At 60.9% G+C, this 44,843-nt stretch carries 40 protein-coding genes and 1 pseudogene; 18 read left to right on the forward strand and 23 right to left on the reverse strand.

The window, feature by feature from the left end:
- Nucleotides 1–265: 265 nt before the first annotated feature.
- Nucleotides 266–976 (forward strand): LuxR family transcriptional regulator, encoded by a 711-nt coding sequence (locus H096_RS09615; RefSeq protein WP_033897873.1) that lies wholly within the window; start codon nucleotides 266–268, stop codon nucleotides 974–976.
- 160 nt (nucleotides 977–1,136) lie between these two features.
- On the forward strand, nucleotides 1,137–2,261 hold the full coding sequence (locus H096_RS09620) for a class I SAM-dependent methyltransferase (RefSeq protein WP_033897874.1): 1,125 nt from the start codon (nucleotides 1,137–1,139) through the stop codon (nucleotides 2,259–2,261).
- A 78-nt stretch (nucleotides 2,262–2,339) separates the two neighbouring features.
- Here H096_RS09620 and H096_RS33030 read toward each other — a convergent pair whose 3' ends face one another.
- From H096_RS33030 to H096_RS09630, 3 genes are read right to left on the reverse strand one after another with little or no spacing between them, the layout of a single operon-like run.
- Nucleotides 2,340–2,507: a DUF2474 domain-containing protein gene (locus H096_RS33030; RefSeq protein ID WP_010206690.1), complete on the reverse strand. Its 168-nt coding sequence runs from the start codon at nucleotides 2,505–2,507 to the stop codon at nucleotides 2,340–2,342.
- A 12-nt stretch (nucleotides 2,508–2,519) separates the two neighbouring features.
- Nucleotides 2,520–3,527 carry a cytochrome d ubiquinol oxidase subunit II gene (gene cydB / locus H096_RS09625; protein WP_015885994.1) on the reverse strand — a complete coding sequence of 336 codons (1,008 nt, stop codon included), beginning with the start codon at nucleotides 3,525–3,527 and terminating at the stop codon, nucleotides 2,520–2,522.
- 1 nt (nucleotide 3,528) lies between these two features.
- A complete protein-coding gene (locus H096_RS09630) occupies nucleotides 3,529–4,971 on the reverse strand; it encodes a cytochrome ubiquinol oxidase subunit I (RefSeq protein ID WP_033897875.1) in 1,443 nt (480 codons plus the stop codon).
- Between the two features lie 318 nt (nucleotides 4,972–5,289).
- On the opposite strand from H096_RS09630, the gene H096_RS09635 reads away from it, so the two are divergent.
- On the forward strand, nucleotides 5,290–6,531 hold the full coding sequence (locus H096_RS09635; RefSeq protein ID WP_033897876.1) for an MFS transporter: 1,242 nt from the start codon (nucleotides 5,290–5,292) through the stop codon (nucleotides 6,529–6,531).
- Here the strand turns inward: H096_RS09635 and H096_RS09640 are convergent.
- The 4 genes from H096_RS09640 to H096_RS09655 form a co-directional block, all read right to left on the reverse strand.
- Nucleotides 6,528–8,711, reverse strand: a complete 2,184-nt coding sequence (locus tag H096_RS09640) for a xanthine dehydrogenase family protein molybdopterin-binding subunit (protein WP_033897877.1) — start codon at nucleotides 8,709–8,711, stop codon at nucleotides 6,528–6,530. The two genes, H096_RS09635 and H096_RS09640, sit on opposite strands and share 4 nt — an antisense overlap.
- Complete coding sequence (locus H096_RS09645) at nucleotides 8,708–9,697, reverse strand: xanthine dehydrogenase family protein subunit M (RefSeq protein WP_033897878.1); 990 nt, start codon at nucleotides 9,695–9,697, stop codon at nucleotides 8,708–8,710. Before H096_RS09645 ends, H096_RS09640 begins: the two co-directional genes overlap by 4 nt.
- Nucleotides 9,694–10,200 carry a 2Fe-2S iron-sulfur cluster-binding protein gene (locus tag H096_RS09650; RefSeq protein WP_033897879.1) on the reverse strand — a complete coding sequence of 169 codons (507 nt, stop codon included), beginning with the start codon at nucleotides 10,198–10,200 and terminating at the stop codon, nucleotides 9,694–9,696. The genes H096_RS09645 and H096_RS09650 overlap by 4 nt, the downstream gene beginning before the upstream one ends.
- Nucleotides 10,201–10,296: 96 nt before the next feature.
- Nucleotides 10,297–10,743: a DUF4879 domain-containing protein gene (locus H096_RS09655; protein WP_033897881.1), complete on the reverse strand. Its 447-nt coding sequence runs from the start codon at nucleotides 10,741–10,743 to the stop codon at nucleotides 10,297–10,299.
- Between the two features lie 173 nt (nucleotides 10,744–10,916).
- On the opposite strand from H096_RS09655, the gene H096_RS09660 reads away from it, so the two are divergent.
- Together H096_RS09660 and trmA are read left to right on the forward strand one after the other, a co-directional pair.
- The gene (locus H096_RS09660; RefSeq protein ID WP_033897883.1) at nucleotides 10,917–12,212 is read left to right on the forward strand and encodes an NCS2 family permease; all 1,296 of its coding nucleotides are present in this window, start codon (nucleotides 10,917–10,919) and stop codon (nucleotides 12,210–12,212) included.
- A complete protein-coding gene (trmA, locus tag H096_RS09665; RefSeq protein WP_033897884.1) occupies nucleotides 12,209–13,288 on the forward strand; it encodes a tRNA (uridine(54)-C5)-methyltransferase TrmA in 1,080 nt (359 codons plus the stop codon). Before H096_RS09660 ends, trmA begins: the two co-directional genes overlap by 4 nt.
- Here the strand turns inward: trmA and H096_RS09670 are convergent.
- The 9 genes from H096_RS09670 to H096_RS09710 form a co-directional block, all read right to left on the reverse strand.
- Nucleotides 13,271–13,741 (reverse strand): DUF2442 domain-containing protein, encoded by a 471-nt coding sequence (locus H096_RS09670; RefSeq protein ID WP_033897885.1) that lies wholly within the window; start codon nucleotides 13,739–13,741, stop codon nucleotides 13,271–13,273. The genes trmA and H096_RS09670 overlap by 18 nt on opposite strands.
- Nucleotides 13,738–14,166 carry a DUF4160 domain-containing protein gene (locus H096_RS09675; RefSeq protein WP_033897887.1) on the reverse strand — a complete coding sequence of 143 codons (429 nt, stop codon included), beginning with the start codon at nucleotides 14,164–14,166 and terminating at the stop codon, nucleotides 13,738–13,740. The genes H096_RS09670 and H096_RS09675 overlap by 4 nt, the downstream gene beginning before the upstream one ends.
- A 134-nt stretch (nucleotides 14,167–14,300) precedes the next feature.
- A complete protein-coding gene (locus H096_RS09680; RefSeq protein ID WP_033897890.1) occupies nucleotides 14,301–15,617 on the reverse strand; it encodes a TolC family outer membrane protein in 1,317 nt (438 codons plus the stop codon).
- Nucleotides 15,614–16,939 (reverse strand): HlyD family type I secretion periplasmic adaptor subunit, encoded by a 1,326-nt coding sequence (locus H096_RS09685; protein WP_033897891.1) that lies wholly within the window; start codon nucleotides 16,937–16,939, stop codon nucleotides 15,614–15,616. Before H096_RS09685 ends, H096_RS09680 begins: the two co-directional genes overlap by 4 nt.
- On the reverse strand, nucleotides 16,936–18,672 hold the full coding sequence (locus H096_RS09690) for a type I secretion system permease/ATPase (protein ID WP_033897894.1): 1,737 nt from the start codon (nucleotides 18,670–18,672) through the stop codon (nucleotides 16,936–16,938). The genes H096_RS09685 and H096_RS09690 overlap by 4 nt, the downstream gene beginning before the upstream one ends.
- Before the next feature lie 161 nt (nucleotides 18,673–18,833).
- Entirely contained in the window at nucleotides 18,834–19,454 is a 621-nt protein-coding gene (locus tag H096_RS09695; protein WP_033897897.1) for a heme acquisition protein HasA, read from the reverse strand.
- A gap of 81 nt (nucleotides 19,455–19,535) precedes the next feature.
- Nucleotides 19,536–22,193: a TonB-dependent receptor gene (locus H096_RS09700; RefSeq protein WP_033897899.1), complete on the reverse strand. Its 2,658-nt coding sequence runs from the start codon at nucleotides 22,191–22,193 to the stop codon at nucleotides 19,536–19,538.
- Nucleotides 22,194–22,342: 149 nt separating this feature from the next.
- The gene (locus H096_RS09705) at nucleotides 22,343–23,341 is read right to left on the reverse strand and encodes a FecR family protein (RefSeq protein ID WP_033897901.1); all 999 of its coding nucleotides are present in this window, start codon (nucleotides 23,339–23,341) and stop codon (nucleotides 22,343–22,345) included.
- A 63-nt stretch (nucleotides 23,342–23,404) separates the two neighbouring features.
- The gene (locus H096_RS09710; protein WP_028618031.1) at nucleotides 23,405–23,926 is read right to left on the reverse strand and encodes an RNA polymerase sigma factor; all 522 of its coding nucleotides are present in this window, start codon (nucleotides 23,924–23,926) and stop codon (nucleotides 23,405–23,407) included.
- Nucleotides 23,927–24,133: 207 nt separating this feature from the next.
- On the opposite strand from H096_RS09710, the gene aroQ reads away from it, so the two are divergent.
- Nucleotides 24,134–24,583 carry a type II 3-dehydroquinate dehydratase gene (gene aroQ / locus H096_RS09715; RefSeq protein ID WP_033897902.1) on the forward strand — a complete coding sequence of 150 codons (450 nt, stop codon included), beginning with the start codon at nucleotides 24,134–24,136 and terminating at the stop codon, nucleotides 24,581–24,583.
- Complete coding sequence (locus H096_RS09720; RefSeq protein ID WP_033897903.1) at nucleotides 24,580–25,440, forward strand: shikimate dehydrogenase; 861 nt, start codon at nucleotides 24,580–24,582, stop codon at nucleotides 25,438–25,440. Before aroQ ends, H096_RS09720 begins: the two co-directional genes overlap by 4 nt.
- Here the strand turns inward: H096_RS09720 and H096_RS09725 are convergent.
- Nucleotides 25,425–26,066 carry a TetR/AcrR family transcriptional regulator gene (locus H096_RS09725; RefSeq protein WP_033897904.1) on the reverse strand — a complete coding sequence of 214 codons (642 nt, stop codon included), beginning with the start codon at nucleotides 26,064–26,066 and terminating at the stop codon, nucleotides 25,425–25,427. The two genes, H096_RS09720 and H096_RS09725, sit on opposite strands and share 16 nt — an antisense overlap.
- Nucleotides 26,067–26,144: 78 nt before the next feature.
- On the reverse strand, nucleotides 26,145–28,046 hold the full coding sequence (gene quiC, locus H096_RS09730; protein WP_033897905.1) for a 3-dehydroshikimate dehydratase QuiC: 1,902 nt from the start codon (nucleotides 28,044–28,046) through the stop codon (nucleotides 26,145–26,147).
- A gap of 210 nt (nucleotides 28,047–28,256) precedes the next feature.
- On the opposite strand from quiC, the gene H096_RS09735 reads away from it, so the two are divergent.
- Nucleotides 28,257–29,591, forward strand: coding sequence for an MFS transporter (locus H096_RS09735; protein ID WP_033897906.1), 1,335 nt, complete (start codon nucleotides 28,257–28,259; stop codon nucleotides 29,589–29,591).
- A gap of 2 nt (nucleotides 29,592–29,593) precedes the next feature.
- On the opposite strand, the gene H096_RS09740 is transcribed toward H096_RS09735, so the two are convergent.
- The gene (locus tag H096_RS09740) at nucleotides 29,594–30,472 is read right to left on the reverse strand and encodes a DMT family transporter (RefSeq protein WP_033897907.1); all 879 of its coding nucleotides are present in this window, start codon (nucleotides 30,470–30,472) and stop codon (nucleotides 29,594–29,596) included.
- 178 nt (nucleotides 30,473–30,650) lie between these two features.
- Between H096_RS09740 and H096_RS09745 the strand changes: the two genes are divergently transcribed.
- From H096_RS09745 to H096_RS09755, 3 genes are read left to right on the forward strand one after another with little or no spacing between them, the layout of a single operon-like run.
- Nucleotides 30,651–31,067, forward strand: coding sequence for a lipoprotein (locus H096_RS09745; protein ID WP_033897909.1), 417 nt, complete (start codon nucleotides 30,651–30,653; stop codon nucleotides 31,065–31,067).
- Nucleotides 31,068–31,120: 53 nt separating this feature from the next.
- Nucleotides 31,121–32,005 carry a neutral zinc metallopeptidase gene (locus H096_RS09750; RefSeq protein WP_033897910.1) on the forward strand — a complete coding sequence of 295 codons (885 nt, stop codon included), beginning with the start codon at nucleotides 31,121–31,123 and terminating at the stop codon, nucleotides 32,003–32,005.
- Nucleotides 32,006–32,977, forward strand: a complete 972-nt coding sequence (locus H096_RS09755; protein WP_033897911.1) for a lipoprotein — start codon at nucleotides 32,006–32,008, stop codon at nucleotides 32,975–32,977.
- A gap of 62 nt (nucleotides 32,978–33,039) precedes the next feature.
- Here H096_RS09755 and H096_RS09760 read toward each other — a convergent pair whose 3' ends face one another.
- Genes H096_RS09760 through H096_RS09770 form a run of 3 tightly spaced genes read right to left on the reverse strand, consistent with a single transcriptional unit; the run spans nucleotide 33,040 to nucleotide 35,113 of the window.
- Entirely contained in the window at nucleotides 33,040–33,639 is a 600-nt protein-coding gene (locus H096_RS09760) for an HAD family hydrolase (RefSeq protein WP_033897912.1), read from the reverse strand.
- Nucleotides 33,636–34,505: an acyl-CoA thioesterase II gene (gene tesB, locus H096_RS09765; RefSeq protein ID WP_016976734.1), complete on the reverse strand. Its 870-nt coding sequence runs from the start codon at nucleotides 34,503–34,505 to the stop codon at nucleotides 33,636–33,638. The genes H096_RS09760 and tesB overlap by 4 nt, the downstream gene beginning before the upstream one ends.
- 38 nt (nucleotides 34,506–34,543) lie before the next feature.
- The gene (locus tag H096_RS09770) at nucleotides 34,544–35,113 is read right to left on the reverse strand and encodes a GNAT family N-acetyltransferase (protein ID WP_033897913.1); all 570 of its coding nucleotides are present in this window, start codon (nucleotides 35,111–35,113) and stop codon (nucleotides 34,544–34,546) included.
- A gap of 75 nt (nucleotides 35,114–35,188) precedes the next feature.
- Here H096_RS09770 and H096_RS09775 point away from each other — a divergent pair.
- A pseudogene (locus H096_RS09775) lies at nucleotides 35,189–35,581 on the forward strand (histone deacetylase); the annotation flags it as partial.
- Nucleotides 35,582–36,094: 513 nt separating this feature from the next.
- On the opposite strand, the gene H096_RS09780 reads toward H096_RS09775, so the two are convergent.
- The gene (locus tag H096_RS09780) at nucleotides 36,095–36,760 is read right to left on the reverse strand and encodes a GntR family transcriptional regulator (protein ID WP_033897923.1); all 666 of its coding nucleotides are present in this window, start codon (nucleotides 36,758–36,760) and stop codon (nucleotides 36,095–36,097) included.
- 269 nt (nucleotides 36,761–37,029) lie between these two features.
- Between H096_RS09780 and H096_RS09785 the strand changes: the two genes are divergently transcribed.
- The 6 genes from H096_RS09785 (at nucleotide 37,030) to H096_RS09810 (ending at nucleotide 44,623) form a co-directional block, all read left to right on the forward strand.
- Complete coding sequence (locus H096_RS09785) at nucleotides 37,030–38,262, forward strand: NRAMP family divalent metal transporter (protein ID WP_033897914.1); 1,233 nt, start codon at nucleotides 37,030–37,032, stop codon at nucleotides 38,260–38,262.
- 28 nt (nucleotides 38,263–38,290) lie between these two features.
- Nucleotides 38,291–39,061, forward strand: coding sequence for a 5-oxoprolinase subunit PxpA (locus H096_RS09790; protein ID WP_033897916.1), 771 nt, complete (start codon nucleotides 38,291–38,293; stop codon nucleotides 39,059–39,061).
- Nucleotides 39,058–39,864 carry a putative hydro-lyase gene (locus H096_RS09795; RefSeq protein ID WP_033897917.1) on the forward strand — a complete coding sequence of 269 codons (807 nt, stop codon included), beginning with the start codon at nucleotides 39,058–39,060 and terminating at the stop codon, nucleotides 39,862–39,864. The genes H096_RS09790 and H096_RS09795 overlap by 4 nt, the downstream gene beginning before the upstream one ends.
- Before the next feature lie 9 nt (nucleotides 39,865–39,873).
- Nucleotides 39,874–41,493 carry a 5-oxoprolinase/urea amidolyase family protein gene (locus H096_RS09800; RefSeq protein ID WP_033897918.1) on the forward strand — a complete coding sequence of 540 codons (1,620 nt, stop codon included), beginning with the start codon at nucleotides 39,874–39,876 and terminating at the stop codon, nucleotides 41,491–41,493.
- On the forward strand, nucleotides 41,490–43,229 hold the full coding sequence (locus H096_RS09805) for a biotin carboxylase N-terminal domain-containing protein (RefSeq protein WP_033897919.1): 1,740 nt from the start codon (nucleotides 41,490–41,492) through the stop codon (nucleotides 43,227–43,229). Before H096_RS09800 ends, H096_RS09805 begins: the two co-directional genes overlap by 4 nt.
- Nucleotides 43,230–43,381: 152 nt before the next feature.
- Complete coding sequence (locus H096_RS09810; protein WP_033897920.1) at nucleotides 43,382–44,623, forward strand: OprD family porin; 1,242 nt, start codon at nucleotides 43,382–43,384, stop codon at nucleotides 44,621–44,623.
- Nucleotides 44,624–44,843: the final 220 nt, after the last annotated feature.

Below are 44,843 nucleotides of genomic sequence, written 5' to 3' on the forward strand. Positions count from 1 at the left end.
TGGCTCAGCAGTCGAAAAATAGCGGCCTACTTCAGACCATCCTTAGTCGATCGTTACAAGGTCTACAACTCACTAATAAACCGCTACTTTTCCAACTAACCCGTTAAAGAGCTAACGAGCACTTTTGCAAAAAACTATTAAAGATCAGTTCGCAAGAGCAAAATTTTCCTCTCGCAGCGTAGCCGTTGTCCTACACTGATTTTCGTGCAGTTTTGGGGGTTCAGGACGTACCCCAAGTCAAGGAGACCCCCATGGAGAGTGACCTATGCTCAAATGGCAAACCACGCGCCTTCCCAAGCTGGAAGGTGAAAACGAGGTCACCAGTGTGTTTGAAATGGTGATCAACAAAACGTATGAACTGGGTTTCAAACATTGTTCTTTCAAGATGAGTTCCCAGCTAACCAAAAACCAAATAAAGCCAATTGAATTCACCAGCCATTCAAACGAGTGGAAAAAAATCTACGACGAAGCAAAATTCCTGGAAGTTGATCCCATTGTTAAACACTGCAAAGCAAGTTTATTGCCGATTATCTGGGAGGAGAAATTATTCAAAGAGATACCAAGCCTTTGGTCTTTAGCCCAAACCTTGGGGGTGCACAGGGCGGTAACCCTCACCGTGCATGATTTCCGGGGCGTGTTCAGCATGTTGACCCTCAGCCGCGACAAGGGCGAAGTGAGTCCGGAGGAACTGTACGAAAAGGCGGGCATGCTGCTGTGGCTCTGTCATGCGATGCACGCGGTACTGGCGCAAAAGTATGCCGAGGGCCAAAGCGTCAACCCCACCAGCAAATTGACCCCACGGGAAATAGAAGTGCTCATGTGGTCGGGCATGGGCAAGACAGCGGCGGACATCGCGGCCATCCTGTGCCTGTCCGAACGGACAGTAGGTTTTCATGTGTGCAGTTGCCTCAAGAAGATGGGCGTCAACAACAAGATCGCCGCCGTGCTTCGTGCCGCGCAAGAAGGGATTATTTAACCGCCCAAGAAACACTGCATGTATTCCCTTTGAAAAAAACGTAACATTTGCGACCCATTCTGAGTGTTGAGCAGCCCCCCAGGTGCCGCGCGCAGTACACTCAGACGGTTCGGCCCATGACTGCCGACCCACCCATCGTTGACCCAGAGCCTCCCCCGCCATGCCCCTGCTCGAAAGCCCCTTCGCCCAGCTCGATCTGATCCGCCAGCCAGAGCAACATAACGATCCGCTGCAAGCCTTCGATGCCGCCGACGAATACCTGCTCAATCATCTGGCCGAACAGAAACCGACGAATGCAACCCGCGTGCTGGTGCTCAATGACAGCTTCGGCGCCCTGGCCGCCAGCCTTCAGGGGCAGGTGCAGGTCGCGTCCAGCGGTGACTCGTTCCTGGCGGCCCAGGGCCTGGAGAAGAACCTGGTACGTAACGGCAAGGCGTTTGATGCAGTGGCATTCATCCCCGCCAGCCAGGTTCCGGCAGGCCCTTTTGACTGTGTGTTGATCCGCGTGCCTAAAACCCTGGCGCTTCTGGAAGAACAACTGATCCGCTTGCAAGGCCAACTCGCGCCAGGAGCCCAAGTCATCGCCGGGGCGATGATCAAGCATCTGCCACGGGCGGCAGGCGAGTTGCTGGAGCGCTATATCGGACCGATGCAGGCGTCGCTCGCAGTGAAAAAAGCGCGACTGCTGATCGCCACTGTTGAAGACCGCCCAGCAGCCATTTCGCCCTACCCCACCCGCTACACCCTGGATACGCCGGCAATCGAACTGCTGAACCACGCCAACGTGTTCTGCCGCGAAAGCCTGGACATCGGCACCCGTGCGTTCCTGCCCCACCTGCCGAAAAACCTGGGCAACGCCCGTGTGGCTGACCTGGGTTGCGGCAACGGCGTATTAGCGATTGCCAGCGCCCTGCAAAACCCCGACGCCCACTACACCCTGTTGGACGAGTCCTATATGGCGGTGCAATCGGCGGCCGAAAACTGGCAAGCCGCCCTCGGTGATCGCGATGTCATCGTACGTGCCGCCGATGGCCTGGCTGGCCAGGAGCCCGGTTCGCTGGACGTGGTGCTGTGCAACCCGCCCTTCCACCAGCAACAGGTGGTCGGTGACTTCCTCGCCTGGCGCATGTTCCAGCAGGCACGTGAAGCGCTGGTGGTCGGCGGTGCCCTCTATATCGTCGGCAATCGCCACCTGGGGTATCACACCAAGCTGGCGCGGTTGTTCCGGGGTGTCGAGCAAGTCGCCACCACGCCAAAATTCGTGATCCTCAAAGCCCGTAAATAAAGCCCGCAAATAAAAAACCCTGCTTCTCTCGCGAAAAGCAGGGTTGAAAAACCGGGCCGCAAGGCCCGGATCGGGATGTCAGTGCGTGGTCAGGCCCGCCGCATTCATGAACATGCGCATCAGGCTGGCCACGACGAACAGGGCCAGCACACTGCCGGTCCAGATCATCGCCAGCCACCCCAGGCGCCGCCACAACGGCTGTTTCTCGGCCTGTTCGATCTCGTGCAACGAAGGTTTGCCGGACATGAAACGACCCTCCTAGTGATAACCGTCTTCGTGGGTAACCTTGCCGCGGAACACGTAGTAGCTCCAGAAGGTGTAGCCCAGGATGAACGGGATGATGAACAGGGTGCCGACCAGCATGAAGCCCTGGCTTTGCGGCGGCGCGGCGGCGTCCCAGATCGACACGGACGGCGGGATGATGTTCGGCCACAGGCTGATGCCCAAACCACTGTAGCCCAGGAAAATCAGCACCAGCGTCAGCAGGAACGGCGTGTAGTGCGCATTCCGTGCCACCGCGCGGATCAGCCCGTACATGGTCACCAATACCAGGATCGGCACCGGCAGGAACCAGAACAGGTTCGGCAGGGTGAACCACCGCGAGGCGATTTCCGGGTGGGTCAACGGCGTCCAGATGCTCACGATGCCGATCACCGCCAGCACCACAAAGGCCAATGGCCGCGCCAGGTTGTGCATCTTTTCCTGCAACGGGCCTTCGGTCTTCATGATCAGCCAGGTGCAGCCCAGCAAGGCATAGGCCACGATCAGCGCCACGCCGCAGAACATCGTGAACGGCGTGGCCCAGTCCAGTGAACCACCGGCAAACTGGCGATTCACCACGGGGATGCCGTCGATAAACGCCCCCAGTGCCACGCCCTGGAAGAACGTCGCTGCCAGAGAGCCGCCGATAAACGCCTTGTCCCACAGGTGACGCTTGTGGTCCTTGGCCTTGAAGCGGAACTCGAACGCCACGCCACGGAAGATCAGCCCGATCAGCATCAGGATCAGCGGCAGGTACAGCGCCGACAACACCACCGAATAGGCCAGCGGGAATGCGCCAAACAACGCCGCGCCGCCCAGTACCAGCCAGGTTTCGTTGCCGTCCCAGACCGGGGCCACGGTGTTCATCATCACGTCGCGGTCGGTCTTGCCGGGGATAAACGGAAACAGGATGCCGATACCCAGGTCGAAGCCGTCCATGACCACGTACATCATGATGCCGAAGATGATGATCACGGCCCAGATCAGCGGAAGATCAATGCCCATCTCAATGCCCCTTGTGCTGGATGTGGGTGTGGTCGTCATCGTTGCCATCATCATCGGCAGCCGACAACGGACGGGCCGGTGTGCGTTTCTGGCCAGGGCCACCGTGGGTTGGCTCGGTGCCTTCGTGGGTCACAGGGCCTTTGCGCACCAGGCGCATCATGTAGCCCAGGCCTGCACCGAACAGCGCGAAGTACACCACCACGAACAACACCAGGGTGATGGTCATCTGAGCAAGGCTATGCCCGGAGGACGCATCCGCGGTGCGCATCAAGCCGTAGACCACCCACGGCTGACGGCCGATCTCGGTGGTGAACCAGCCGGCAAGAATCGCGATCAAGCCGGACGGGCCCATCCACAACGCCAGGTATAGGAACGGTTTGGACGTATACATCTTGTCGCCCCGGCGCAGCCAGAGGCTGAACAGGCCGGTGAAGATCATCAGGAAGCCGAGGCCGACCATGACCCGGAACGACCAGAACACGATGGTGGAGTTGGGGCGGTCCTCAGGCGGGAACTCCTTGAGCGCCGGCACCTGTTTGTCCAGGGAGTGAGTGAGGATCAGGCTGCCCAGGTACGGGATCTCGACGGCGTACTTGGTCCTTTCCTCTTTCATGTCTGGCCAGCCGAACAGGATCAACGGCGTCGGTTCGTTGCCGATGTTTTCCCAGTGACCTTCAATCGCGGCGATTTTCGCCGGCTGGTGCTTCAACGTATTCAGGCCGTGGAAGTCACCGATCACGGCCTGGATAGGCGCGACGATCAGCGCCATCCACATCGCCATCGAGAGCATTTTGCGGATCGCCGGGTTGTCCTTGCCTCGCAGCAAGTGCCAGGCCGCCGAGGAGCCGACGAAGAACGCAGTCGCTACGAACGCCGCCGTGGCCATGTGCGCCAAGCGATAAGGGAACGAGGGGTTGAAGACCACGGCGAACCAATCGGTCGGGATCACGCGGCCATCAATGATTTCAAAGCCCTGGGGCGTCTGCATCCAGCTGTTGGACGAGAGGATCCAGAACGTGGAAATCAAGGTGCCCACAGCCACCATCACGGTGGAGAAGAAGTGCAGGTTGCGCCCCACCTTGTTCCAGCCGAACAGCATTACGCCCAGGAAACCGGCCTCGAGGAAGAAGGCCGTGAGCACTTCGTACGTCAGAAGCGGCCCGGTGACGGCGCCGGCAAAGTCCGAGAAGCGGCTCCAGTTGGTGCCGAACTGGTAGGCCATGACTAACCCGGAGACCACGCCCATGCCGAAGTTGACGGCAAAGATCTTCGACCAGAAATGGTAGAGGTCACGGTAGGTGTCGTTGTGCGTCTTGAGCCACAAACCTTCCAGCACCGCGAGGTAACTGGCCAGGCCGATGGTGATCGCCGGGAACAGGATGTGGAAAGAGATGGTGAATGCAAATTGAATTCGGGCGAGATCTAGCGCCTCCAAACCGAACATAAGTCTTCCTCTGTCAGGTAATACCGGCTGCTGGCGGGAGCCTGCACCCACTGCCCCCACGGATATGGAGTCTGGCGAATTTGAATTCGTTTCTTTTTTTAACCCACTGCGTAGGGAATCTGGCCCTGAGGCCGCCAGGCCGATGTCCGGGCGGACATTGATCTGGATCAAGCATTGCTGAAAGAGTAGTCCCATTTTCGATGTAGGACGGCGTGGTCTTTTGCCGCGTGACAGACTGCCTCAGATCAGTTCTTGCAACTATCTGTTACAACTTGATGATAATCTCGGCGTTCCCTCCGGCCCTGACCTGAACCCCCGATGCCTAGTGAACCCGCGTTGCTGTTGCGTCACCACCGCCCTTTCATCGCGTTCTGGCTGGCGCGTATCTTCACCGCCAGCGGTTTCCAGATGCTCACCGTGGCCATCGGCTGGAACCTCTACCAACTGACCGGCAATGTGCTGGACCTGGGCCTGGTCGGCCTGGTGGAATTCGTGCCACGCGTATTGTTCATGCTGCACACCGGGCATGTGGCCGACCGCTATGAACGGCGCAAGGTCGCAGCCATCTGCCAGACCGTGCAGGCGTTGATCGCACTGTCCCTGGCCATCGGCGGGCTGACCGGCAATGTGACCCGCGAGATGATCTTCATCCTCGCCTTCCTGCTCGGTGCCGCGCGTTCGTTTGAAATGCCCACCACCCAGGCGATGCTGCCCAGCATCGTCCCCAGCATTTTATTCCCGCGAGCCGTGGCCTCGTCGCAGTCGGCCCAGCAACTGGCAACCATCGTCGCCCCGGCCCTCGGCGGATTGCTCTACGCGTTTGGCAGCGTGTGGGTCTATGGCCCCACGGTGGTGCTGTACTTTATCGCCTGCGTGCTGACCCTGAATTTGCCCGCCCGCCAGACGCCACTCAACAAAGGCAAGGCGACCCTGGACTCCCTGCTCGCCGGCATCCGCTTCATCCGCAGCCGCCCGGACATCCTCGGCGCCATCTCCCTTGACCTGTTCGCCGTGCTGCTGGGTGGCGCCACCGCGTTGCTGCCGGTGTTTGCCAAAGACATCCTGCTGACGGGCGCCTGGGGCCTGGGCCTGCTGCGTTCGGCCCCGGCAGTGGGCGCGTTGTTGATGTCACTGTGGCTCGCGCGCTTTTCAGTGGACCGCCATGTGGGCCGTGTGATGTTCACCGCCGTCGGCGTGTTCGGCGTGGCGACCATCGCCTTCGGCCTATCGACCTCGTTCTGGTTCTCACTGGCGGTGCTGGTGGTGCTGGGCGCGGCGGACATGATCAGCATGGTGATCCGCGCGTCCTTCGTTCAGTTGGAGACGCCGGATGAAATGCGCGGGCGGGTCAGTGCGGTCAACGGCCTGTTTATCGGCGCGTCCAACCAGTTGGGCGAGTTCGAATCCGGGATTACCGCCCACTGGTTCGGCACCGTGCCCGCCGTGGTCATGGGCGGGATCGGTACGCTGGTGGTGACCGGGGTCTGGATCAAGCTGTTCCCGACCCTGGCCAACCGTGACCGCATGCATGTGCCCGTGGAAGAACCTTCGAAGGTCTAGAGCACCTTGTCGAGGGTGATGGGAAATTCCCGCACCCGCTTGCCGGTGGCGTGATAAATCGCATTGGCCACCGCCGCTGCGACCCCGACGATACCAATCTCACCGACGCCCTTGGACCCCAAGGCATTGACGATCTCGTCGGGTTCATCGACAAACACCACATCAATGTCGCCAATATCGGCGTTAACCGGAATGTGGTACTCCGCCAGGCTATGGTTCATATAGCGCCCCAACTGATGGTCGATCTGGGTTTCTTCATGCAATGCCATGCCGATGCCCCACACCACCCCGCCGAGGATCTGGCTGCGGGCCATCTTCGGGTTGACCACTCGCCCGGCGGCAATCGCGCTGACTACCCGACGAACCTTGATGGTGCCCAGGTCTTCATCCACCTGCACTTCGACGAAGACAGCTGAGTGGGTGGCCGTGCTGTAGCCCTCGCGTTTTTTATCGGGCTCACTGTCGACCTGCATCTCCAGCGCATCTTCGCCGCTGTCCTTGACCAACTGTGCCAGCGACACACTCACGTCGCCGGTATGCAGTTGGCCCTCTTCGAAGCGCACGGTTTCGGCGTCCTTGAACACCGGGTAAGTCTGCCGTGCGATGTTCAGCAGTTTGGCATTCAAGGCCTCGCAGGCTTGCTGCACGGCAGTGCCGACGGAGGACACGGTGAATGAACCGCCCTGCAACGGCGCGGTGGGCAATGATGAATCACCCAGCAGAAATGCCACGTCGTCGACCGCCACACCACTGGCCTGGGCCGCAATCTGGGTCATCACCGTGTAAGTCCCGGTGCCGATATCGGTGGTGGCGCTGCTGACGGTCAACTTGCCTTGCGCATCGAGGCGCGCCTTGGCGCTGGCCTTCATCTGCATGGCTTCCCACACGCCGCCGGCCATGCCCCAACCAATCAACTGGCGGCCATCGCGCATGCTGCGCGGCTCCGGGTTGCGCTGGCTCCAGCCAAATCGCTCGGCGCCTTCACGGTAACACTCGCGCAGGGCTTTGCTCGACCAGGGCTTGTCTTCGTTTTGGTTGCGTTCGGCGTAGTTGATCAGCCGCAGTTGTACCGGGTCCATACCCAGTGCGCAGGCCAGTTCATCCATGGCGCACTCCAGGCCGATCACGCCGAGGGCTGCGCCGGGCGCACGCATGTCCAACGGCGTGAACACGTCCAGGGGCACCAGTTTGTAGGTCAGCTGTACGTTGTCGCAGTGGTAGAGCATGCCGCTCCATTCCACGACGTGTTCGCTGAAGTCTTCGAAGCGCGAGGTCTGGCCAATGGCTGTGTGCCCCAATGCCAGCAAGCGCCCGTTGGCGGCGGCGCCGAGTTGCAGGCGCTGTAATGTGCGCGGGCGATAGCCAAACGTGAACATCTGCTGGCGCGTCAGCGTGACCCGCACCGAACGCTTGAGCGCCAACGAGGCCATCACGGCCAGCGGCAATTGGTACTGCGGGCGCAGGCCGGAACCAAACGCGCCACCAACAAACGCGGCGAAGATGCGCACCTGGCTTTTATCCAGGCCGAAGACTTTTTGCACATAGGCCTGGCAGTTCTGCGGGCCCTGGGTCTTGTCATGGATATGCAGGGTGCCGTCCGGCTGATACAGCACCGTGCTGGCGTGGGGCTCCATCGGGTTGTGATGTTCGATGGGCGTGCTGTAGTGCACATCCAGGCTGACGGCGGCAGCGGTCCATTCGGCCTGGAAGTTGCCACGCGGTTCGGGCGGGGTTTGCGGCGAGGCGTGGGCCTGATCCTGCAGGGCCAGCAGGTCGGTTTCAAAGGCTTCGGTTTCGTACTCGATGTCCACCAGTGAACCCGCATGCCGCGCCAGTTCAAGGTTGTCGGCGATCACCAGGGCCAGTGGCTGGCCGCTGTACAGCACGCGATGGTTGTAGAGCGGACGAAACGGCGAGCCGTCCGCGGCGTCGGCGTCCTGGAAGGCGTCATCGTAGCTAGCGATTTTGGGGCGGTTGAGGTGATGGATCACCGCCACCACGCCCGGCAGGGCCAGTGCCTTGGAAGCATCGATGCGCAACACGCGGCCTTTGGCAACGGTACTGGACACCACGCTGCCATGCAGCAGGCCTTCCTCGGGAAACTCACCGGCATAACGCGCTTTACCTGTGACCTTGAGCAGACCGTCAACCCGGTCCAAGGGTTTGCCGATAGCGGTCATGGGCGTTCTCCTGCGACGGCCGCATCACTCAGGGCACGAATAATTCCCCGGCGTGCCAGCTTGATCTTGAAGCCGTTGTGTTCCAGGGGTTCGGCGTCTTGCAGCAGCGCATCGGCGGCGTGGCTGAAGGTTTCGCGGCTGACGAGCTGGCCGATCAACGCGGCTTCCACGGCACGATCACGCCAGGGTTTGTGGGCCACGCCGCCAAGGGCCAGGCGCGCGTCGACGATGCGGTCGCCGTCCAGCTCCAACGCTGCAGCAACGGACACCAGTGCGAACGCATAGGAAGCGCGGTCGCGGATTTTCAGGTAGTTGCTGTGGCTCGCCAGGTTGTCGGCGGGCAGTTCTATAGCGGTGATCAGCTCATCGTCAGCCAACTGGTTGTCACGCTGCGGCGCATCGCCGGGCAGGCGATGGAAGTCGGCAAACTCGATAACACGAGCGCCTGCACGACCTTCGACATGCACCCGCGCTTCCAACGCCGCCAACGCCACGCACATATCGGAAGGATGGGTCGCGACGCACTGTTCACTGGCGCCGAGGATGGCATGAATGCGATTCAACCCCGTGCGTGCCGGGCAGCCGCTGCCGGGCTCGCGCTTATTGCACGGCACAGTGGCGTCATAAAAGTAGTAACAACGGGTGCGCTGCAACAGATTGCCGCCCGTACTGGCCATATTGCGCAGCTGCGGCGAGGCGCCCGCGAGGATGGCCTGGGACAGCAGCGGGTAACGCTGTTCGATCAGCGGGTGCCAGGCCAGGTCGGCGTTGCTCACCAGGGCGCCGATCAGCAGTCCGCCCTCGGCGGTTGCCTGAACCTCATTTAACGGCAGCCCTGTGATGTCGATGAGATGCTCGGGGCGGCTGATGTTTTCTTTCATCAGGTCCAGCAGGTTGGTGCCACCCGCGATAAACCGCGAGGCGGCGCTGCTCAGGTGCACCGCTTCCTGCACATCGGCCGGCTTGCTGTAGTGGAAGGGATTCATCGCTCACCTCCCACGACGTCTTCAATGGCATCGCGAATATTGCTGTAGGCGCCGCAGCGACACAGGTTGCCGCTCATCAGCTCTTGAATCTGGGCGGTATCGTGCGCACGGCCTTCATTGGCCAGGCCAACCGCCGAACAGATCTGGCCAGGGGTGCAGTAACCGCATTGGAAGGCGTCGTGCTTGATGAAAGCTTGCTGCATCGGGTGCAGTTGGTCGCCGTCGGCCAGGCCTTCGATGGTGGTCAGCTCGGCACCGTCGCACATCACCGCCAGGGTCAGGCAGGCATTGATGCGCTTGCCGTCGCGCAGCACCGTGCAGGCACCGCATTGGCCGTGGTCGCAGCCTTTTTTGCTGCCGACCATGTCGAGCTGTTCGCGCAACAGGTCAAGCAGCGTGGTCCAGGGCAACACGTCCAGCTGACGATCCTGGCCGTTGAGGCGCAGGCGTATCGAGTGGCTGACGAACGGCTGGGCCGTCGCGCCATTGGGGGTCGCGCTCATAAACACCTCACGGGTTGGTGTACATCCGCGGCGTTCAGGAAAGTCGCCGTCTCAGGGGTACGACTGCCCGGGGTATTGAGCGTTCAAGCTGATTGATCAGCGGATATTGAGCTGCGTGGTCAGGGTATTTTGCGGCGGGTTGATCGAGGAATTGCTGTACTGGAACCAGCCTTGGGCCTCGACATTCAGGTCAAACACATAGATGTAGCCCATCAGTGTGCCCACGCCGTTGCACACTTCGCTGATGTTGCCGACCTGGCAAACCGCCGTACGTTGCCCATTCAATTCGGCGCCATCGAAGCGGCCCATCGGGTTGTTACCCAGGCCCACCTCCATGACGGAAACCTTGGTAGGCCCACGGTGCGTACACATCTGTGTGCTCTGCGCGCGCTCGGGGATGCTTTCCTTACACGCTGCCGACTCGACCTGGAACACACGCACTTCGCTCAACGGCGGTGCAGTCGCGCCCCAGGCCGGTGCTGCGCCGAGCAACAGGCCGATACAGGGGATCAGGGCTAGACTCCACGGGCTGGGGTTTTTCATGCGGCAAGTGACCTTCGTTTAAACGTCGGCGCAGTATGCCTCAAGGCCTCGGCTGCTGGTATGATGCGCCGCTTTTTCCGATCCTCTCTGAAACCACAGGCGCTTGGCGCAGTTTGTGCTTTGACTTAGAGGTCAACAAATCACGACGCCACAGAGCGTCACAGGGAGCCGGCATGCTGGAAAAGCTGTTTCAACTCAAGGCACACAACACCAACGTGCGCACCGAAATTCTCGCGGGCATCACGACATTCCTGGCCATGGCCTACATTCTGTTCGTGAACCCGAGCATCCTCGGCGAGACCGGCATGGATAAGGGCGCGGTGTTCGTCGCGACCTGCCTGGCCGCTGCCATCGGTTCGACCGTGATGGGCCTGATCGCCAACTACCCGATCGCCCTCGCGCCGGGCATGGGCCTCAACGCCTTCTTTACCTACACCGTGGTCCTGCACATGGGCCATACCTGGCAGGTGGCGCTGGGTGCGGTGTTTATTTCGGCGGTGCTGTTCTTCCTGCTGTCGATCTTCCGTATTCGTGAATGGATCATCAACGCCATCCCACTGCCCCTGCGTTCGGCGATTGCCGCCGGTATCGGCCTGTTTCTGGCGTTGATCGCCCTGCACAACGCCGGGATCGTGGTCGGCAACCCCAACACCCTGGTGGGCCTGGGCGACCTGAAAAAACCCGCTCCGATCCTGGCTACGTTTGGCTTTATCCTGATCGTCGCCCTGGAAGCCTTGGCGGTGCGCGGTGCCGTGTTGATCGGCATCCTGGCGGTGACCATCGTCTCGATCCTGCTGGGCGTCACCGCGTTCGGTGGCGTTGTCTCGATGCCGCCTTCCCTGGCCCCGACCTTCCTGCAACTGGATATCAAAGGCGCGCTGGACATCGGCCTGGTCAGCGTGATCTTCGCCTTCCTGTTCGTTGACCTGTTCGACAACTCCGGCACCCTGATCGGCGTGGCCAAGCGTGCGGGCCTGATGGGCAAGGACGGCCATATGCCGAAAATGGGCCGTGCACTGATCGCCGACAGTACCGCCGCCATGGCCGGCTCGCTGCTGGGTACGTCGACCACCACCAGCTACATCGAATCGGCTGCGGGCGTGAGCGCCGGCGGCCGTACCGGCTTGACCGCCATCGTGGTCGCGATCCTGTTCCTGCTGGCACTGTTCTTCTCGCCGCTGGCCGCCAGCGTACCGGCCTTCGCCACTGCGCCGGCACTGCTGTTCGTGGCGGTGCTGATGACCCAGGGCCTGGCTGAAATCGACTGGGACGACATTACCGTTGCAGCGCCGGTGGTGATCACCGCCCTGGCGATGCCTTTCACCTATTCCATCGCCAACGGCATCGCCTTCGGTTTCATCGCCTGGACCGCCATCAAGCTGCTTTCGGGCCGCTACCGTGAGCTGAACCCGGCGCTGGTGATTCTGTCGATTCTGTTTGTGATCAAGCTGGGCTGGTTCAACGCATGACTTTTGACGCCGCAAGCTACACCGCTCAACTGCAAGATAAGGTCACGCGTTTGCGTGACCTGCTGGCCCCGTTCGACGCGCCAGCGCCGCAGGTCTTCGACTCGCCACTGCAGAACTTCCGCCTGCGCGCGGAGTTCCGCCTGTGGCGCGAAGGCGGCGAACGCCACTACGCGATGTTCTCCCAGGACGACAAGCGCACGCCGATCCTGATCGAAGAATTCCCCATCGCCAGCCTGCGTATCAACCAGTTGATGCCGCAACTCAAGGCCGCCTGGCAAGCCAGCGCAGCCCTGAGCCACAAGCTGTTCCAGGTGGAGTTCCTCACAACCTTGGCCGGGGACGCGATGATCACCCTGTGCTATCACCGCCCGCTGGACGAGCATTGGCACACCGCCGCTAACCAACTGGCGGCTGACTTGAATGTCAGCATCATCGGCCGCTCCAAGGGCAAGCGCGATGTGATCGGCCATGACTACGTGGTGGAAAAACTCGACGTGGGCGGCCGCACCTTCAGCTATCGCCAACCCGAAGGCGCCTTCACCCAGCCCAACGGTACGGTAAACCAGAAGATGCTCAACTGGGCTTATGAAGCCCTGGGTGATCGCCCGGATGATCTGCTGGAGCTGTATTGCGGCAACGGCAACTTCACCCTGCCCCTGGCCACCCGCGTGCGCAAAGTACTGGCTACCGAAATCAGCAAGACCTCGGTGAATGCGGCCCTGAGCAACCTCGATGAAAACGCGGTGGATAACGTCACCTTGGTGCGCCTGTCAGCCGAAGAACTCACTGAAGCGCTGAACGAAGTGCGTCCGTTCCGTCGCCTGCACGGCATCGACCTGAAAAGCTATGAATTCGGCAGCGTGTTCGTCGACCCGCCGCGCGCCGGCATGGACCCGGACACCTGCGAATTGACCCGGCGCTTCGACAACATCCTGTACATCTCCTGCAACCCGGAGACGTTGGCGGCGAACATTGCGCAACTGCATGACACGCACAAGATCACCCAGTGTGCGATGTTTGACCAGTTCCCGTGGACGCACCATATGGAGTCCGGGGTGTTATTGACCCGGCGGTAACTCAACGTCTTCCGGTTCCTTCTTGCGCGGCCGCCCGCCCTTCTTGCCATTGGCACGGGCGGCGGCGGCTTTGGCGGCGCTGCTTTTGCGGCCGTTGCGCGAAGCCACCAGGCTGGTGGCCAGGTCCATCAGCGGTTTGCTGGTGGCGATCAGGCCCGTGACTGAAACGTCCAGGTCCTGGGCCTCGCAGCACAGCGCCTTGCCGCCAAAGCCGACTTCCAGCTGCGCAAAGTCCTCCAGGGAAAAACCCTCGAACTCGGGCAGGCCAGCCACTGGCAGTACCACACGACTGCCGTCGCTGAAGCCGATGGAAATGCAGTTGTCTTCATAACGCACAGAGCTGGCGCGGGCATAAAGGTGCCGTGTCTTGCGCCCTCGGGCTATCGCCTTTTCGACGTCGGCCTCAGTGAGCGGTTTATAAGGTACAGCTTTGGCTTTTACGATTTGCTTCATAGTTCAATCTCCACAAAACCCGGCGCTCTGACCAGATTCAAAATGGTTTTCTGCCCCACGACATCGTGCCGGGCACGCGCGATCACATAAACACCCGGCTGAATGATCAGCCCAGGCAACACTTCGCGAGCCTCCCAATCCCAGGAATGATTCTCCAGGCAGACCGTTTGCAGGTACTCCCACCAGATCCTGCGTGCCCGCGCCAAGTAGTGCCGCTGCATGATCGCCCCGCGTAGTTCTTTCAAAACCGCCATGGGTGGCTGCCACCGCTCAGGCTCTACATCCCATAACTCCACCTCCCCATGCAGAAAACTGAAGCGAAAGCGCGCATCCCATTCGCTCCCCCGCACATGCACATGGGGCGGGCAATGCTCATCCCTGATAAACACCGAAATCACATAGCCTTTGTAAGTGCCTACTCGCATCGTAACCCATCCGTTAGGTTATTTTCCGCCCAGTAACAATTTTCCCTTGTCACCCGACAACCGGCTCCATTTCCCAGAGCTGTTTCACAGATTAGTAAGCACAAAAAACCCGGCGAATGCCGGGTTGTAACCACTCATGCCGAGGGCTGGAAATACTCCGCCAAAGCCCGCAAGTCCTGCTCGCTCAGCAACCCCGCGTAATACTTCAGCTGAATCCTTGCCAGCAGATACGCATGTCGCGCATTCGCCAAATCGCGGCGGGCGGTGAAGAGTTGTTGTTCGGCGTCGAGCACGTCGAGGTTGACCCGCTCACCGCCGGCCACACTCTTTTTCGTCGCAGCGACTAAAGCCGTGGCAGAGCTGACGGCCATTTCATATGCACGCACCTTGGCCGCACCGCTGGTGTTGAGGTTGAACTGTTTGCGCAACTCCACCAGCGTGGCCGAGGTTTGCGCGTCCAACTCGTATTGGGCCTGGGACAACTGGTTTGCCGCCTGGCGGGTCGACGCCGACACACCACCACCGGCAAACAGCGGCAGGCTGACCTGGATGCCGACGGTATTGGTGTCGTACTTCTGGTTGTAGCTGCTTTCCGAGTCGGAGTTGGTCTGGCGGCTGGTGGCGTACAAGCTGACCTTGGGCAGGTGGCCTGCGCGTTTGCGTTCCACTTCATAGGAGGCCACGTCCAGGGCGTGGTGCTGGGATTTGAGCTCCGGGTTGTTGGCCATGGCCAGTTCGCGCCAGGTTTCGAAACGATTGGGTTCCAGGGGCGCAATCTCGAACTGGCGCGTCAGCGGCGCCAGTTCTTCGATCTGCAACGGTTGGCCGACGATGGCTTCCAACTCGCGCAAGGCACTGTCCTGCGCGTCTTGCGATTCAATCTCTTCGGCCTGGGCCAGGCTCAAACGCGCCTGGGTTTCCAGCACATCGGTGCGTGTGCCTTCACCGCCTTTTAGAAGGCGATCATTGAGCTGCAAGCGCTCGGCATACGCACGCTTCTGTGCACGGCTCAGCTCAATGCGTTCCTGGGCCAACAACGCCTGGCTGTAGGCATTGAGTACCCGCACCGCCAGCTCCTGGCTCTTACCGCGAAAGCGCTCGTCGGCCATCAATGCCTGAGCGGTGCCCTGGCGAAAACGCGCATAGGCTTCGTAATCCAGCAGCGGTTGCTGCAAGGTCAGGGTCGACGCATAGCTGCGGTAATCACGGTCGCTTTTGACATCCCCTGCCGTCACTTCGGACTCGTTGCGCGAGTTGTTATAGCTCCACGACAAATTCGGCAACAACGCCGCCCGGCCTATCGCGCGGTTTTCTTCACCGCCTTCACGCTCCTGGATGGCGGCCTGAAACGTCGGATCATTGCGCAGGGCCAAGTCGTAGGCATCCAGCAAACCCAGAGCGTGGGCCGCCGAGGTACAACCGAAACACAGGGTAAACAACAGCGCCTTCATTCTTCCACCAAGGCCATATGGGTGCGATCCATCAGGGGTTTGAACAGGTAGTTGAGCATCGAGCGCTCGCCGGTCTTGACGAAGGTTTCCACCGGCATGCCTGGGCGGATCTGCACACCGTCCAATTGCTGCATACCGGCTGCGCTGACCTGGGCGCGCAGCGTGTAATAGGGCTCATCGGTGCGTTCATCGACCTGACGGTCCGCCGAGACCAACGTCACCTCACCGGCCACCCGTGGCGTGGTGGATTGGTTGAAGGCCGAGAACATCAGTTCCACCGGCAGGCCGGGGTGCACTTTGTCGACCATCTGCACCGGCACCCGCGCCTCCACCAGCAAAGGTTCGCCCTGGGGCACGATGTCCATCAACGGCTGGCCGGGCTTGATTACACCGCCTTCGGTGTACACGTCCAACCCCACCACCACGCCGCTTGCGGGCGCACGCACCAGGCTGTTGGCCAGCTCGAATTCGGCCGACGCCAGGCGATTGCGCAGGTCATCGCTGCGGGTGCGGGTCTCGGCCAACTGGCCGCGCAGGTCTTTCTGGAAGTCTTCGCCAAGTTGGCGGATGCGCAGGCGCAGTTCCATCACCTGGCGTTGCAGTTGGCCGATGCGACCGTAGTCCTCGGCGATGGCGCCGTCGATCTGTGAGTACAGTCGTTCGCTGTCGAGCAGGCGGTTGCGTGGGATGTAACCCTCACGCGCCAACTCACGCAGGCCCTGCAGTTGCTCATTCAACGCTGCGCGCTGCTGGACTTTGCTCGCTTGCGAATCCCGCGTCCCGCGCAGTTGCGCCTCGGCCCCGGCGATGGTTTCGCGCAGGCCTTGTTGCTCGGTGGCCAAGGCCTGGGCGCGGCTATTGAACAACTGCCGTTGCAGGCTCAAGGTGCCCGCCGCCTCCGGATCGTTAAGCAATTCAGGGTTGAAGGTGATCGCCGCCAACCCTTCACTTTCGGCACTCAAGCGCGCCTCGCTGGCCAGCGACGCCAAGTACTGGCTGCGCAGGGACTGCATCTGCCCGCGCAACGGGGTTTCCTTCAAGCGCAACAACACTTGACCGGCGCTCACCACGTCACCGTCGCGCACGTCGATACGCTCGACGATGCCCCCGGCCGGGTGCTGCACGGTCTTGCGATGGCCCGACACCATGACCTTGCCCGGCACTGCCACGCCCTTATCGAGTGGCGCCAACGCCGCCCATCCGAGGAAGCCGGCAAAACCGCCGAGTACCAACAGCCATCCCAGGCGCGAGTACTTTTTGTCATCCAACGCCAGCACATTATTGGGCGCGTCGCTGATCAATACAGGTTTGCTCGGGTTCATGCCTGTTTTCCTTCACCTACGCGGTAACTCATGCTCATGGTCGATACCGGTTTGGGCGCTGCCGGTTTCTGCCGTGCCTCCAACACACGCGCCGTCGGCCCGAACGCCTGCATCTGGCCGTCCTTGAGGATCAGCAACTGGTCGGTCAGGGTCAGTACGTTGGGTTTGTGGGTGATCAGGATCACGGTACGGCGCTGTTGCTTGAGCTGGGCGATCGCCTGGAGCAAGGCCTGCTCGCCCACTTCATCCAGGTTGGCGTTGGGCTCATCCAGCACGATCAGCGCAGGCAGGCCGTACAGCGCGCGGGCCAGTGCAACGCGTTGCTTCTGGCCACCGGAAAGCCCGGCACCGCCTTCTCCCAATTGCGTGTCGTAGCCTTGGGGCAGTTGCAGGATCAGATCATGCACGCCGGCCATCTGCGCAGCCGCGAGGACTTTATCCGCGTCGACCTCAGCAAACCGCGCGATGTTTTGCGCGATGCTGCCAGCGAACAGCTGGATGTCTTGCGGCAGGTAACCGATGTGCGGGCCCAACTGCTGCTTGTCCCATAAGGCCAAGTCGGCGCCATCCAGCCGCACCTTGCCGGCCAGGGGCGCCCAGGCGCCCACCAGTATCCGAGCGAGGGTGGATTTGCCGCAGCCCGACGGCCCGATCACGCCCAGGACGTCCCCGGCTGCCAGGTTGAAACCCAGATTGGCCAACGCGGGCCGACGGCTGCCGGGGGCACAGGCGCTGATTTGTTCGACGTTCAGTTGGCCTTTGGGCACCGGCAGCGCCATGCGCTGCGGGCGCGCGGGATTGGCCTCCAGCATCTGCGACAACCGATCAAACGCCAGGCGCGCCGAACCCCACTGTTTCCACACGCCGATCAATTGGTCGATGGGGCTCAGCACGCGGCCCATCAGGATCGAGCCGGCAATCATCATGCCCGGCGTGATCTCACCCTGTACTGCCAGCAAAGCGCCCAGGCCCAACACCAGGGATTGCAGCGCCAGGCGCACGCCCTTGGACCAGGCGGTAACGGTCGCGGTCTTTTCACTGGCCAGGTTCTGCTGCGCCAAAAACGCCTGGTGCTGGCCAAACCAACGCGCACGCAAGGTGGCGAGCATGCCCATGGCTTCGATGGTGTCGGCATTGCGCAGGTTGGCCGTGGCCTGCTGGCTGGCGCTGATGGACAGTTGGCTGGCCAGGGCCATCGGCGCTTGGCTGACGTGATGGTTGACCCACGCCAGCACAATCAACAACAGCGCGCCGACCAGCGCCAACAGACCGAGCCAGGGGTGGAACAGGAAAATCACCAGCAGGTACACCGGAAACCACGGCGCATCAAAGAACGCGAATAACGCCTGACCGGTGGCAAACTGGCGCAGCGTGGTCAGGTCATGCAACGCCTGGCCCGCCGCCTGGGTGCCGCCCTTGAGCTGCGCTTCAAACGCGGCGTCGTACACCCGCTGGTTCAAGCGCATGTCCATCTGCGTACCGAGGCGGATCACCACCTGGCTTCGCACCCATTCCAACGCGCCCATCAGGCCGAACAGGCCGAGGATCATCAGCGTCAGCATCAACAGGGTCATCTGATTGCCCGAGGCCAGCACCCGGTCGTACACCTGCAACATGTACAGCGCCGGGGCGAGCATCAGCAGGTTGATCACCGCCGAGAACAGGCCGATGTTGAAGAAGCCACTTTTATAGGCCGTGAGAGCGGCCAGGGTTTCGTTGCCGGCGTGGCGCATCTGGGGATTCTCATGGGGTTGAGCGGGCAGCACCGCCGCGTTGACAGGCAAAGCGACGCTGCGCAGAATTCGGCACCGCCGTCGCTGAAGAGTTAGAAGGCTTGGCGACAGCGGTGTGTAAAACGGCGAATGGGAGAGCGATCTTCCATTCGCTTTTTTGCTTAAGCGGCCAGGGCAAAGTCCTGAGGCACGTCTTGCACGCCCACCAGCGCCACATCGGACGCAGCGACCGAAGCCGAGTCCACATGGGCCACACCGGCAGCCGCCAGTTGGTCGAACGTCGAGTTGATCGACAGGCTTGGGTCGATGTCCTTGAGCAGGGAGTCGATCGCCGAAGCCAGTGCCGAGCTGTCGCCGCTCATCAGGCCGTACACGATTTTGTGCACCTGGCCGTCACGGCCTTCGGATTGCAGGCTCGACAGGCCCAGGTTGGCGAAGCTGACTTCCTGCTCGGCGAGGCTGTAGCTACCGCCGGCCCCGCCGCCGGTCAGGATGGTGCCCAGGTTCAGGGAGTCGATCGAACCCCACAAGGTGTGCGACGGCGGGTTGAACAAGGTGTAATGCAGGTCACCGTTAGCCACCACAGCCGCGTTGCTTTCAGTGCTCGACACACCGTATTGGGTGCCATCGAACGGGCCAGGATTGAAACCACCGGTGTTCGAACCCTCCTTGACCGACCCTTCACGGTGGTTCAGGTCACCAAAGTAAGCCGACCAGTCGCTCAGGTACTCGGCAACGGTGTTAGTGGCGTAGGTCGTGCTGTATGAAATAGAAATGCTCATGCAAAACTCCAAGTCATGGGGTGGTATCTCCACAGCAAGCCATTGCCTGCTGTGGTTTTGCCCGTCACTGGGCAAAATCGGTCAGAACTGATATTCAACGGTGCCCTGCAACGTGCGCCCACGGCCCAGGGTGAAGGCCAACACGTCGCCCAGCGGCACCAGGTAGGCGCGGTCGGTGACGTTTTCCATGGCCAGGCGCAGGGTCAACTGGTCGGTGGCGCGGTAGCTGCTGTAGAGGTCATAGACGGTGTAGGGCTTCCAGTCGGCCGGGTACACGCCGGTTTGCGAAGTCGTCACGCCGACACCGCCTTTGACGTAGTAACCACCGCTGTAACGGGCGCGAACGCCCACATCCAACTTGCGCTCAAGGAAGCGCGCGCCCAGCGTCGCGGTGCCGCGGTCCATCGGCATGTGCTCTGAGGAGCCCAGGATCGCGCTGCAACTCTGCCCCGCATTCGCCACGTCATCGGGCACCATCGCGTCTACCGGCGCCCGGCTACCCGGCCCTTTCTGGATCTTGGTCACACCGCCCAGCCATGCGGTCTTGCTGCAGAACTTATTGCTACCGAGCATGCGCGTGTAGTTGAACTGGCCGTAGGCGAACCCGGCGTCGTAATCCAGCTGGTACTCCAGGCCGCGAAAACGCGTGGTCTCCAGGTTGTTCACGTACGCCGCATTGCCGATATTGGCGATGCCATAACCCGGCGGCTGCACGCCCAGGGCCATATAGGAAAAGTCATCCACGCGGGTGTTGAAGTAGGACACTTTCATGCCTACGCGGTCTTCGGAGAACAGCAGGTCCTCCTTCAACACATTGAAGCCAACCTCCCAGGACGTGGACGTCTCAGGCTTCAAGTAGGGGTTGGGGAAAATCGACTCCGAGCCCCCGCCATGTGGCCGGCCACTCACCAACGTTTCGGTGACTGCCGGCGGGCGCCAGCCCTTGCCGTAGGTGGCGAAGAGTTGAAGCCAATCCACGCCCGGCTTGATCGACAGGCCAAAGGTGGGCGAGAAATGCCCCTCTTCCCGATCCACGTCATAGGTCATGGGCAACCCCACTTGCCGGGTGGTGCCGATAATGAACGTACGCGTGTTCAAACCGGTTTCGCCGCGCAGTCGATAGCGGTCGTAGCGCAACCCGGCGTTGAGGTTCAGCCAGTTGTCGTAGTCGAAGTCCAGGCGAGTGAACAGGCTGCCCATTGCCCGGTCGCCCCTGGGCGTGATGCTTTCCGCCGCCGAGGCGGTGACGGCCGAGTCGGCGGCCACCATCTGGTTGGAGTCCGGACGGACTTTGTCGTAGAAAAATTCCAGGCCATAGTTGGCCTTGATCACGGACAGTTCGCTCAAGGCAAAGGTCGAAATGTTCTGTGCCTGGAAACCATAGGTGTTGGTCTGATAGGTGACCTCGTAGCCCTTGCTGCTGCCACGGGTCAGCGTGGACTGATCGTTGCGGGTATCGACGTAATAAAGCTTGGCCTTGAAATCGATCAGCGGGTTGTCCGGCGTGTAGCTGTAGTCCAGCGCGAAGTTCTGTGCCGTGACGTCACTGCTGCCGAGTTTCTCCCAGAGCTGGGCTTTTTCGGCGGTCATCATGTTGACGTCGTCATAGCCGACTTCGGTGGTCAGGTAGCTCAGTTGAAGGCGCTGATCCACCGGCAGGTTGAGGCCTAGCTTGAGCAGTCGCGAGCGCATCACCGAACCGGTGTATTCCACAGTGGAGTTCTTGATCCGGTCTTCACTGGCCGGCAGGAAGGAACTGCCGGTGCGCAGCTCGCCAATGCTGCCCTTGGTGCCGGGTTTGTAGTCACCGAGGTGACGCTCACTGGCCGCCACCAACATGTCCCACACGTCGGTGCCCACCGCAAACGCCGAGCTGCCGATAAAGTGCGTGCCGTTGCTGCGCCCGCCCAAGCCTGTGGTCAAGCGGATACGCCCGCCGATTTCCTTGCCGTCCTTGAGCAGGTCGGCCGCTTCCACGGTGCGAAAGTTGGCGACCCCGCCGATCACTCCCGCACCACCCATCGTGGAAGTGGCACCCTTCTCGATCACCACCTCAGACAGCAACTCCGGGTCGACATACAGCGTGCCATTGCGTTGCTGGTGACCACTTTGCTGATAGTTCTGACGCATGCCGTCCACGGACATGTTGACCCGGCCGTAGTCCTGGATGCCGCGAATATTCACCGACAAACCGGGGTCTTGCTGGCTGACCGCCGAATAGACGCCCGGCGCCTCCTCCAGCATTTCAGCGGCATGCCGGGGCGGGTTGCGATCCAGTTGCTCGCGCCCCACCACACTCACCGAACGGGGCGACGAGTACACCCAATCGTTGGGGTGCAAGCCGGTGATTGTGGTGGTGCCCAGCGCCAAGGCGGCGCCGCTCTGCTCAACGCGGGTCAGGGTGACCTGACGCTCGCCGTTGAAGCGGTACTCCACCGGGGCATTGCCCAGCAACCGCGCCAAGCCTTCCTGCACGCTGTACTGCCCTTTCACCGCCGTACTCTGCAAACCTTCCAGGCGCTGGCTGTCGAACAGCACTTGCAGGCCGGCCTGGTCGGCAAACGCCAGCACGGCACTGCCCAGGGATTGCGCAGGGATATCGATCATCAGCACGGCTGGCTGTGCAGCCTTCACCTGGGGTTGCGCGGCGTACACCGGGGCCGCAACGGCGAACAGGCCCACGTGGATGGCCAGGGCTAACCGGCTAACGGTGATACGCCCCTTGTTGAGTGCTGACATTGCTGTTGTTCCCTGCGCTGAGCGTTTTTTGTTTATGCGAATGCTTCTCACCTAGCAAGACGTGCGACGCGCAGGAAGTCAGTAAGATTTTTTGAAAGTTTTTCAGGAGGGGGGATTTCAGGCGGTGGGAGCAGGCCCCCACCGGGTCATCAATAGATCAGGCTGAGGCCAGCCAGGTCCAGGCGTTGCACCTGGAGTTCCTGGGTCAGCGTGGCAAGGGCAGTGTCGAGCATGTCGAGGCGGAACACGCCGCTGACTTCACGCTCACCGAGGGCCGAGTCGGTCAACACCACGCGCCCGGGACGGTAACGGTTGAGCTGTTCGATGACAGTGGCCAACGGCTGGCGATCAAAGATCAACACACCGCGCCGCCAGCTGGTGGCGCGCGCAACATCGAGTTGGTCCAAGGGCACGATGCCTTGCTGAGGGCTGTAGCGTACGGCCAGGCCTTCCTGGACCACCCTGTCGGACGGGCCCTTTTTCGGCGTCGCGTTCAGGGACACCTCGACACTGTGTTCCAGCACGCCAACCCACGCCTGACTGTCGTCTTCACGCTCCACCACAAACCGCGTGCCCAGCGCGCGGGTTTGCCCGCCGGCGCTTTGCACCACAAACGGCCGGGTTTCCTCGCCCACCATCGGCGCCACGTCAAAAATTGCCGAGCCCTGGAGCAGGCTGATGCGACGTTGCACACCGTCGTAGTCGAGGCGGATGGCACTGGCGGAATCCAGCTCGACCTTGCTGCCATCGGCCAGGTGCACGGTGCGCACCTCGCCTTTCGCGGTGATGTAGTCGGCTTGCATGCGCAGCAACACGTCCGGCCCGCGCACCCAGCCAACACCCGCCACCACCACGACCAATGCGACGGCGGCCACGCGTTGCCATGGCCTTCGCCGTTGGGTGCGGCGCACCGGCATCGTTGCCGCTGACGGACGCTGGCGGTGCACCGGCTCTTCCTTGTACACCTCTCCCAACGCCGCCCACGTCTGTTCGGCAAAACGCAACGCCGCTTCATGTCGGCTGTCGCAGGCGATCCAATGCTGCAGTTCGGCCTGCTCCTGTTCGGTCAGGGCACCGGCGTGCAGGCGCACCGCCCACTCGGCGGCCGCCTCGGTAATGCTGTGCTGTTGCGGACCCTGGCTATTCACGTGTGAATCTCGAATTTTTCGTTATGTAACGCTGTGACGTCTGAGGTGGCGCATTTCGGTAACTCATTCGTCGGATGGCGCCACTTCGCCGTCCTGCAGGCGCTGCATCACGTAGGCCAACGCCTTGGCCAGGTGCTTTTGTACGGAGCTGTCGGAGATGTCCAGGTGCCGGGCGACCTGGGCGTGGGTCATGCCTTCGATGCGGTTGAGACGGAAAATCTGCTGGGTGCGTTCCGGCAACTCCGCCAGTGCCTGCTTCAATGCCTGTCGCTGTTGCTGCGCCATTGCCTGAGCCTCCAACCCGGCCACTTCATCTTCAATCTCGGCCAGCGCCTCATGGGGCACGGAGTCTGTCTTGCGCCGCGCTTCCTGGCGAATATGGTCGATCAGCAGATTGCTCGCCGTTCGATAGAGATAGCCCTGGGAGTTGTCGATGCGCTCGCCAGCCGGCTTTTCGGCCAGGCGCAGGAAACTCTCCTGCACCAGGTCTGCGGCCAACTGCGGGTCCCGTACCTTGCGCGCCAGATACCCGCGCAGGGTATCGGCATGCTTGAGAAACAGGCCTTTGAGATCCACGTCCGACAAACCGACTCCCTGGAATGTAAAGGAAACAGGCGGGCATATTAAGCGTTGTCGAGAATGATTTTCAATTGATATCTAATCTGATCCGCTTGTGCGAAAGGTCGGATTAACAGTTCGGTAATCGAACACATACGCCGCCATCAATTGACCAAATTAACTAACCAGTACATTTTATCTGCACAACTAACAAGAACTGTGGAGATACTCCCAATGCAGCCTATCGTGCTGGTGCTCAACGGCCCCAACCTCAATCTGCTCGGCACCCGCGAGCCCGCCACCTACGGCCATGAAACCCTGGCCGATGTCGCCGCCCTGTGTGGCCGCAGCGCCGAACAGCTCGGGCTGAAAATCGAATTCCGCCAGACCAATCACGAAGGCGAACTGCTCGACTGGATTCACGGCGCCCGCGCCCGTTGCGCCGGCATCGTGATCAACCCGGCGGCCTGGACCCACACCTCCGTGGCGATTCGCGACGCGCTGGTGGCCAGTGAAGTGCCGGTGATCGAAGTACACCTCTCCAACGTGCATGCCCGCGAAGCGTTCCGGCATCACTCGTTTGTGTCGCCGATTGCCAAGGCTGTCCTCGCAGGTTTCGGCAGCCACGGCTATCACCTGGCCCTGGAACATTTCAGCCAGTTGCTCAAAGGGTCGGCCCGATGAAACCGCGCATCCTCGCCGGCCTGATTGGCGCTGGCATCCAGGCTTCCCGCACGCCCGCCCTGCACGAACAGGAAGGCGACGCCCAAGGCCTGCGCTACTTGTACCGCCTGATCGACCTTGAGCCGCTGCACCTGGACACCAACGCCCTGCCCGACCTGCTCGACGCCGCCGAGTTGATGCACTTCACCGGCCTGAACATTACCTACCCGTGCAAGCAGGCGATCCTACCGCTGCTCGATGAACTGTCCGACGAGGCCCGCGGCATTGGCGCGGTCAACACCGTGGTGTTCAAGAACGGCAAGCGCATCGGCCACAACACCGATTGCCTGGGGTTCGCCGAAGGCTTTCGACGCAACCTGAAGGATGTAGCACGCCAACGCGTGGTGCAGATGGGTGCCGGCGGTGCGGGTGCGGCGGTGGCGCATGCGCTGCTGGCGGAAGGTGTGGAGCAGTTGAGTATTTTCGATGTGGACAGCAGCCGCGCCCGCGACCTTGTGGATAACCTCGCCCAGCGTTTCGGCGCCGGTCGGGCCCAAGTGGGCAGCCAACTGGAAAATGCCCTGGCCGAGGCCGATGGCTTGGTCAACACCACGCCGATGGGCATGGCCAAGCTGCCGGGCACACCGGTTCCGGCCACCTGGCTACGCGCTGAATTGTGGGTGGCGGAGATCGTGTATTTCCCGCTGGAAACCCAACTGCTGCGCGACGCCCGCGCCTTGGGTTGCCGCACCTTGGATGGCGGCAACATGGCGGTGTTTCAGGCGGTGAAAGCGTTTGAGCTGTTCAGTGGGGAAGTGCCGGATGCGCAGCGCATGCTGGCGCATTTCCATAGCATGACGGATCAAGCCTGCAAGTAACGCATCACCGAATCACAAATCATGTCCCGGTGCCGCTGTTTAACCGCCTCATCCGACAGGTCGATCTGAAAAATCTCACTGAAGGTATGGCGGTTGGACACCCGGTAAAAGCTGAACGAGTTGATCAGCAGGTGCACGTCCAACGGCTCCAGCCCTTCCCGGAACAAGCCCAGCTCGGCCCCCCGGCGCAAGGTTTCGCCCAGCCCTTCAAGGATCTTGCTGTTCATCGCCTTGATGGTGTCGGTGCGCTTCACGTACTCGGCATTGTGGATATTTTCGATGCTGACGATGCGCACGAAGTCCACGTTCTGGTCATGGTGATCAAAGGTGAATTCCACCAACCGCCGGATCGCCTCGCGCGGCTCCAGCGCGGTGAGGTTCATGCGGGTTTCGGTGTTACGGATGTCGCCGTAGAGCTTCTCCAGCACTTCGACGTACAACTGCTCCTTGCTGCCAAAGTAGTAATAGATCATGCGCTTGGACGTGTGGATACGCTCGGCGATCGCGTCCACGCGAGCGCCGGAAAGGCCCTGCTGGACAAACTCGACGATGGCTTCCTGGAGTATGTTTTCGCGGGTCTTTTCCGGATTGTTCTTACGACTCTTGCGAGGTGCCTCGGTGGTCATGGTGCGCTCACGGCCAGTGTTATGCAGGCCGTGATTATGGGCCGCGATGCGGCCTGAAAGAAAGCACCTGACCCACCGTTATAAACGCGCCTGACGCACCGCACCGCTGCGCGATTTGGCCATCGCCGCCAGGCGCACCGCCACATTGGCCGCGCCATAGCCGGCATAACCATTTTTGCGCTGGATGATCTCGAAGAAAAACCGCCCTTCAAACGGCTCGGTGTACACGTGAAACAACTCACCGCCCTGGGCGTCGCGGTCGTACAGCACGTTGTAGTACGCCAACTCGCTGAGGAACTCATCATCGAAATCGAAACGCGCCGCCAGGTCGTCGTAGTAGTTGAGCGGGATATCCAGCAGCGGCACGCCGGCCTCTTTGGCACGGCGCACCTCGGCGAAAATGTCCGCGCAGTCGAAGGCAATGTGATGCACGCCCGAGCCGCGATAGCTCGACAGCGCGTGGGAAATCGCGGTATTGCGGTTCTCGGAGATGTTCAGCGGCAGGCGGATCGAACTGCAACGGCTGCGCAGGGCACGGCTTTTCACCAGACCGTAAGGGTCCGGCAGCACCACTTCGTCGTCGGCTTCGAAATCCAGCAGGCTCTTGTAGAACAGCACCCAACTGTCGAGGCTGTCGGCCGGCAACGCCATGGCCATATGGTCGATGCGCAGCAAGCCGCCGCTGGACGACGCGGCAGGTTGCAGGTTGAAGTCGGTGTCGTAGAGGCCGCCTTCACTCTGGTCCACCAGGTAAATCAGGCTGCCATCCGGCGCACGTACCGCCGCCAACTCCAGCTCGTTGGGTCCGACCAACCCTCGATAGGGCTGGCCTTTGTAGGCCACCGCGCGTTCCAGGGCCTTGGCGCTGTCCTTGACCCGGATCGCCGTGGCGCACAACGACGGTCCATGAGCCTCGAAGAAGTTGTGGGCGAAGGAATAGGGTTCGCAGTTGAGGATCAGGTTGATATCACCCTGGCGCAACAGGCTCACGCTCTTGGAGCGGTGCTGCCCGGCCTTGACGAAGCCCAGGCGTTCCAGCCAGTGAGTCAACTTGGCGCCGAGGCTTTCATCCACGGCGAATTCGAGGAACTCGATGCCGTCGTACTCGCTGGCGGCCGGGGTATCGAACAGAATCTCGACCGGTTGTGCAGGGGCTTCCTGCTTCAGGCGCTCGCGGGTTTTCTCTTCCAGGTACAGCAAGGAGCGCAGGCCATCCGCCGCATTCGCGCGAGTCGGCGCGGCGCGGAAGCCATCGTTGAAAATCTCCAGGGACAGCGGCCCGGTGTAACCACTCTTGATGATTGGCGCGAGGAACCCTGCCAGGTCGAATTCACCTTGGCCGGGGAAGCAGCGGAAATGCCGGCTCCACTCCAGCACGTCCATGGCCAGGATCGGCGCGTCGGCCATTTGCACGAAGAAGATTTTGTCGCCGGGGATCTCGGCAATCCCGCTCGGGTCGCCTTTGAGGGACAGGGTGTGAAAGCTGTCGAGCAATACGCCGAGGCTGGGATGATCGACCTGACGCACCAGGTTCCACACCTGCTGCCAGGTGTTCACATGCTTGCCCCAGGCCAGCGCTTCATAGCCGATACGCAGGCCACGGCGGCCAGCGTGTTCGGCGAGCAGGCTCAGGTCATCCAGCAAAATGCGCTCATCACCCACGCAATCGGCCGAGGTGTTGCTGCACACCAGCACCAGGTCGGTACCCAACTCCTGCATCAAGTCGAATTTGCGCTCGGCACGTTCCAGGTTGCGCGCCAGACGGTCGCGGCGGCAGCCTTCAAAGTCGCGAAACGGCTGGAACAAGGTGATGGCAATGCCGAGGTCGGCGCACATCTGCCTAACTTCGCGGGGGCTGCCGTCGTAATACAACAAGTCGTTCTCAAAGATCTCGACCCCATCAAACCCGGCGGCGGCAATGGCTTCGAGCTTTTCCGGCAGGGTGCCGCTCAAGGAAACAGTGGCAATGGAACGTTGCATGGGCGACTCCCGGCAATTGTTGTTTGTGGCAAATTATTCGCCCCTAGCCTAACCGCAGCAATTAAAATGTACGAACCAGTTAGTTTTTGGTGCGATTATCGAACACTATGCCCCTTTGGCGAATTGACGATTTTTTAGCCACTGCGCACCATCGATGACGTAACAGACCCAGAACACACCATAAAAATTTCAAAAAACGGGTACGACCTCATGCCTCTGCAAAACTCCGCCCTGGCCGCGCGCCACGGCACCCCGCACGCCGGCATCGGCGACAAAATCCGCGGCGCCCTGGCCGTGGGTAAAACGCGCTGGGGCATGTTGGCCCTGGTGTTTTTCGCCACCACCCTCAACTACATCGACCGCGCCGCGCTGGGCGTCATGCAGCCAATCCTCGCCAAAGAGATGAGCTGGACGGCGATGGACTACGCCAACATCAACTTCTGGTTCCAAGTCGGCTACGCCATCGGTTTTGTGCTGCAGGGTCGTTTGATCGACCGGGTGGGCGTGAAACGTGTGTTCTTCTGCGCCGTGCTGCTGTGGAGCCTGGCCACCGGCGCCCATGGCCTTGCGACCTCGGCGGTCGGCTTTATGGTGTGCCGCTTTATCCTCGGGCTGACCGAAGCCGCCAACTACCCGGCCTGCGTCAAGACCACGCGGTTGTGGTTCCCCGCCGGCGAGCGTGCGGTGGCCACCGGTATCTTCAACGCCGGCACCAACGTCGGCGCAATGATGACGCCGATGCTGCTGCCATTGATCCTGCACGTGTGGGGCTGGCAGGCGGCGTTCCTGAGCATGGCCTCGCTTGGCGCTCTCTGGCTGGTGTTCTGGGGCTTGAAGTACTACAACCCCGAAGATCATCCGACGGTTAAGCAATCCGAATTGGACTACGTGCAGCAGCAAGTCGAACCGGAACAACCCGGCGTACCGTTCAGCCGCATCCTACGCATGCGCGGCACCTGGGCCTTCGCCATCGCCTATGCGCTCACCGCGCCGGTGTTCTGGTTCTACCTGTACTGGCTGCCGCCGTTCCTGAACCAGCAATACAACTTGGGCATCAACGTAACCCAAATGGGCATTCCGCTGATCATCATCTACCTGACGGCGGATTTTGGCAGCGTGGGTGGGGGGATCCTGTCGTCGTTCCTGATCGGTCGCGGCATGAACTCGATCAAGGCGCGGTTGCTGTCGATGCTGCTGTTTGCCTGCTGCATCGTCGGCGTGATCATGGCCGCCGGCTCCAGCCAGTTGTGGGTCGCGGTGTTTGCCATCTCCCTGGCCATCGGCGCGCACCAGGCCTGGACCGCGAACATCTGGAGCCTGGTGATGGACTACACGCCCAAGCACATGATGAGCACGGTGTTTGGCTTCGGCGGCATGTGCGCGGCCATCGGCGGCATGTTCATGACCCAGATCGTCGGCCACATCCTGACCGTGACCAACAACAACTACACCGTGTTGTTCACCCTGATCCCGGCGATGTACTTCATTGCGCTGACCTGGATGTACTTCATGGCGCCACGCAAGATTCCTACCGTAGACGTCTAACGCTACCTACGCCGCTGCTGCCAGGCAGCGGCCAGCCCGCTCATGCAGATCACCCCGATGCCGACCACCGTGGTCACATCGGGGGTATGGCTGAACACCAGCCAACCCAACAACCCCGCAAACACGATCTGGCAATAGCCGAACGGCGCCAGCAAGGCCGGCGCCGCAAAGCGGAACGCCTGGGTCAGCATCAAGTGCGCGGTCATCCCGCAAGTGCCCAGGGCCAGCATCAAGGCGCCATGCCACAGCGTCGGGACCTGCCAGAAGAACGGCACCATCGCACTCATCACCAAGGTATTGCACAGGCCAGCAAAGAAGTTGCTGGTGGTGGGCGTGTCGTATTGGCTGAGGATGCGCGTGAGCAGTTGGTAGAAGCAGAAGAACAACGCCGAACACAGCGGCAGCAACACCGCCGGGGTGAACAATTCGCCGCCGGGGTGGATGATGATCAGCACGCCGACAAACCCGCAGATCACCGCCAGCCATTGGCCACGGGTCACGTGCTCACCGAGCAGCGGCACCGACAGCGCCGTCACCAGGATCGGCGCGAGGAAGTTCACTGCCGTGGCCTCCGCCAGGGGGATGTAATGCAGCGCCGCGGTGAAAAACAGACTGGTGCCCAACAGGCATAACGCCCGCACCACCTGCATCCCCGGTCGCTTGCTGCGCAATACCCGCAGGCCCGATTGAGGCAGGAATATCCCGGCCATCAACAAGGTGTGCACCAGGTAACGCGCCCACACCACCATCACGATCGGGTAGAACCCCGCGAGGTATTTGGACAAGGCGTCGTGACTGGAAAACAGAAACGTCGCCAAAACAATCAGCAAAATGCCCTTGAAGGGATGGTTGACGCCGGATAAAGGGGTACTGACGGTCATCGGATTCTCGTGTGTGGCGCGCGGTCGAGCTCAACCCGGTAATCTAGCAGCCGGGCCGGAGCCTGCCCCAAGAGCATAACCAAACACCGTGCGAACAGCGCACTAAATCACGGGTTTCGAGTCCAACCCTGCACGTTGACCGCCCAGTTGCACACTTTTTAACCAAGGCCTTGCTGCTATGAAAAAAATTATCTTTGCTCTTTCTGCCCTTGCCCTGCTCACCGCCTGCAACCAGGAAAACAAGGAAGCGCCCAAACCCGCGCCGGCTTCCGTACAAGCCACCCTAGTGCCAGAAACCCCGCCCACCGACAAATGGGTGGGTAAATGGATCGGCGTCGAAGGCCTCTACCTCACCATCGCCAAGGACGACAGCATCGGCTGTGGTCACTACCTGCTGACCATGAAATACAGCCTGGATGATGACGCCGTCGGCACCTTCAAGGGTGCAGCCAACGAAGATGGCATCGCCTTTACCCGAACAGACGGCCCGCAGCAGTTGAGCGCCGGCAACGGCGAAGCCACCGGTTTGAAATGGTTGGCGGATAAAAAGGATTGCCTGATCGTCGATACCGGCGAAGGTTATTGCCGCGATTAACAGCCATACTCTTTCCCAATTAATGTAGGACCGTTCACCGAGAGGATTGCCCCATGCTATGGAAAAAAGGCCGACGCAGCGACAACGTGGTGGATGCCCGCGATGACAGCGGCGGCGGTGGCGGCATGCGCTTTGGTGGCGGCAAAGGCCTGAGCCTGACGGCCATTGTGCTGATCGTCGGCATCGGTTGGCTGACCGGCCAGGACCCGTTGCAGATCCTCGGCCAGTTGACCGGCCAGATGGAACAGGCGCCGTCGGTGAGCACGCAATCGCGCCAGGCGCCACCGGCCAATGATGAGCAAGCGGATTTTGTCCGCGCGGTGCTGGGCGATACCGAAGACACCTGGGCCCAGGTGTTCCAGGAAAACGGCTTGGCGTACAAGAACCCGAAACTGATCTTGTTCCGTGGCAGGGTGAATTCCGCCTGCGGGGGTGCCACCTCGGCCAGCGGCCCGTTTTATTGCCCGGCTGACCAGCAGGTGTACCTGGACCTGGACTTCTTCCGGGAAATGTCACAGCGCTTCCAGGCTGCTGGCGACTTTGCCCAGGCGTACGTGATCGCCCACGAAGTCGGGCACCACGTGCAGACGCTGCTGGGTATCTCCTCGAAGATCCAGGCGGCACGCCAGCAAGGTCGGCAGATGCAGGGTGACGGCGGTCTGCTGGTGCGTCAGGAACTGCAAGCCGACTGCTTTGCCGGGGTGTGGGCCAACCGTGCGCAAAAACGTCTGAACTGGCTGGAGCCGGGCGATATTGAAGAAGCACTGAATGCGGCCAACGCCATTGGCGATGACCGTTTGCAGCAACAGGGTCAAGGGCGCGTCGTGCCGGACTCGTTTACCCACGGCACCTCGGCACAGCGGGTTCGCTGGTTCAAGACCGGCTTTGCCCAGGGCCAGATCACTCAATGCGACACTTTTACCGCCAAGAGCCTTTAGATGAATAAACGAGTGGGATTGCTGCTGGGTTTGCTGGTCACCGGTTCCGTTTTGGCAGCCGGGCATAACGTCAACGAGGCCAATCTCGATCGCTTCCCCCTGAAGGCAGGGGATCTGAGCCTGGGGTTGAGCCAGGATTGGCGCCAGCCACTGCCCAACGTCACCCGTGCGTTGATCATCGTGCATGGGCGCCTGCGCGATGCGCAGACCTATCTGGAAAGCGGCGAGAAAGCGGCCGAGAATGCCGGGCAAGCGGCCAATACCTTGGTGATCGCGCCAAGGTTTCTCATTGAGTCGGATGCGCGGCACGAGCATCTGGACAATCAGCTACTGCGCTGGACCGACAACGGCTGGATGGCCGGTGAGCCGTCCACCGGCCCAGGCCAAATCAGCTCCTACGGCGCCCTCGACCAGATCATCAAGCACCTGGGCAACCGCAAACTGTTCCCTGCGTTGAAAGAAATCGTGGTGGCCGGGCATTCCGGGGGTGGCCAGGTGGTACAGCGGTTTGCCCTCACCAGCCACGACCATCCGAAACTGCAAACCGAAGGCATCCGCCTGCGTTACGTGGTGGCCAACCCGTCCTCCTACGCCTACTTCACCCCGCAGCGCCCGGTGAAATTCGACATTGCCAGTTGCCCTGGTTTCAACGACTGGAAATACGGCCTGCAAAACCTGCCGGCCTACGCTCAAGGCCAGAGCGCCGAACAGCTTGAACAGGCGTATGTGTCACGCGACATCACCTACCTGCTGGGCCAACAGGACATCGACCCAAACCATCACGCGCTGGACAAAGGCTGTGAGGCCGAAACCCAGGGCGCGTATCGCCTGATTCGCGGGCATAACTATTTTGACTACCTCAAGCAGCGGCATCCGCAGTTGAGTCATAAGCTGGTGGAAGTGCCGGGGGTGGGGCATAACGGGGATGGGATGTTTACGTCGCCGGAAGGCCAGAAAGCACTCTTCCAATAACATCCCCTGAAGAAACCCAATCTACGTGTGGGAGCTGGCTTGCCTGCTCCCACAGTTGATCTTCATTGTTTGGGCTGGATCATCTGGCGCAACACCGAGCAATCCTCGGCATGCCAATCTGCCAACTCCGGCCAAGGATTCTCCGGCAAATTCACCAACACCGTCCGCGCGCCCGCCGCCCGGCCACAGTCCAGGTCAAAACGATAATCCCCCACCATCACCATCTCACTCGGCGCCACGTCCCAAGCGGCCGCCAGTTTCAGCAAGCCATCCGGATCAGGCTTGGGTTGCGCATCGTCACGCCCCAGCACGTCCTCAATGGCAAAGCAGTCTGCCAGACCGATCGCCTCCAGGGTGACGTGCGCCAGCTCCCGCGCATTGCGGGTCAGGATGCCCAGGCGGTAACCACGCCCGGCCAATTCGCGCACCAACTCCACCGCACCTTCAGCCGCGACCGAACCCAGCGCCAACTCGCGCTCATGCTCCAGCAACCAGGCATGCTTGGCCGCCGCGACATCCGCTGGCAACGCCGCCAGGTGCGTGAGGATGTCGTCCTCGGGTGCAATCTCCAGGGCCACGCGAATAGCCGCGAAGTCATGCACGGCCACCGTGAGGGTGCCGTCCATGTCGAACACCCAGTGTTTTACCTCCGACAGGCTCATGCCCAATCCTTGCGATGGCGGATCAAGCCTTCCTGGGTCACCGAGGCCACCAGTTGCCCGGCGCGGTTGTACACACTGCCACGGGAGAAACCCCGGGAATTACCGGCCCATGGGCTGTCCATGGCGTAGAGCAACCAGTCGTCGGCACGCAGGTCGGCGTGGAACCACAGCGCGTGATCGAGGCTGGCGACTTGCATGTCTTTCTGCCAGACCGTCTTGCCATGGGGCAGCAAGGAGGTGGTCAGCAGACCGAAATCCGAGGCGTAGGCCAGCAGATATTTATGCAGCGCCGGCGAGTCGGCCAGGGCGCCGTCGGCACGGAACCACACGTACTTGACCGGGTCGGACGGCTGCGGGTTGAACGGGTCTTTTTCGGTGACCGGGCGCACTTCGATCGGCTTGGGGCACAGCAGCTTGTCGCGCATGTGCTCGGGGATCAGGTGCGCGCGCTGCTGGGTCAGCTCCAGCTCCGACGGCAGGTTTTCCGGGCCCACTACCACAGGCATGGTGGTCTGGTGGTCGAAGCCTTGTTCGTCGTACTGGAACGAGGTGGTGCAGGTGAAGATCGGGTGGCCCTTCTGGATCGCGGTCACGCGGCGCGTGCTGAAACTGCCGCCATCGCGCACACGGTCCACCGAATACACCACCGGCAACTTCGCATCGCCGGGACGCAGGAAGTAACCGTGCAGGGAATGCACGTGCCGCGCTTCTTCTACGGTCTGGCTGGCGGCCGACAGCGACTGGCCGAGCACCTGGCCGCCGAACAGTTGGCGAAAACCCAGGTCCTGACTGCGGCCGCGAAAGAGGTTTTCCTCGATCGGCTCCAGGGTCAGCAGGTCCACCAGATCTTCCAATACTTGGCTCATAGAGCAACTCCTACAATCTATGGGGCATTCCGGGCTGCTTATCCGTGCAGCGTGTCCAACCATTGGGCGCGGGTGATGCGGTACAAAACATGAGGGCGCAGCGGGTCATCGGCTGCGACCTTGGGGTGTTCGAAATCTGCCTGGGGATCGTAATGCATACCGATGGCCTGCATGACTTTTTGTGAGGGCAGATTGGCCTCCGTGGTGAAGGCGACGATTTCGTCCAGTTTCAAACGATCAAACCCACAGCGCAATGCGGTCCAGGCAGCCTCGCTGGCATAGCCCAGCCCCCAGTGTTCACGGGCCAGGCGCCAGCCGATTTCCACCGCCGGGGTAAAATCAGCCTCGAAACTGACATTCAGCAACCCGGTGAGGCCGATGAATTCACCCGTGTCCTTGCGCTGCAAGGCCCACAGGCCAAAGCCATATTCAGCAAAGTGCCCACGAATGCGGCCGATCAACGCGGCGCTTTCCAGGTGGCTCAGCTTGGCCGGGAAATAGCGCATCACCTGTGGGTCGGCGCACATGCGCGCAAACTCCGCCAGGTCGCTGTCGCGCCATTGGCGCAGCACCAGGCGTGCGCTTTCCAATTCCAGTATCGGCTCCATGGGTCCCCTCCCTTGCCATGTGCGTGAGTGTACAACGCGGGTAAGATGCGTCGCAGGTTCCCGTCAGAAAATCCCATGCCTTTGCCATTGATCTACCACGATGACTACAGCCCCGAGTTCCCGGCGGACCACCGGTTCCCCATGGACAAGTTCCGCCTGTTGCGCGACCACCTGGTAGACAGCGGCCTGATCGAGGACCGCCAACTGCTGCGCCCACAACTCTGCCCACCCGAGATTCTGGCCCTGGCCCATGACGCTGGGTATATCGAGCGCTACATGGGCGGCGAATTATCCCGTGAAGACCAGCGCCGCCTAGGCCTGCCCTGGAACGAAGCCCTGGCCCGCCGTACCGTGCGAGCGGTGGGCGGTTCGATTCTCGCGGCGGAACAAGCCCTGGAGCACGGCCTGGCCTGCCACCTGGCCGGCGGCACCCACCACGCCCACTACGATTACCCGGCAGGCTTCTGCAATTCTGCTGACCAAATCATGTAAACAAGGCTGGTTAGACTAGGAAAAACAAGATCTTGGGTAAGCCAAAGTTTCTAAAAAGGAAATAACTATCCGACATTCAACGAGATGTTTACAAAGCTCAGAAATCTCCGTTGAGTCAAAGGGGAGTTGACTCACACCGAACCAGTATGACAATCAACATCCAAAAGGGATCAGATCGCAGGAAGCTCCGGTTTGCGACCTCAGTCGGATTTTTCCTGCACCTGCCCGACCAAGCACGCAAAAGATAGGACCTACAGAGAATTGCCAAAAGTAGGTGAACATCTCAACGCCCAAGTAATTGCCCACGGTCAGAGCTGTTATCAAAATGGGAGACTTAGACGATGTTGCCACCATGTTTGCCTGTGCCACGCGGCTGCGCCAGGAAAGGACCACTCGGTCCCCAAACGATAAGGTCGGTGTTACTGCATGAGCGGAAAAATCTATAGGCTTGGCTTTAGTTTCTGAAGAGTTCGTAGCGCTCCTCAGAAGCTATCGGCTCATACTGCGTTCGTAGGCTGCAAGAACGGTGCGCTCCGATTGTACCAAATAGGCTTCGAGCATCTGGGTTGCCTCCTCTGGTCGCCCCTCTTCTATACAGCGCAGGATTGAAGCGTTCATGTCGACATAAGGCATATGCAGAAATTCGGGGTCATCAAGTAGGCCGAAGGCCAATCGCAGCTCGGCAGATATCTGCCCGTAGAACACCACCAATCGCGGGCTGTCGGCTAGCTCGACGATAGCCTTGTGGAACATCATATTAGCGGTACCGACTGCTATCCAATCCTTGGCTTCGCGCGCTCGCATGCCCACCTCCACTGCTTGACGCATATGCAATGTTCCCGGGTGCAACGGGTAACCCTGACCAATGGCTTTGCATTCGATAAAGCGGCGTACACGATAGATGTCAATAATCGACGCCATATCAGGTTCCGCCACAGTTACCCCTCGATTGGGCTCATGCTTGAGCAACCCCTCGCGAGTCAGGACCCTGAACGCTTCTCTCAAGGTGTTACGGGAAATCTGCAGGCTTTCGGCCAGCGCCGCTTCGGACAGCCGTTGGCCCGGGACCAATTCGCCTTCGACCAGCATCCTGCGGACCTCTTGGGTAATGGATTCACCCAGCGAGCGAGGAAGGGAATGTGAAACGTCGTTCATGTGCGATCCAGAGTCAGAGAAAGTCATTTTGATGTTCCATGAGAGCTCAGCGCATGGCAAGAAGCAAGGGTGCCTCGCGCATCATTAAGTAACACACATGAGTGATAAGGTTACAAACTGGTGCATATTGTCGACCCATAGCCGTATTATTGTTCAACAATCAAAGGCTCATGTATCAACGCATACAGCCCGATGATTGAATCTTGGCACGCTCATTGCTCAATCAAACCATCTCCCACCGTAGGTATGATGCCGTGACACAGACAGCCGTGACACAGACCGCTCAAGATTTTACAAAGGCGCGACGCTCTTCCCTGATCGCCGCAATTTTCATGATGGCGACTTCTGCCATCGGACCTGGATTCATCACCCAGACCGCCACGTTCACGGCCAAGATGGGTGCGGCATTTGCGTTCGGTATCCTGGCGTCGATTCTGATCGACTTCGTGGTTCAACTTAACGTCTGGCGTATCGTCTCCCTGACCCGAATGCGTGCCGCAGATGTGGCCAACAAAGCGATTCCAGGCAGTGGTTACCTGCTCGCGGTGCTGGTGATATTCGGCGGGCTGGTGTTCAACGTCGGCAACATTGCCGGCGCCGGGCTGGGTCTGAACGCGCTGATGGGGCTTGATGCGAAATGGGGCGGCGGTCTGAGCGCTCTGTTGGCCATCGGCATCTTCCTCTCTCACCGCGCCGGCTTGGCCGTCGACCGGCTGATCGTCGTGCTGGGCCTGGTGATGATTGGCCTGACGCTGTTCGTAGCCTTTGCCTCCAACCCGCCACTGGGTGAAGCCCTCTACCAGACCGTACTTCCGGACCAGATCAACTTCGCCACCATTACCACCATTGTCGGAGGTACGGTGGGTGGTTACATCACCTATGCGGGGGCTCACAAACTGCTGGATCGCGGCACTACCGGGGTAGAAAATCTCCAGGCAGTGACCAAAGCAGCCCTGAGCGGCATCCTGGTCACCGGCCTCATGCGCTACATCCTGTTTCTCGCCATCCTCGGCGTTGTTGCCAGCGGCGTAATTATCGACACCTCGGGTCAGGGCGCCAATCCGGCCGCACAAGCCTTCCAGGCAGCGGCCGGGCAGATCGGCCTGCGCGTCTTCGGTCTCATCCTCTGGGCCGCCAGTATCACCAGCGTGATCGGCGCCGCTTACACCTCCATCTCCTTTATCACCGTGTTCAAGCCGAACATCACTGAGCAGGGGCGCAACCGCGCCACCACAGTGTTCATCGCCCTATCGCTGCTGATCTTTGTCCTGATGGGTACGGCTCCTGCCGCACTGCTGCTCTTCGCAGGCGGTTTCAACGGCCTGATATTGCCAATCGGCCTGAGCATCTTCATCTACGTCGGCTGGCGCCGATCCGACCTCATGGACGGTTACCATTACCCACGCTGGCTCCTGGTGCTGGGTGTCCTGACCTGCATGCTGACCTGGTACATGGCAATCAAATCCGTCGGGCCGATCTTTGCCTTCCTCAACGTCATCTGAGCCTGATAACGAAAAAGGAGTCACGTGAATGCCAACGATAGATATCAATAGTGACCTGGGCGAAAGCTTCGGCGCCTGGAGCATGGGCGACGATGACGCGATGCTCGATATCGTGACCAGCGCCAATGTCGCCTGTGGTTTTCACGCCGGCGACCCGGCCGGCATCCTGCGGACACTCAAAGCCGCTGCAGCCAAAAACGTCACCATTGGTGCCCATGTCGCCTACCCGGACAAGGTCGGCTTCGGCCGACGCAACATGGACCTGGCCAGCGATGAACTGACCGCCGACGTGATCTACCAGATCGGTGCGCTGCAAGGCCTGGCCAAGGCTGCTGGCACCTCGGTGCGTTATGTGAAGCCCCACGGCGCCTTGTACAACACTATCGCTCACGACCGCAGACAGGCGATGGCGGTGATTGAGGCGATCCGCGCCATTGATCCCACGCTGGTGCTCGTCGCTCTGGCGGGCTCCACCCTGATTGAGCTGGCCCGTAGCGAAGGTTTGCAGTGCGTCGCCGAGGCCTTCGCTGATCGTGCGTATACGCCACAGGGCACTCTGGTTTCGCGGCGCGAGCCCGGGGCCGTTCTTCACGATCCCGAGCTCGTGGCCCAGCGCATGTTGCGTCTGGTTCAGTCAGGCTTCATCGAAGCCATTGATGGCAGCCTAGTCAGGATAGAGGCCGACTCAATTTGTGTGCATGGCGACAGCCCCGCCGCCGTAGAGATGGCCCGCGAGCTGCGCCGCGTACTGGAACAAGCCAATACATCTTTGCAACCCTTTGCCGGAGAGCGCCCATGAATGCCTTTGATCGAGCCCGTCAGACCGCCATCGCCGCAGCCCGCGAGGCGCGTGGCACTTACCGCAACGGTCTGGTTACCCCCACGGCAGGTGTTGCACCAGGGATGACCCAAGCCAACCTGATCGCCTTGCCCCGCGACTGGGCCTACGATTTCCTGCTCTACGCGCAGCGCAATCCCAAAGCCTGCCCGATCCTGGATGTCAGCGACGCCGGCAGCCCGACCACCCTCTTGGCTGAAGGCGCGGACCTGCGCACCGACATCCCGATGTACCGCATCTGGCGCGATGGCAAGCTGGCGGAAGAAGTCAGCGACGCAACTCAAGCCTGGGCTGAACACGACGACATGGTCGCGTTTCTGATCGGCTGCAGCTTTACCTTTGAAACCCCGCTGCAAGAAGCGGGCATCGAAGTGCGACACATCACCGATGGCTGCAATGTGCCGATGTACCGCACCAACCGCGCCTGCCGTCCTGCCGGTCGGCTACATGGCGAAATGGTGGTTTCCATGCGTCCGATTCCGGCTGATCGCGTGGCCGAGGCCTGCAGTATCTCCGGGCGCTACCCCTCAGTGCACGGCGCTCCAGTCCATATCGGCGAGCCTGGACGACTGGGTATCAACAACCTGAGTCGACCCGATTTCGGCGATGCCGTTAGCATCAAGCCTGGCGAAGTTCCGGTGTTCTGGGCCTGTGGTGTTACACCTCAGGCAGCAGTCATGGCCTCGGGTGTGCCCTTCGCCATCACCCATTCGCCGGGCTATATGTTCATCACCGACGTGCCTGACAGCACTTACCACGTCTAGGAGTTCCCTGTGCGCTTTCTACCGGTCAACCTGGACGTCCTGCTCGTCGAATTGAAAGATCTGGACGAAACCCTGGCCTTGTTCGACGCCCTGACGGCGGAGCCAATTGCGGGTGTGGAGGAGATCGTTCCTGCCGCACGCACGCTATTGATCCAGTTCCGCCCCAGCACCATCGATCGTCAGGCGCTGGTCAACTGCATAGCTGGCCAAGACCTCAGCCAGCGCCGCGAGGGCGAACACCGTCGGGTGGAAATCCCGGTGCATTACAACGGCGAAGACCTCGACGAAGTCGCGACTCTGCTGAACATCAGCCGCGCAGAGGTCATCCAGCGTCACACCGCTCATGACTACAGCGTGGCGTTCTGCGGTTTCGCGCCGGGCTTCGCGTACCTGACTGGCGGCGCCGGGTTCCAGGTGCCTCGTCGACAAACGCCGCGCACTCGCATCCCTGCCGGTGCCGTGGCGTTGGCGGGCGACTTCAGCGGCGTCTATCCCAAAGCCAGCCCTGGTGGGTGGCAGATCATCGGCGTCACGCCGTTGCAGATGTGGGACCTGAACCGCGCCGAGCCTGCTTTGCTGCGCCCTGGCTATAAGGTCCGGTTTACCGATGCCGGTCCGCTGCCAGCCAGTGGCCTGCCTGCGCCGTCTGAGCCAGCTCGGGGTGACGTGCCAAGCGGCACCAGCCTGGAAATCACCAGCCCAGGCCTGCACAGTGTTTTGCAGGACATGGGGCGCCCCGGCCAAACCGGCCAGGGCGTGTCCCGTTCCGGCGCACTGGACCTCGGTGCTCTGCGTTCGGCCAACCGCGCCGTCGGCAACCCTTCGGACATGGCCTGTGTGGAATCGGTGCTCGGTGGCTTGGGCTTCATTTGCCATGGCCGTGCGGTGATCGCCATTACTGGCGCGTTAACCCCGGTCACCATCACCAACGCCAGCGGCCTGCAATGGCAAGCCAACAACTACCAGCCCATCGAGCTGGAAGCGGGCGACCGCGTCAGCCTGGGATCACCCAAGGCCGGGCTGCGCAGTTATCTGGCTATCCGTGGCGGTTTCGACGTCACACCGGTGCTTGGCAGCCTGTCCACCGACACCCTGGCGCAGCTCGGTCCTGCAGCGCTCGCGACGGGCGACCGACTGGGCTTCACCGCGCCGGTCACCGGCACCAGCGTATCCCTGAACGAGGCCCCGGCTTTTGAGCTGCCGACCACCGCCAACATCGTCACCCTCGATGTGGTGATGGGGCCGCGCACCGACTGGTTTACCGAGGACGCCATCAAGCGTCTGAGCAGCCAGCTGTGGCGGGTGACCTCGCAGTCCAACCGGGTCGGGATTCGTCTGGCCGGTGACACACCGCTGGAGCGCAGCAATCATCAGGAGTTGCCCAGCGAAGGCACCTCCGTGGGCGCGATTCAGGTCCCGGCCAGCGGCCAACCGGTGCTGTTCCTGGCTGACCACCCGCTGACCGGTGGTTATCCAGTGATTGGCTCGGTTGCAAGCTACCACCTGGACCTGGCCGGGCAGATACCGGTCAACGCGCAGATTCGTTTCAACCCTTTGGATGGCTTCCGCGACCTTCTACCCAGAACAGAAGCCTCTTTTTCAACTGCCGATGCGAAGAACAATTCATGAAAAAATTACTGATTGCCAACCGTGGTGAAATTGCCGTCCGCATCGCCCGCGCCTGCCGCGACTACGGTGTGCAGTCTGTCGCGGTCTATGCCGACGCAGACATCGACGCCCTGCACGTGCGCCAAGCCGACGAAGCCTACTCACTGAATGGTCAGCGCCCGACCGAGACCTACCTGGACATCGGCAAACTTATCGCCGTCGCCAAACGCAGCGGCGCCGATGCCGTGCACCCCGGCTATGGTTTTCTGTCTGAACGGGCCGACTTCGCCCGGGCGGTGATCGACGCAGGGTTGATCTGGGTCGGTCCCAACCCAGAGACCATCGACGTGCTCGGCGACAAGGTCGAGGCGCGAAAAATTGCCCAACTGGTCGGTGCGCCTCTGGTGGCCGGTACGCCTGGGCCGGTCGAAAGCGCCGCCGAGGTGCTGGCCTTTGCCGAGCAGCACGGCCTGCCGATTGCCATCAAGGCCGCCTTCGGTGGCGGCGGACGCGGCATGAAAGTGGCCTGGCGCCTGGACGAGGTCGCCGAGCTGTTTGCTTCGGCGGTGCGCGAAGCCGAAGCAGCGTTTGGCCGCGGCGAATGTTTCGTTGAGCAATTCCTCGACCGCCCTCGGCACATTGAAGCGCAAATAATGGCCGACAAACACGGCAAGGTGGTGGTGGTCGGCACGCGTGATTGCTCGCTGCAACGACGCAACCAGAAGCTGGTGGAAGAAGCGCCCGCGCCGTTTATCAGCGACGCACAGCGCCAGCGTATTCATCAATCGGCCCAGGCTATTTGCGCCAAGGCCGGCTACGTCGGCGCCGGCACCGTGGAGTTCCTGCTCAGCCAGGACGGCACCCTGTCGTTCCTCGAGGTCAACACGCGCTTGCAGGTCGAGCACCCGGTGACCGAAGAAACCACCGGCGTCGACCTCGTGATTGAGCAACTGCGTATCGCCGACGGCTTGCCGTTGTCGTTCAGCGAAACGCCGACCCCGCGCGGCCACAGCTTTGAATTTCGCATCAACGCCGAAGACGCAGGCAAAGGCTTTTTGCCCACCCCCGGGCAAATCACAGAATTCCTGCCGCCCTCTGGCCCCGGCGTACGCCTGGACAGCGGCGTGGTCAGCGGTTCCAGCGTGCCGAGCACCTTCGATTCGATGATGGCCAAGCTGATTGTCACAGGTGCAACTCGTGAGCAGGCGATAACCCGCGCCCGTCGCGCCCTGGCGGAATTCAAGATCGAAGGCATCGCCTCAGTGCTGCCGTTCCACCGGGCCGTGATGGACCATGCCGACTTCACCAGCGCTGACCGATTCGACGTGCACACCCGCTGGATCGAGACCGACTTCGCCGAACAGATCACCATCGCCCCACGAAACGCCCAGTCGGGAAACCCAGAAGTACTGCGCACCTTCGTCGAAATTGACGGCAAGCGCCACGAACTGGGCCTGCCCGCAGCATTGTTGCGCGGCATGAGCCTGAACGCAGCTGGCCCTGCCAGCGAAAGCGCGAGCCCAAGCGAGGCAGTTGATCCACAGGCGGTACTGACGCCGGTAGCGGGCAACCTGCATACCTGGGTCGTTGAGGACGGTGAGGCGGTCAGCGCCGGGCAAGTTATCGCCGTGGTAGAAGCGATGAAAATGGAAACTTCGGTTCTGGCCCCCTGTGCTGGCGACGTTCAAGTTACCCAACAATCGGGCACTTACTTTGAAGCCGGCTCGCTGATCGGCCGTATCAAAACAGCTAGTTGATTTAAACGCTTCTTTTTGCAGGCTACACGCGCAACGGGCTAATAACCCGGTTGCCGCGTGCTGCCCGCAGAAAACTGTAGATGACACTGTGCACTCACAATAACGATAAAACCCAACCCATAAATCTGCCGTTATCTGGAGCATTTAAGAGCATGTTAATCAACAAGGTTTTTACCCTTGCGGGTACCTGCGCGCTGGTTTTACCACTCACTGCATCTGCCGACTTTATTGCCGACAGCAAAGCCAGCGTAGAACTGCGTAACTTCTACTTTAACCGTGACTTTCGTAACGGCCCGCCCACCGCTCAGCGTGATGCAGCGGCAGAGTGGGCGCAGGGCCTCATGTTGCGCTTCGAGTCGGGTTATACCGCTGGCACTCTGGGTCTGGGCGTCGACGCCGTTGGCATGCTCGGCCTCAAGCTCGATGGCGGCGACGGCTCCGGTGGCACAGGCTTGCTGCCGGCAGACCTGAGTTCAAAGAACGGCCGCGGCTCGCAGGACGAGTATTCAAAACTTGAGCTGACGGCCAAGGCCAAGGTCTCGGAAACCGTGCTGAAGGTCGGCTCGCTGGCCTTTCGCACCCCTGTGGTCTCGAGTAATGACACGCGCCTGTTGCCGGCTACGTTCGAAGGCGCAATGCTCACCTCAAAAGATATCGATAAGTTAGTGCTGCAAGGCGGCAAGCTAGAGCAAATCAAGTTCAACAGCTCCTCAAACTATCAAGACTTCACGGGCAACCGCATCGGCGGCGTCAGCGATGATTTTCGCTTTGCCGGCGGCACGTACAGCTTCAGCAAGGCCCTGAGTACAAGCCTTTACTACGGTAACCTGGAAAACGTCTATCGGCAGTACTTTGGCGGCGTGGTCTATGAGATCCCCCTTGCGGCGCAACAGTCGCTGAAGTTCGACCTACGCTATTCGAAAAGCACCGAGGACGGTAACTTCCGCGCCCTAGACAACCGCGCAGCCAACGGAATGGCGTCTTATACCCTGGGCAGAAACGTGTTCTCGGCGGCCTATCAGCGCATGAGCGGTGATGACCCGTTTCCGTACATCGCCAATACCGACCCCTATCTGGTCAACTTCGTCCAGATCAATGACTTTGCCAACGCTCAGGAAAAATCCTGGCAGTTGCGCTACGACTACAACTTCGCGGCGCTGGGCCTGCCGGGGCTGACCTTCATGACCCGTTATGTCAGCGGGGACAATGCCTTGGTCGCAGGCAGCAACAGCGGTAAAGAGTGGGAGCGCGATACCGATATCGGCTATGTCATACAAAGTGGCTCTCTGAAAAACCTCGGCATGAAAGTCCGAAATGCAACGGTCCGTTCAAACTTCGGTAACGACTTGGACGAAACACGCCTAATCGTTAGTTATACATTGCCACTGTGGTAACAGCGATAAAAAGTGATGCTGCCCAGCCATCACTCAGGACTTCATCCAAGGAATAAGCGGCACAGGTACATGTACCGGGGCCTGGAACTATGCATTCCAAGCCCCGGGCCTATCACCTGCAACGTTGATACAGGTTTACCGATCAATAATCGGAGAGTGAGTGATGAGACAGCTAAGGAAACTCTGAAAAAGACTTTCAGATTTGGTGAAATAGCCGCCT

Origin of the sequence: Pseudomonas sp. FH1 (genome assembly GCF_000510895.2) — a bacterium.
Lineage (GTDB): Bacteria > Pseudomonadota > Gammaproteobacteria > Pseudomonadales > Pseudomonadaceae > Aquipseudomonas > Aquipseudomonas azotoformans_A.

Coding starts and splice junctions, on each gene's coding strand:
- H096_RS09720 (WP_033897903.1), top strand. CDS start 24,580: ATGAAACCGCGCATCCTCGCCGGCCTGATTGGCGCTGGCATCCAGGCT.
- H096_RS09755 (WP_033897911.1), top strand. CDS start 32,006: ATGAATAAACGAGTGGGATTGCTGCTGGGTTTGCTGGTCACCGGTTCC.
- H096_RS09635 (WP_033897876.1), top strand. CDS start 5,290: ATGCCTAGTGAACCCGCGTTGCTGTTGCGTCACCACCGCCCTTTCATC.
- aroQ (WP_033897902.1), top strand. CDS start 24,134: ATGCAGCCTATCGTGCTGGTGCTCAACGGCCCCAACCTCAATCTGCTC.
- H096_RS09675 (WP_033897887.1), bottom strand. CDS start 14,166: ATGCGAGTAGGCACTTACAAAGGCTATGTGATTTCGGTGTTTATCAGG.
- H096_RS09620 (WP_033897874.1), top strand. CDS start 1,137: ATGCCCCTGCTCGAAAGCCCCTTCGCCCAGCTCGATCTGATCCGCCAG.
- trmA (WP_033897884.1), top strand. CDS start 12,209: ATGACTTTTGACGCCGCAAGCTACACCGCTCAACTGCAAGATAAGGTC.
- H096_RS09760 (WP_033897912.1), bottom strand. CDS start 33,639: ATGAGCCTGTCGGAGGTAAAACACTGGGTGTTCGACATGGACGGCACC.
- H096_RS09810 (WP_033897920.1), top strand. CDS start 43,382: ATGTTAATCAACAAGGTTTTTACCCTTGCGGGTACCTGCGCGCTGGTT.
- H096_RS09700 (WP_033897899.1), bottom strand. CDS start 22,193: ATGTCAGCACTCAACAAGGGGCGTATCACCGTTAGCCGGTTAGCCCTG.
- tesB (WP_016976734.1), bottom strand. CDS start 34,505: ATGAGCCAAGTATTGGAAGATCTGGTGGACCTGCTGACCCTGGAGCCG.
- H096_RS09690 (WP_033897894.1), bottom strand. CDS start 18,672: ATGCGCCACGCCGGCAACGAAACCCTGGCCGCTCTCACGGCCTATAAA.
- H096_RS33030 (WP_010206690.1), bottom strand. CDS start 2,507: ATGTCCGGCAAACCTTCGTTGCACGAGATCGAACAGGCCGAGAAACAG.
- H096_RS09770 (WP_033897913.1), bottom strand. CDS start 35,113: ATGGAGCCGATACTGGAATTGGAAAGCGCACGCCTGGTGCTGCGCCAA.
- H096_RS09685 (WP_033897891.1), bottom strand. CDS start 16,939: ATGAACCCGAGCAAACCTGTATTGATCAGCGACGCGCCCAATAATGTG.
- H096_RS09795 (WP_033897917.1), top strand. CDS start 39,058: ATGAATGCCTTTGATCGAGCCCGTCAGACCGCCATCGCCGCAGCCCGC.
- H096_RS09805 (WP_033897919.1), top strand. CDS start 41,490: ATGAAAAAATTACTGATTGCCAACCGTGGTGAAATTGCCGTCCGCATC.
- H096_RS09660 (WP_033897883.1), top strand. CDS start 10,917: ATGCTGGAAAAGCTGTTTCAACTCAAGGCACACAACACCAACGTGCGC.
- quiC (WP_033897905.1), bottom strand. CDS start 28,046: ATGCAACGTTCCATTGCCACTGTTTCCTTGAGCGGCACCCTGCCGGAA.
- H096_RS09640 (WP_033897877.1), bottom strand. CDS start 8,711: ATGACCGCTATCGGCAAACCCTTGGACCGGGTTGACGGTCTGCTCAAG.
- H096_RS09695 (WP_033897897.1), bottom strand. CDS start 19,454: ATGAGCATTTCTATTTCATACAGCACGACCTACGCCACTAACACCGTT.
- H096_RS09745 (WP_033897909.1), top strand. CDS start 30,651: ATGAAAAAAATTATCTTTGCTCTTTCTGCCCTTGCCCTGCTCACCGCC.
- H096_RS09645 (WP_033897878.1), bottom strand. CDS start 9,697: ATGAATCCCTTCCACTACAGCAAGCCGGCCGATGTGCAGGAAGCGGTG.
- H096_RS09735 (WP_033897906.1), top strand. CDS start 28,257: ATGCCTCTGCAAAACTCCGCCCTGGCCGCGCGCCACGGCACCCCGCAC.
- H096_RS09630 (WP_033897875.1), bottom strand. CDS start 4,971: ATGTTCGGTTTGGAGGCGCTAGATCTCGCCCGAATTCAATTTGCATTC.
- H096_RS09780 (WP_033897923.1), bottom strand. CDS start 36,760: ATGAACGACGTTTCACATTCCCTTCCTCGCTCGCTGGGTGAATCCATT.
- H096_RS09615 (WP_033897873.1), top strand. CDS start 266: ATGCTCAAATGGCAAACCACGCGCCTTCCCAAGCTGGAAGGTGAAAAC.
- H096_RS09655 (WP_033897881.1), bottom strand. CDS start 10,743: ATGAAAAACCCCAGCCCGTGGAGTCTAGCCCTGATCCCCTGTATCGGC.
- H096_RS09670 (WP_033897885.1), bottom strand. CDS start 13,741: ATGAAGCAAATCGTAAAAGCCAAAGCTGTACCTTATAAACCGCTCACT.
- H096_RS09725 (WP_033897904.1), bottom strand. CDS start 26,066: ATGACCACCGAGGCACCTCGCAAGAGTCGTAAGAACAATCCGGAAAAG.
- H096_RS09650 (WP_033897879.1), bottom strand. CDS start 10,200: ATGAGCGCGACCCCCAATGGCGCGACGGCCCAGCCGTTCGTCAGCCAC.
- H096_RS09680 (WP_033897890.1), bottom strand. CDS start 15,617: ATGAAGGCGCTGTTGTTTACCCTGTGTTTCGGTTGTACCTCGGCGGCC.
- cydB (WP_015885994.1), bottom strand. CDS start 3,527: ATGGGCATTGATCTTCCGCTGATCTGGGCCGTGATCATCATCTTCGGC.
- H096_RS09750 (WP_033897910.1), top strand. CDS start 31,121: ATGCTATGGAAAAAAGGCCGACGCAGCGACAACGTGGTGGATGCCCGC.
- H096_RS09740 (WP_033897907.1), bottom strand. CDS start 30,472: ATGACCGTCAGTACCCCTTTATCCGGCGTCAACCATCCCTTCAAGGGC.
- H096_RS09790 (WP_033897916.1), top strand. CDS start 38,291: ATGCCAACGATAGATATCAATAGTGACCTGGGCGAAAGCTTCGGCGCC.